50 protein-coding genes and 1 other RNA gene (1 of these 51 only partly in view) are annotated in these 56,682 nt (G+C 63.0%); 23 read left to right on the top strand and 28 right to left on the bottom strand.

Annotated elements, in window-relative coordinates; translation table 11 throughout:
- Nucleotides 1-123: 123 nt before the first annotated feature.
- The 4 genes from HX866_RS32005 to HX866_RS31990 are packed head-to-tail and all read right to left on the bottom strand — an operon-like array spanning nucleotide 124 to nucleotide 2,970.
- Nucleotides 124-861: an amino acid ABC transporter ATP-binding protein gene (locus tag HX866_RS32005; protein WP_177098160.1), complete on the bottom strand. Its 738-nt coding sequence runs from the start codon at nucleotides 859-861 to the stop codon at nucleotides 124-126.
- Entirely contained in the window at nucleotides 848-1,498 is a 651-nt protein-coding gene (locus HX866_RS32000; protein ID WP_177098342.1) for an amino acid ABC transporter permease, read from the bottom strand. The genes HX866_RS32005 and HX866_RS32000 overlap by 14 nt, the downstream gene beginning before the upstream one ends.
- Nucleotides 1,495-2,160: an amino acid ABC transporter permease gene (locus tag HX866_RS31995; protein WP_177098161.1), complete on the bottom strand. Its 666-nt coding sequence runs from the start codon at nucleotides 2,158-2,160 to the stop codon at nucleotides 1,495-1,497. Before HX866_RS31995 ends, HX866_RS32000 begins: the two co-directional genes overlap by 4 nt.
- Before the next feature lie 24 nt (nucleotides 2,161-2,184).
- Nucleotides 2,185-2,970, bottom strand: coding sequence for a transporter substrate-binding domain-containing protein (locus HX866_RS31990; RefSeq protein WP_177098162.1), 786 nt, complete (start codon nucleotides 2,968-2,970; stop codon nucleotides 2,185-2,187).
- A 254-nt stretch (nucleotides 2,971-3,224) separates the two neighbouring features.
- On the opposite strand from HX866_RS31990, the gene HX866_RS31985 reads away from it, so the two are divergent.
- From HX866_RS31985 to HX866_RS31965, 5 genes are all read left to right on the top strand, one after another.
- Complete coding sequence (locus HX866_RS31985; RefSeq protein ID WP_177098163.1) at nucleotides 3,225-3,926, top strand: FadR/GntR family transcriptional regulator; 702 nt, start codon at nucleotides 3,225-3,227, stop codon at nucleotides 3,924-3,926.
- A gap of 149 nt (nucleotides 3,927-4,075) precedes the next feature.
- A complete protein-coding gene (trxA, locus tag HX866_RS31980) occupies nucleotides 4,076-4,402 on the top strand; it encodes a thioredoxin TrxA (RefSeq protein WP_177098164.1) in 327 nt (108 codons plus the stop codon).
- A gap of 243 nt (nucleotides 4,403-4,645) precedes the next feature.
- Nucleotides 4,646-5,905: a transcription termination factor Rho gene (gene rho, locus HX866_RS31975; RefSeq protein WP_177098165.1), complete on the top strand. Its 1,260-nt coding sequence runs from the start codon at nucleotides 4,646-4,648 to the stop codon at nucleotides 5,903-5,905.
- Nucleotides 5,906-6,034: 129 nt separating this feature from the next.
- Nucleotides 6,035-7,501, top strand: coding sequence for a 4-hydroxy-3-polyprenylbenzoate decarboxylase (gene ubiD / locus HX866_RS31970; protein ID WP_177098166.1), 1,467 nt, complete (start codon nucleotides 6,035-6,037; stop codon nucleotides 7,499-7,501).
- The gene (locus HX866_RS31965) at nucleotides 7,501-8,469 is read left to right on the top strand and encodes a CDP-6-deoxy-delta-3,4-glucoseen reductase (RefSeq protein WP_177098167.1); all 969 of its coding nucleotides are present in this window, start codon (nucleotides 7,501-7,503) and stop codon (nucleotides 8,467-8,469) included. The genes ubiD and HX866_RS31965 overlap by 1 nt, the downstream gene beginning before the upstream one ends.
- Before the next feature lie 198 nt (nucleotides 8,470-8,667).
- On the opposite strand, the gene HX866_RS31960 is transcribed toward HX866_RS31965, so the two are convergent.
- Entirely contained in the window at nucleotides 8,668-9,150 is a 483-nt protein-coding gene (locus tag HX866_RS31960) for a sn-glycerol-3-phosphate transporter (RefSeq protein WP_218179102.1), read from the bottom strand.
- A 307-nt stretch (nucleotides 9,151-9,457) separates the two neighbouring features.
- Here HX866_RS31960 and HX866_RS31955 point away from each other — a divergent pair, with 307 nt between their 5' ends.
- The 3 genes from HX866_RS31955 to HX866_RS31945 all read left to right on the top strand — a co-directional run bounded on the left by HX866_RS31955 (nucleotide 9,458) and on the right by HX866_RS31945 (nucleotide 13,832).
- Complete coding sequence (locus tag HX866_RS31955) at nucleotides 9,458-11,854, top strand: TonB-dependent receptor plug domain-containing protein (RefSeq protein ID WP_177098168.1); 2,397 nt, start codon at nucleotides 9,458-9,460, stop codon at nucleotides 11,852-11,854.
- Nucleotides 11,855-11,880: 26 nt separating this feature from the next.
- On the top strand, nucleotides 11,881-12,528 hold the full coding sequence (locus HX866_RS31950) for a gamma-glutamylcyclotransferase (RefSeq protein ID WP_177098169.1): 648 nt from the start codon (nucleotides 11,881-11,883) through the stop codon (nucleotides 12,526-12,528).
- A gap of 188 nt (nucleotides 12,529-12,716) precedes the next feature.
- Complete coding sequence (locus HX866_RS31945; RefSeq protein WP_177141111.1) at nucleotides 12,717-13,832, top strand: anthrax toxin-like adenylyl cyclase domain-containing protein; 1,116 nt, start codon at nucleotides 12,717-12,719, stop codon at nucleotides 13,830-13,832.
- 18 nt (nucleotides 13,833-13,850) lie between these two features.
- On the opposite strand, the gene HX866_RS31940 is transcribed toward HX866_RS31945, so the two are convergent.
- A complete protein-coding gene (locus tag HX866_RS31940) occupies nucleotides 13,851-14,444 on the bottom strand; it encodes a flagellar basal body-associated protein FliL (protein ID WP_177105066.1) in 594 nt (197 codons plus the stop codon).
- Nucleotides 14,445-14,554: 110 nt separating this feature from the next.
- The gene (locus HX866_RS31935) at nucleotides 14,555-15,532 is read right to left on the bottom strand and encodes an NADPH:quinone oxidoreductase family protein (protein ID WP_177098172.1); all 978 of its coding nucleotides are present in this window, start codon (nucleotides 15,530-15,532) and stop codon (nucleotides 14,555-14,557) included.
- 156 nt (nucleotides 15,533-15,688) lie between these two features.
- Here HX866_RS31935 and HX866_RS31930 point away from each other — a divergent pair, with 156 nt between their 5' ends.
- Entirely contained in the window at nucleotides 15,689-16,105 is a 417-nt protein-coding gene (locus HX866_RS31930) for a flagellar basal body-associated protein FliL (protein WP_177098173.1), read from the top strand.
- A 265-nt stretch (nucleotides 16,106-16,370) separates the two neighbouring features.
- On the opposite strand, the gene HX866_RS31925 is transcribed toward HX866_RS31930, so the two are convergent.
- Nucleotides 16,371-16,820 carry an EVE domain-containing protein gene (locus HX866_RS31925; RefSeq protein WP_177098174.1) on the bottom strand — a complete coding sequence of 150 codons (450 nt, stop codon included), beginning with the start codon at nucleotides 16,818-16,820 and terminating at the stop codon, nucleotides 16,371-16,373.
- A 184-nt stretch (nucleotides 16,821-17,004) separates the two neighbouring features.
- On the opposite strand from HX866_RS31925, the gene HX866_RS31920 reads away from it, so the two are divergent.
- Entirely contained in the window at nucleotides 17,005-17,163 is a 159-nt protein-coding gene (locus HX866_RS31920) for a hypothetical protein (protein WP_177098175.1), read from the top strand.
- Nucleotides 17,164-17,195: 32 nt separating this feature from the next.
- On the opposite strand, the gene HX866_RS31915 is transcribed toward HX866_RS31920, so the two are convergent.
- From HX866_RS31915 to HX866_RS31900, 4 genes are all read right to left on the bottom strand, one after another.
- Nucleotides 17,196-17,804, bottom strand: a complete 609-nt coding sequence (locus HX866_RS31915; protein WP_177124310.1) for a 5-formyltetrahydrofolate cyclo-ligase — start codon at nucleotides 17,802-17,804, stop codon at nucleotides 17,196-17,198.
- Between the two features lie 86 nt (nucleotides 17,805-17,890).
- A non-coding RNA gene (gene ssrS, locus HX866_RS31910) (6S RNA) lies at nucleotides 17,891-18,069 on the bottom strand.
- A 31-nt stretch (nucleotides 18,070-18,100) separates the two neighbouring features.
- Entirely contained in the window at nucleotides 18,101-18,418 is a 318-nt protein-coding gene (locus tag HX866_RS31905) for a cell division protein ZapA (protein ID WP_100942080.1), read from the bottom strand.
- Nucleotides 18,415-18,624 (bottom strand): TIGR02449 family protein, encoded by a 210-nt coding sequence (locus HX866_RS31900; RefSeq protein WP_121135421.1) that lies wholly within the window; start codon nucleotides 18,622-18,624, stop codon nucleotides 18,415-18,417. The genes HX866_RS31905 and HX866_RS31900 overlap by 4 nt, the downstream gene beginning before the upstream one ends.
- Before the next feature lie 146 nt (nucleotides 18,625-18,770).
- Between HX866_RS31900 and HX866_RS31895 the strand changes: the two genes are divergently transcribed.
- The 8 genes from HX866_RS31895 (at nucleotide 18,771) to gcvH (ending at nucleotide 27,957) form a co-directional block, all read left to right on the top strand.
- Nucleotides 18,771-19,325: a YecA/YgfB family protein gene (locus HX866_RS31895; RefSeq protein WP_177098177.1), complete on the top strand. Its 555-nt coding sequence runs from the start codon at nucleotides 18,771-18,773 to the stop codon at nucleotides 19,323-19,325.
- 31 nt (nucleotides 19,326-19,356) lie between these two features.
- The gene (pepP, locus tag HX866_RS31890; protein WP_177105064.1) at nucleotides 19,357-20,691 is read left to right on the top strand and encodes a Xaa-Pro aminopeptidase; all 1,335 of its coding nucleotides are present in this window, start codon (nucleotides 19,357-19,359) and stop codon (nucleotides 20,689-20,691) included.
- A complete protein-coding gene (gene ubiH, locus HX866_RS31885; protein ID WP_177098179.1) occupies nucleotides 20,688-21,875 on the top strand; it encodes a 2-octaprenyl-6-methoxyphenyl hydroxylase in 1,188 nt (395 codons plus the stop codon). The genes pepP and ubiH overlap by 4 nt, the downstream gene beginning before the upstream one ends.
- A 154-nt stretch (nucleotides 21,876-22,029) precedes the next feature.
- Complete coding sequence (locus tag HX866_RS31880; protein WP_177141112.1) at nucleotides 22,030-23,247, top strand: 2-octaprenyl-3-methyl-6-methoxy-1,4-benzoquinol hydroxylase; 1,218 nt, start codon at nucleotides 22,030-22,032, stop codon at nucleotides 23,245-23,247.
- A gap of 267 nt (nucleotides 23,248-23,514) precedes the next feature.
- On the top strand, nucleotides 23,515-24,516 hold the full coding sequence (locus tag HX866_RS31875; RefSeq protein WP_177098180.1) for an extracellular solute-binding protein: 1,002 nt from the start codon (nucleotides 23,515-23,517) through the stop codon (nucleotides 24,514-24,516).
- A 145-nt stretch (nucleotides 24,517-24,661) separates the two neighbouring features.
- Nucleotides 24,662-26,278, top strand: a complete 1,617-nt coding sequence (locus HX866_RS31870; RefSeq protein WP_177141110.1) for an ABC transporter permease — start codon at nucleotides 24,662-24,664, stop codon at nucleotides 26,276-26,278.
- Between the two features lie 154 nt (nucleotides 26,279-26,432).
- Complete coding sequence (gene gcvT, locus HX866_RS31865; RefSeq protein WP_177141109.1) at nucleotides 26,433-27,515, top strand: glycine cleavage system aminomethyltransferase GcvT; 1,083 nt, start codon at nucleotides 26,433-26,435, stop codon at nucleotides 27,513-27,515.
- A 58-nt stretch (nucleotides 27,516-27,573) separates the two neighbouring features.
- Nucleotides 27,574-27,957 carry a glycine cleavage system protein GcvH gene (gene gcvH / locus HX866_RS31860; protein WP_177098183.1) on the top strand — a complete coding sequence of 128 codons (384 nt, stop codon included), beginning with the start codon at nucleotides 27,574-27,576 and terminating at the stop codon, nucleotides 27,955-27,957.
- A 78-nt stretch (nucleotides 27,958-28,035) separates the two neighbouring features.
- On the opposite strand, the gene HX866_RS31855 is transcribed toward gcvH, so the two are convergent.
- The 6 genes from HX866_RS31855 to HX866_RS31830 all read right to left on the bottom strand — a co-directional run bounded on the left by HX866_RS31855 (nucleotide 28,036) and on the right by HX866_RS31830 (nucleotide 33,556).
- Entirely contained in the window at nucleotides 28,036-29,175 is a 1,140-nt protein-coding gene (locus tag HX866_RS31855; protein ID WP_177098184.1) for a DegT/DnrJ/EryC1/StrS family aminotransferase, read from the bottom strand.
- A 238-nt stretch (nucleotides 29,176-29,413) separates the two neighbouring features.
- The gene (locus HX866_RS31850) at nucleotides 29,414-29,731 is read right to left on the bottom strand and encodes a DUF2388 domain-containing protein (protein ID WP_177098185.1); all 318 of its coding nucleotides are present in this window, start codon (nucleotides 29,729-29,731) and stop codon (nucleotides 29,414-29,416) included.
- A 67-nt stretch (nucleotides 29,732-29,798) separates the two neighbouring features.
- A complete protein-coding gene (locus HX866_RS31845; protein ID WP_177098186.1) occupies nucleotides 29,799-30,251 on the bottom strand; it encodes an NfeD family protein in 453 nt (150 codons plus the stop codon).
- 10 nt (nucleotides 30,252-30,261) lie between these two features.
- Nucleotides 30,262-31,182, bottom strand: a complete 921-nt coding sequence (locus HX866_RS31840) for an SPFH domain-containing protein (protein ID WP_177098187.1) — start codon at nucleotides 31,180-31,182, stop codon at nucleotides 30,262-30,264.
- 111 nt (nucleotides 31,183-31,293) lie between these two features.
- Nucleotides 31,294-33,075 carry a GspE/PulE family protein gene (locus HX866_RS31835; RefSeq protein ID WP_177098188.1) on the bottom strand — a complete coding sequence of 594 codons (1,782 nt, stop codon included), beginning with the start codon at nucleotides 33,073-33,075 and terminating at the stop codon, nucleotides 31,294-31,296.
- Between the two features lie 142 nt (nucleotides 33,076-33,217).
- Nucleotides 33,218-33,556, bottom strand: coding sequence for a hypothetical protein (locus HX866_RS31830; RefSeq protein WP_177141108.1), 339 nt, complete (start codon nucleotides 33,554-33,556; stop codon nucleotides 33,218-33,220).
- 141 nt (nucleotides 33,557-33,697) lie between these two features.
- On the opposite strand from HX866_RS31830, the gene HX866_RS31825 reads away from it, so the two are divergent.
- On the top strand, nucleotides 33,698-34,174 hold the full coding sequence (locus tag HX866_RS31825) for an Lrp/AsnC family transcriptional regulator (RefSeq protein WP_103495529.1): 477 nt from the start codon (nucleotides 33,698-33,700) through the stop codon (nucleotides 34,172-34,174).
- 4 nt (nucleotides 34,175-34,178) lie between these two features.
- Here the strand turns inward: HX866_RS31825 and HX866_RS31820 are convergent, their stop codons facing one another.
- From HX866_RS31820 to HX866_RS31790, 7 genes are all read right to left on the bottom strand, one after another.
- Nucleotides 34,179-34,847: an alginate O-acetyltransferase AlgF gene (locus tag HX866_RS31820; RefSeq protein ID WP_177141107.1), complete on the bottom strand. Its 669-nt coding sequence runs from the start codon at nucleotides 34,845-34,847 to the stop codon at nucleotides 34,179-34,181.
- Nucleotides 34,844-35,503, bottom strand: coding sequence for an SGNH/GDSL hydrolase family protein (locus HX866_RS31815; RefSeq protein ID WP_177124317.1), 660 nt, complete (start codon nucleotides 35,501-35,503; stop codon nucleotides 34,844-34,846). Before HX866_RS31815 ends, HX866_RS31820 begins: the two co-directional genes overlap by 4 nt.
- A gap of 18 nt (nucleotides 35,504-35,521) precedes the next feature.
- The gene (locus HX866_RS31810; protein WP_177141106.1) at nucleotides 35,522-39,418 is read right to left on the bottom strand and encodes a cellulose synthase subunit BcsC-related outer membrane protein; all 3,897 of its coding nucleotides are present in this window, start codon (nucleotides 39,416-39,418) and stop codon (nucleotides 35,522-35,524) included.
- 23 nt (nucleotides 39,419-39,441) lie between these two features.
- The gene (gene bcsB, locus HX866_RS31805) at nucleotides 39,442-41,739 is read right to left on the bottom strand and encodes a cellulose biosynthesis cyclic di-GMP-binding regulatory protein BcsB (protein ID WP_177141105.1); all 2,298 of its coding nucleotides are present in this window, start codon (nucleotides 41,737-41,739) and stop codon (nucleotides 39,442-39,444) included.
- Entirely contained in the window at nucleotides 41,736-43,937 is a 2,202-nt protein-coding gene (gene bcsA / locus HX866_RS31800; RefSeq protein WP_177098194.1) for a UDP-forming cellulose synthase catalytic subunit, read from the bottom strand. Before bcsA ends, bcsB begins: the two co-directional genes overlap by 4 nt.
- Nucleotides 43,934-45,004, bottom strand: coding sequence for a cellulose biosynthesis protein BcsQ (gene bcsQ, locus HX866_RS31795; RefSeq protein ID WP_177098195.1), 1,071 nt, complete (start codon nucleotides 45,002-45,004; stop codon nucleotides 43,934-43,936). Before bcsQ ends, bcsA begins: the two co-directional genes overlap by 4 nt.
- 398 nt (nucleotides 45,005-45,402) lie before the next feature.
- On the bottom strand, nucleotides 45,403-46,770 hold the full coding sequence (locus HX866_RS31790) for a CYTH domain-containing protein (RefSeq protein WP_177105053.1): 1,368 nt from the start codon (nucleotides 46,768-46,770) through the stop codon (nucleotides 45,403-45,405).
- Between the two features lie 269 nt (nucleotides 46,771-47,039).
- On the opposite strand from HX866_RS31790, the gene argE reads away from it, so the two are divergent.
- Both argE and argA read left to right on the top strand, forming a co-directional pair.
- Complete coding sequence (gene argE / locus HX866_RS31785; RefSeq protein WP_177098197.1) at nucleotides 47,040-48,200, top strand: acetylornithine deacetylase; 1,161 nt, start codon at nucleotides 47,040-47,042, stop codon at nucleotides 48,198-48,200.
- 158 nt (nucleotides 48,201-48,358) lie between these two features.
- Nucleotides 48,359-49,657, top strand: coding sequence for an amino-acid N-acetyltransferase (gene argA / locus HX866_RS31780; RefSeq protein WP_177098198.1), 1,299 nt, complete (start codon nucleotides 48,359-48,361; stop codon nucleotides 49,655-49,657).
- A gap of 168 nt (nucleotides 49,658-49,825) precedes the next feature.
- Here the strand turns inward: argA and gshA are convergent, their stop codons facing one another.
- From gshA to HX866_RS31765, 3 genes are all read right to left on the bottom strand, one after another.
- On the bottom strand, nucleotides 49,826-51,409 hold the full coding sequence (gshA, locus tag HX866_RS31775) for a glutamate--cysteine ligase (protein WP_177105052.1): 1,584 nt from the start codon (nucleotides 51,407-51,409) through the stop codon (nucleotides 49,826-49,828).
- Between the two features lie 199 nt (nucleotides 51,410-51,608).
- Complete coding sequence (locus tag HX866_RS31770) at nucleotides 51,609-51,992, bottom strand: PaaI family thioesterase (protein ID WP_177098200.1); 384 nt, start codon at nucleotides 51,990-51,992, stop codon at nucleotides 51,609-51,611.
- Nucleotides 51,992-54,316, bottom strand: a complete 2,325-nt coding sequence (locus tag HX866_RS31765) for a Tex family protein (protein WP_177098201.1) — start codon at nucleotides 54,314-54,316, stop codon at nucleotides 51,992-51,994. The genes HX866_RS31770 and HX866_RS31765 overlap by 1 nt, the downstream gene beginning before the upstream one ends.
- Before the next feature lie 339 nt (nucleotides 54,317-54,655).
- Here HX866_RS31765 and ompR point away from each other — a divergent pair, with 339 nt between their 5' ends.
- Nucleotides 54,656-55,396, top strand: a complete 741-nt coding sequence (gene ompR, locus HX866_RS31760; RefSeq protein ID WP_177098202.1) for an osmolarity response regulator transcription factor OmpR — start codon at nucleotides 54,656-54,658, stop codon at nucleotides 55,394-55,396.
- Nucleotides 55,397-55,538: 142 nt separating this feature from the next.
- A protein-coding gene (locus tag HX866_RS31755; protein ID WP_177098203.1) for an ATP-binding protein crosses the window boundary here: on the top strand, nucleotides 55,539-56,682 show its 5' portion. It continues 170 nt past the right edge of the window; 1,144 of the gene's 1,314 nt are visible here — the first part of the coding sequence; its start codon is at nucleotides 55,539-55,541; its stop codon lies off the right edge, out of view.

Genomic DNA, 56,682 nt, shown 5'->3' with positions numbered 1-56,682 from the left:
GAGACGCGGTCCTGTAGGAGCTCGGCTTGCCGGCGATGGCGGCCGCAAGAGCATCGCAGGATTCAGGGCCTTATCGCGAGCAATCGAGCGTCGACCAGCTGCTCCTACAGAGGGATCGCGTGCTCAGGCCGGCGGTTCGACGCTGCCGATAAAGTTCGCCAGTTCCGGGGTTTGCGGGTTGGCAAAGAGGACCTTGGGGTCGCCCACTTCATGCACCTTGCCCTGGTGCATGAACACCAGCTTGTCGCCGACTTCCCGGGCGAAGCGCATTTCGTGGGTGACCATGATCAGGGTCATGCCTTCCTTCGCCAATTGGCGGACCACGCTGAGCACTTCATTGACCAGCTCCGGGTCCAGGGCCGAGGTGATCTCGTCGCACAGCAGCACCTTGGGCGACATCGCCAGGGCCCGGGCAATCGCCACGCGCTGTTGCTGGCCGCCGGAGAGGCGTTCCGGGAACGCGTCGAATTTCTCCCCCAGGCCGACCCGTTCGAGCATCTGCCGCGCCAGCTCGGCGGCCTTGGCCTTGGGCACTTTCTGCACCACCTGGGGCGCCAGCATGACGTTTTCGCCGACGCTCAGGTGTGGGAACAGGTTGAACTGCTGGAACACCATGCCGACCGTCTGGCGCAGGGTGCGCAAATCGGCGCGGGCGGCGTCCAGGTAGTGGCCGTCGACCTCGATCACCCCGTCGTTGATCGACTCCAGGCCATTGAGGGTGCGCAGCAGGGTGCTTTTGCCCGAGCCGCTGCGGCCGATGATCGCCACCACCTGGCCTTCCTCGACACTGAGGTCGATGCCTTTGAGCACATGGTGGTCGCCGTAATACTTATGCAGGGCTGAAACTCTAAGAAGCGGCATGCAGTCTCCTTTCCAGGTAACGGGCACTGAGGGACAGCGGGTAGCACAGCAGGAAATAACCGAGGGCTACCAGGCCGTAGATCATGAAGGGTTCGTAGGTGGCGTTGGCGAGCATGCCGCCGGTCTTGGTCAGCTCGGTGAAGCCGATGATCGAGGTCACGGCGGTGCCCTTGATCACCTGCACCGAAAAGCCCACGGTCGGCGCCACGCCAATGCGCAGGGCCTGCGGCAGGATCACATGACGTAGTTGTTCGTAAGGGCTCAGGGCCAGGCTCGCCGAGGCTTCCCACTGGCCGCCCGGAATCGACTCGACGCAACCGCGCCAGATCTCCGCCAGATAGGCGCTGGTGAACAGCGTCAGGGCAAGGGCCGCCGCCAGCCAGGGCGAGATATCCACCCCGAGCAAGGCCACGCCGAAAAACACCATGAACAGTTGCATCAGCAGCGGCGTGCCCTGGAACAGCTCGATGTAGGCCCGGGCGCAACCCCGGGCAAAGCCGTTGTCACTGATGCGCAGCACCATCACCAGCAGGCCGATCAGGCCGCCACCGACAAACGCCGTCAGCGACAGGGCGACGGTCCATTGCAGGCCCACCAGCAGGTTGTTGAGGATGTCCCAGAAGGTGAAATCCATCAGCGGTTCCTCGTGATGTAGCGGCGGCCCAGCCAGTTCAGCAACTGGCGGATCAGCAGCGCCATGACCAGGTAGATCAAGGTGGTCAGGGTGTAGGTTTCGAAGGCGCGGAAGTTGCGCGACTGAATGAAGTTGGCGGCAAAACTCAACTCCTCAGTGGCGATTTGCGAGCACACCGCCGAGCCGAGCATGACGATGATGATCTGGCTGCTCAGGGCCGGCCAGACCTTGCCCAGCGCCGGCAGCAGGACCACATGGCGAAAGGCTTCGAAGCGGCTCATGGCCAGCGCCGCCGCCGCTTCCAGTTGCCCGCGCGGGATCGCCTGGATGCCGGCACGGATGATCTCCGTGGAATAGGCGCCGAGGTTGATCACCATCGCCAGTACCGCGGCCTGCCATTCGGAAATCTGCAGGCCGAGGGACGGCAGGCCGAAGAAAATGAAAAACAGCTGCACCAGGAATGGCGTGTTGCGGATCAATTCGACGTAGACGCCGAAAATCGCCGCGAAGGGCCGGATCTGCCAGGCCCTGACCACCGCCCCGACAATGCCCAGGCTGACCCCGAGCAAGGTGCCGATGGCGGTCAGTTCCAGGGTGAACAGGGCGCCGCGCAAGAGCAGGTCGGCGTTGTGCAGCACCGGCATGAAGTCGAACTGATAAGCCATGGAGCGGACCTCAGGCGAACGCGGTCAGAGATCGGCCGGAAGCGGTTGCTTGAGCCACAGTTGGGCATTCTTCTCCAGGCTGCCGTCGGCCTTGGCCGTGGCGAGGATCTGGTTCACTTTTTCCAGCAGGGCCGGTTCGTTCTTGTTCACGCCGACATAGACCGGAGAGTCCTTGAGCTTGACCTTCAGCGCGGGGATGCGTTTCGGGTTGCGCTCGGCGATGGCGACCATCACCACGTTGCCGCTGGCAATCAGGTCGACCTGCTTGGCCAGGTAAGCCGCGATAGTGGTGTTGTTGTCCTCGAAGCGCTTGATGGTCACGCCTTCGGGCGCCACGGCGGTCAGCTCGATGTCTTCGATGGCGCCACGGGTGACGCTGATGGTCTTGCCCTTGAGGTCAGCCAGGCCTTCGATCTTGGCGTCCGGCGGGCCGAAGACCGCGAGGTAGAAGGGCGCATAGGCCCGGGAAAAGTCGATGACCTTCTCCCGCTCGGCATTTTTGCCGAGGCTGGAAATCACCAGGTCGACCTTGCCGGTGGTGAGGAACGGAATGCGGTTGGTGCTGTTGACCGGGGTCAGTTCCAGCTTGACCTTGAGTTGCTCGGCCAGCAGTTTTGCGGTGTCGATGTCCAGGCCGCGGGGTTTCATGTCCGGGCCGACCGAACCGAACGGCGGGAAGTCCTGGGGCACGGCGACCTTGAGGGTGCCCCGGGCGATGATGTCGTCCAGGCCATTGGCGTGGGCGGGAGCCTGACTCAGCATCAGGCTGGCCAACAGGGCAGTGAGCAGGGCGCTGCGGCGTTTGGTCATGGCAACTCTCCGAATCCAGAAGGGTGATCTCTGTCCTGGGGCAGTGCACAGCCCATGCCACACTTGCCCCAAGCCAGGCTCCTGCTGGTATGGCGGGGCTTTTCATGGTCTTACTGGTCTGAACAGTTGGAGGGCTTTTCGCCCTCTTATCGAGCATTCATTCGTGACGCTGACCCAGTGCTGGGCGTGACTTGCCGTAGCTCGCCAATAGCTTTACAACTAGCGCTTTCCCGGACCGACAGCTGAAAAAAACAATGAATTCGATCTCCCGTGCCGTCCCGGAAGTGGCGCTGCAAGCCATCCGCAAACTGATCGCCGACGAAGGCTTCGGCCCCGGCGACGTGCTGCCTTCGCAGCGCGACCTGGCACTCCGGTTGGGGGTGAGCCGGGCGTCGCTGCGCGAGGCCTTGTCGTCCCTCAGTGCCCTGGGGGTGATCAGCGTGCAGCCGGGCAAGGGCGTATTTGTGCAGGCTCCGGTGGAGCTGGTGCCGATGGCCGGCGGCCTGGCCTGGCCGTTCGCCGCCCAGGCCTCGGCGGAGGATATCTTCCAGTTGCGCTATGCCCTGGAGGGCTTTGCCGCCGGCTTGGCTGCGGTGACCCTGACCGCCGATGAGCTGGATGCCTTGCAGGACAACGTCGAGGCCCTGCGCCTGGAACTCAAGGCCGGGGATTTCGAGGCGGCCGCGCGGCTGGATTTCGACTTTCACCGACGCATCCTGCTGGCCAGCGGTAACCAGGCGATGGCCGGCATCCTCAGTGCCAGTGCCGAGCTGTTCCTGGAAAGCCAGAAGTTGCCGTTCATCCGGGCGGAGCGGGCCATGGAAACCTGGCAGGAACACCGCAAGATCCTCCGCGCCCTGGCGCGCCGGGCCTCGGGGCCGGCCCAGAAGGCGATGCAGGAGCATGTGCGCAATGCGGCCCTGCGCACCGGCATTGCCTTCGTCACGCCCAGCTGACTATTGGCATTTGTACCCGGGGGCCGTATTGGCTATACCCAAACTAATGATTTGTCATAGTTAGACTCAATCAACTGTAGCTTCCTGTACGTAGGAAGGCCGGCTATGATGGGCCACGTTTTTTTCTGCTTATAATCACGGAGACTTCCATGAGCGAACACATCAAGCACGTCACCGATGCTTCCTTCGAGGCGGAAGTTCTCAAGGCCCAGCACCCTGTACTGGTCGACTACTGGGCTGAATGGTGCGGTCCTTGCAAGATGATCGCCCCGGTTCTGGACGAGATCGCCACCACCTACCACGGTAAACTGGTCGTCGCCAAGCTGAACATCGACGAGAACCAGGAAACCCCGGCCAAGCACGGCGTGCGTGGTATCCCGACCCTGATGCTGTTCAAGAACGGCAACGTTGAAGCGACCAAGGTCGGCGCACTGTCCAAGTCGCAATTGACCGCTTTCCTCGACGCCCACCTGTAACTCGGCGTCGTCAAAAAAGGCCCCGCAAATAGCGGGGCTTTTTTCGTTCCAAGGGGCTAGACGTCCAGAATTTCAGGTGTTACATTCGGCCCCGCACTGGTTTCTCCACTGCCCCCTGCAAGCCGTCGCCGACGCACTCCATTTCGAATAAGTACGCGATCCTGTCGCCTTCTCTGCGGCGCGGCCTCATTAAGCCAAAAGCTTAATTTCTCCCCCCTCCATAAATGATTACGTCATTCCTATATGAATCTGACTGAACTCAAGCAAAAGCCGATTACCGAACTGCTCGAATTGGCCGAACAGATGGGCATAGAAAATATGGCCCGTTCGCGCAAGCAGGATGTGATTTTCTCCCTGCTGAAAAAGCACGCGAAAAGCGGCGAGGAAATCTCCGGTGATGGCGTGCTGGAGATCCTCCAGGACGGCTTCGGCTTTCTCCGCTCTGCGGACGCCTCCTACCTGGCCGGCCCGGACGACATCTACGTCTCGCCAAGCCAGATCCGCCGCTTCAACTTGCGTACCGGTGACACCATCGTCGGCAAGATCCGTCCGCCGAAGGAAGGTGAGCGTTATTTCGCTCTGCTCAAGGTCGACACGATCAACTTCGATCGTCCGGAAAACGCGAAGAACAAGATTCTCTTCGAGAACCTGACCCCGCTGTTCCCGACCGTGCGCATGAAGATGGAAGCCGGTAACGGTTCCACCGAAGACCTGACCGGTCGCGTGATCGACCTCTGTGCTCCGATCGGTAAAGGCCAGCGCGGCCTGATCGTGGCGCCGCCGAAAGCCGGCAAGACGATCATGCTGCAGAACATTGCGGCGAACATCACCCGCAACAACCCGGAAGTGCACTTGATCGTTCTGCTGATCGACGAGCGCCCGGAAGAAGTGACCGAAATGCAGCGCACCGTGCGCGGCGAAGTGGTTGCCTCGACGTTCGACGAGCCACCGACCCGTCACGTGCAAGTGGCCGAGATGGTCATCGAGAAGGCCAAGCGCCTGGTCGAGCACAAGAAAGACGTGGTCATCCTGCTCGACTCGATCACCCGTCTGGCCCGTGCCTACAACACCGTGATCCCGAGCTCCGGCAAGGTCCTGACCGGTGGTGTCGACGCCCACGCCCTGGAGAAACCGAAGCGTTTCTTCGGTGCCGCGCGCAACATCGAGGAAGGCGGTTCGCTGACCATTATCGCCACCGCGCTGGTTGAAACCGGCTCGAAGATGGACGAAGTGATCTACGAAGAGTTCAAGGGTACCGGCAACATGGAACTGCCCCTGGACCGCAAGATCGCTGAAAAGCGCGTCTTCCCGGCCATCAACATCAACCGTTCCGGCACCCGCCGCGAAGAGTTGCTGACGGCCGACGACGAGCTGCAGCGCATGTGGATCCTGCGCAAGCTGCTGCATCCCATGGATGAAGTCGCTGCCATCGAGTTCTTGATCGACAAGCTGAAACAGACCAAGACCAACGATGAGTTCTTCCTGTCGATGAAACGCAAGTAAGTCGAGCAGGACCGCAGAAAGCCGGGGAAACCCGGCTTTTTGCTGTCCGGGTGTTGTTCGATTGCGCGGTATCAGGACGAACCGGGTAAACTGCCCACCCCGAACGCCACGGATCTACGAGGCTCACGCATGCAGTATCGCGACTTGCGCGACTTTATCAGCGGCCTGGAACAGCGCGGCGAACTCAAGCGCATCCAGGTTCCGGTATCCCCCATCCTGGAAATGACCGAGGTCTGCGACCGCACCCTGCGGGCCAAGGGGCCGGCGCTGCTATTCGAAAAGCCCACCGGGTTTGATATCCCGGTGCTCGGCAACCTGTTCGGCACGCCTGAGCGCGTGGCCCTGGGCATGGGCGCCGAGGCGGTCAGCGAGCTGCGGGAAATCGGCAAGCTGCTGGCGTTCCTCAAGGAACCGGAGCCGCCCAAGGGGCTCAAGGACGCCTGGTCCAAGCTGCCGATCTTCCGCAAGATCATTGCCATGGCCCCCAAGGTGGTCAAGGACGCGCCTTGCCAGGAAATCATCATCGAAGGCGATGACGTCGACCTCGGCAAGTTGCCGGTGCAGCATTGCTGGCCGGGCGACGTCGCGCCGCTGATCACCTGGGGCCTGACGGTCACCAAGGGACCGAACAAGGACCGCCAGAACCTCGGCATCTATCGCCAGCAGGTGATCGCCCGCAACAAGGTGATCATGCGCTGGCTCAGCCACCGTGGCGGTGCGCTGGATTACCGCGAGTGGTGCGAGAAGCATCCGGGTCAGCCGTTCCCGGTGTCCGTGGCCCTGGGCGCGGACCCGGCGACCATTCTCGGCGCCGTCACCCCGGTGCCGGACAGCCTCTCCGAATACGCCTTTGCCGGCCTGCTGCGGGGCAACCGCACCGAGCTGATCAAGTGCCGTGGCAATGACCTGCAAGTGCCGGCGTCGGCGGAAATCGTCCTGGAAGGCGTGATCCATCCGGGCGAGATGGCCCCGGAAGGCCCATACGGCGACCACACCGGCTATTACAACGAAGTCGACAGCTTCCCGGTGTTTACCGTGGAGCGCATCACCCACCGGATCAAGCCGATCTACCACAGCACCTACACCGGTCGGCCACCCGATGAGCCGGCAATTCTCGGTGTGGCGCTGAACGAAGTGTTCGTACCGATCCTGCAGAAGCAGTTCCCGGAAATCACCGACTTCTACCTGCCGCCGGAAGGTTGCTCGTACCGCATGGCCATCGTGACCATGAAGAAGTCGTATCCGGGCCACGCCAAGCGCGTCATGTTGGGTGTCTGGTCGTTTTTGCGACAGTTCATGTATACCAAGTTCGTTATCGTCACCGACGACGATATCAACGCCCGCGACTGGAACGACGTGATCTGGGCCATCACCACGCGCATGGACCCCAAGCGCGACACGGTGATGATCGATAACACGCCGATCGACTACCTCGACTTCGCCTCGCCGGTGTCCGGCCTGGGTTCGAAGATGGGGCTCGATGCCACGCACAAATGGCCCGGCGAGACCACACGTGAGTGGGGCCGGGTGATCGTCAAGGATGAGGCCGTGACCCGCCGGGTCGACGCCATTTGGAATCAGTTAGGAATAGATTGATGCGTGTGACCTTGCAGCCGTCCGGTGCCGTGCTTGAAATACGGCCCGGCGAGCGGATTCTCGACGGTGCCCGGCGCCTGGGTTATGACTGCCCGCAAAGCTGTCGCAATGGCAACTGCCATGTGTGCGCGGCGTTGTTGGTGGAAGGGCGGGTCGCGCAGGCCGGTGACGTGCGTGATCATGGCGAGTTCTACACTTGTATTGCCGAACCCCTGGAAGACTGTGTGGTCCTGTGGGATGGCGTGCTTGCGCAAGGAGAACTGCCGGTGCGAAAGCTGGCCTGCCAGTTGATCGAATGTGCCGAGATCGGTGGCGATGTCTGGCGTGTGCGCCTGCGGGCGCCGGCGGGCAAGCCGCCGCGTTACCACGCCGGGCAGTACCTGATGATCGAGCGCGACAGCGGCGAGAAGTCGGCGTTTTCCCTGGCCTCGGCACCCCACGCCGGGCGTGATCTTGAGCTGCATGTGCTGGTCCGTGAAGCCAGTGCCCAGAGCTTGATCGAGCAGTTGCAGCGCAACGGCATGGCGCGGGTCGAACTGCCGTTTGGCGATACTCACCTGGCCCAGTTGCCCGATGGACCGCTGGTGTTGATCGCGGCGGGAACCGGCATGGCGCAGATGAACAGCCTGATCGAGCATTGCCGCTCCAATGGCTTCCAGCACCCGGTGCACTTGTACTGGGGTGTGCGTCGGCCCGAGGATTTCTACACGCTGGAGCACTGGGAAGAGTGGAAGCAGTTGCCGAACCTGTTCCTGCACAAGGTGGTCAGCGATTTGTGTGGCTGGGAAGGGCGTTGCGGCATGCTGCATGAAGCGGTTCGCGAAGACATTGCCGACCTGTCAGGGGTGAGTGTCTATGCCAGCGGTTCGCCGGCCATGATCTACGCGACCCTGGACGCGCTGGTGAATGCCGGGATGGATGCGCACCAGATGCGTGCCGATGTGTTTGCCTACGCACCAAGGCCTTAATGCCGGTCAGTCAAGGCCGTTTAAAACCGAGCACAGTCTTGTGGCGAGCGGGCTTGCCCGCGCTCGGCTGCGAAGCAGTCGCAAAACCGACCATCTCGGTCTATCTGATAGGACGCGGTTGCCGATTTTAGGGCCGCTCGCGCCCCAGCGCGGGCAAGCCCGCTCGCCACAGGAGGGCTCAAGGGCACTGCAACTCTCTCAGAAACGCACCCCCGTGGTGATCATCGCCGCATTGAACCCCAGCAGCACCAACTCCGCCGCCACCGGTCCGTAATGCGCGCCGACGGAAGGAATGATCACGGGCGCAACGCCCAGCTGGTTCAGCGGAATCTTGTCGCGATATTCACCTTTGTAGCCTTGCAGTAAGCCGCCTGTGACCTTCAGGTACACCGGATAGCTGGCACTGTCGAAACGCTTGCCGGCATAGGCGTAGTACGAGCGCTGGCTGAACGAGTTGCGAAACGTCGCCGCCCCGTAAAGAAACCCCGAGGCCTCATTGCGCTCCAGGCCGATCAGGTCCTGGTGGTTGTTGTGCTCCGGATCCGGCGAAAAATGGCGGGTAACGACGCTCGTCTGCAGGTACCAGAAGCCCTTGTCAGTCGTGTCCGAAGTGTTCGACGCCCAGGCGGCGGGCGCCAGCAGGAACAGGCACAAGGCCCGGGTCAGGAAGGATGGGTTCATGCTCATTGGCCCCTGGTGAAAACGTAGCGGTTGAAGTAGGCGGCCGTTATACGTAAGTCGAAATCGGATTATCAGACCGTGGCCTCTGAAGTCTCTGTAGGGGTTTTCCCGTACGCAGTGTTTAGCTTATCGTTATACGATTTTGATATTTAATTTATTTGTTACAGAACATTAGGATATATACCTATCGGGCCACCGGCTTTGTATCTGCCAATCAACAACACAATGACCGACACCGTTCGCCACACGGACCGATTGTGCGAACTCGGGGCATGACGCCTCGACCTTGGATTCAAAGGGGAGCGGTATGGGGAGCAACACGCAACAACGGTTGTACACGGCGATTTTGTCGGCACATTTGCTGACCGCCGCCAGCGCCTTTACTTTCAGTACTACAGCCGCCGCCGAGACGGAAACGGCCGAAACACCCAAGCTCGACACGGTCATCGTCACCGGCACCCGTTCCCAGGAGCGCACGGCCAGCCAGTCGCTCTCGCCCATCGATGTGATCAGCGGCGACAGCCTGCGCAGCAGCGGCTCGGATGAACTGGGCACGGTACTGGCGCGACTGATTCCATCGATCAACTTCCCCCGCCCAAGCCTGGTGGACGGCGCCGAGCTGGTGCGCCCGGCGCAATTGCGCGGGCTGTCACCGGATCAGGTGCTGGTGCTGGTCAACGGCAAGCGTCGCCACACCAGCGCCTTCGTCAACCTGGGTGGGGCCGTCGGCCGAGGCTCGGCACCGGCAGACCTGAATGCAATCCCGCTGTCGGCCATCGATCACATCGAGGTGCTGCGTGACGGCGCGTCCGCGCGTTATGGCTCCGATGCCATCGCCGGGGTGATCAATATCATCCTCAAGAAAGACGATCACGGCGGCTCGATTACCAGCAAGTTCGGCGAGTACAAGAAAGGTGACGGTATCCAGCGTCAGCTCTCGGGCAACACCGGCTTTGCGTTGGGCGACAATGGCTTCTTCAATGTTTCCGGCGAAGGCGCCGACAACGATTACACCAACCGTGCCGGCACCGACCTGCGGCCCGCGAGCGTCGGCTCGACGACCTACGGCCAACAGGTATTCCGCCAGGGCGAGCCGGCCACCGACGAAGGCAAGTTCCAGTTCAACTCCGCCTACAGCTTCAACGATGCCGTCGAGCTCTACGGCTTCGGTGGTTACAGCAAGCGCCGGGGTGAGACCGCCGGGTTCTATCGCGCCAGCAATGCCTCGAACAACATTCCGGCGATCTTCCCCAATGGCTACCTGCCGTTGATTCGCGGCGACCTTCAGGACACCTCCCTGGTGGTCGGCCTGCGTGGCCTGCTGGCGGATGACTGGCACTACGACCTGTCGGCCAACTACGGTCAGAACCAGTACCAGTTGAACACCGAGACCATCAACACCTCGCTGGGCCTGAACAGTCCGCGCAAGTTCGACAACGGCGCCCTGAGCAACGATCAGCGCCAACTGAGCCTGGACCTGTCACGGGAATTCAGCCTCGGCTGGCTGCCGTATCCGGTGTCCGTGGCCTTTGGTGGCGAATACCTGCGCCAGGGTTATCAGGTCAGTGCCGGTCAGCCGGAATCCTATTACCAGACCGGCAGCTCGGGCCTGGGCGGCTTCCGTGAGACAGACGCCGGCAGCTACTCGCGGCACAACTTCGCCGAGTATCTGGATCTGGAGACCAACTTCACCGAGAAACTCAGCGCTTCGGCGGCGGTGCGGCACGAGGACTACAGCGACTTCGGCTCCAACGTCAGTGGCTCCTTGTCGGCGCGTTATGACTTCACCCCACAGGTGGCGTTGCGCGGCAGTATTTCCAACGGTTTCCGTGCGCCGTCCCTGGCCCAGCAGAACTTTGCCTTCACCTCGTCGCAGCTGGTCGGCTCGACCATCCAGGACACCGGGGTCTTCAAAGCCGACAGCCAAGTGGCGCGCCTGCTGGGTGCCGAGCCGCTGAAGGCGGAGAAATCCCACAACTACAGCCTTGGCCTGGTGCTGGAGCCGACGGATAACCTGACGATTACCGCCGATGTCTACCGCATCGATATCAGCAACCGTATCAGTCTGTCGTCCAACCTGACCTTGAACGCCGCGGCGCTCAACTACCTGCAGGCCAATGGTGTCAGCAACATCTCCTCCAACAGCGTGCGTTACTTCACCAACGCCACCAGCACCAGCACTGACGGCATCGACCTGGTGGCCAACTATCGCTACCAACTGGATAACGGCGTGCGCTGGAACAGCACCGTGGGCTACAACTACAACCGTACCCAGGTCACCGACGTCAAAGACAACCCGGCGATCCTCAACCAACTGGGCGCCAACCTGGTACGGGTGGATCGTCGTGAACGACTCGGCCTGCTGGGTGACAGCACGCCGCGCCAAAAGCTGGCCCTGGGCAACGACCTGAGCTACGGCAACTGGGTGTTGCACAGCAACCTGACGCGTTACGGCTCGTTCACCAGCTATCAGGCGGATCCGGCCAATGACCAGACCTTCAAGGCGGCCTGGCTGCTGGACCTGGCGGCGGACTACAAGCTCAAGCAGTGGGTCTTCACCCTGGGCGGCGACAACGTCACCGACAAATACCCGGAGAAGATCAACGCCTTTGGCAACGTCGGTGGCAACCTGGCCTACAGCACTTTTTCGCCGTACGGTTACAGCGGCGCGTTTTATTACGGTAAAGTGACTTACAACTGGTAATGATCAGGAACCCCGCGCAACCCGCCATGACCGCCATCGATCCTGCATTGTCGAGTTTGGCCTATCCGCCGCGCCTGGACCTGGGGGCGCAACTGACCCACGAGCAACTGCTCTGCTCCATGCAGGCCACCATGGCCCTGCACAAGGGCGGACCGGTCTGGCTGTTCGCCTATGGCTCGTTGATCTGGCGTCCCGAGTGCTCCGCCGTAGAGCGGGTACGTGGGCGGGTGCACGGTTACCACCGGGGCCTGTACCTGTGGTCCCATGAACACCGGGGCACGCCGGAGTTTCCGGGGTTGGTGTTCGGCCTGGATCGCGGCGGCTCCTGTAGCGGTTTCGCCTATCGGCTGCCGGATGATCAACTGGAGGCGTCGCTCTATGCCTTGTGGCAGCGGGAGATGCCGGTGCCGTCCTATCGGCCGCACTGGCTCAATTGCCGCTTGGCCACGGGGCAGACGGTGCAGGCGCTGGGTTTTGTGCTTGAGCGACACCTGCCCAGCTATGCCGGTAACCTGCCGGACCATGTGCTGAACCAGGTCCTCGAAAGTGCCTGCGGGCGTTATGGCACCACCCGCGACTATGTCGAGCAGACCGCCAGCGCCTTGCGCAGCCATGCCATGCCGGATCGCAATCTGGAAGCGCGCCTCAAACGCTGCCGCTCGGCCTCGCATTAATAGCGCGCCCTTATTCAAAGAAGCATAGGGAAATATAACACTCCATTTGTACCGTCTTCGAAAGCGCTATTTGATATCGGCGCAACAGTTGAATGTTAATGGGGTGATTATATTGGTTGACTGTTTGTGGGCTCAAGAATTGTTTCATTATTCACGTTCATTGCTGAGAGTGCTCGGTGCTATAACGGGTGACCTTTTGCCGTCGAGTGAAGTTTCATATGAAACTGAATATAGTGCGTGGGTTATCAGCCATCATGAGCACTGGCATGCCAATCCAGCATGGCCGGGCCTTTCAACGAGTGGCCGATGCTCAAGAAAGTGTCATCGCCGTGCGCGCCGTGGGGCCTTGTGCCACAGGCCTGTTGCTGGAAAGTTATGCCACCAAAGGCTTTCACAATAAGGCCAAAAGTTGCACTTGGGGGCCGATGGCGGGTTTTGTTCTGGCGGACCCCAGGTTTACCAAGAACCCTGACCTGGCGAGTCAGCGAAGCGCATTGCAAGGGGCGGTGAATTCAGGGGGCGGTGAAACACCGTTATATATTACTGAACATCGGCGTCATGCCCTGGTAGATAAACTCAAGTGCATGACCCTGGTCGGCAGCAATGGTCATGAAATGCGTTATACAGCACTCGGCCCGTCGGGGGTCGCCATGAATTTTATTTTGAAACATACAACTTCCGTTGCGGGCGCCAAGGGCGAGGGGTTGTGGGGGGTGTTTTATGGGCCGGGCGAGAGCCGCCTGTCCAACAGCTTGACGGGATTGAATCAGGCGCCCGACCGGGCGAGCCTGCTTCCGGTCATGGCCATCGTCGACCCCTACTGTCCGGCTGAGGTGCGCAATACCTATCGGGCCGCGACAACCTGTGATTATGACCTGTGGGCGGTTTTCCCCCGACGCAGCCGTTATTCCCGCTCCGGGGCGGACCATCGCCGGGTGCCGGGCAGTGATCGCTTGCGCCAGGGGCTGAGGTCTTTTATCCAGCATGAGGACCCGCACCTGGGCAACATCACGCCGCGTATCAACGGGCTCAGGACGGCCTTGAACAGCGCGGTTCGCGCAGAAGGTTATCAGGGCGGAGATGTGGTGCATCACAGCGATGAGGCGGGGCGTCCGCTGGTCTCGGATATTGATTTTCCCTGCCTGTTCTTTACTCCCCATGCCCAGGCCTATTGCGCCCGTAATGTGCACGACCTGAAGCAGTTGCTCAGTTTGTTGAGTTTCGAATACGTGCTGGGATTGAACCCGGGTTGGCACCGTCAGTTGGGGCTCAGTGTGAGCCGGGAAGGGCACTACGAGGTTTAGCGCAGTGCCTCGGCCGGGTCATCCGGGAAACGGCGGTTCCTGGACTTTCTCGCTGCGGGACTCGATCAACTGACCCTTGTGATCAAAGCGCAGCACGATCAACCAGTCATACACGTCCTCCGGCCAGTGCTTGTGCCCGGTGAGTTTTTTCGCATCGCCGCCGAAGGCCTCGATCAGGTTGTCGATATGCCCGTGGTGCCAGGCGATCAGCACCACCGGCGCGCTGTTGTCCTTGCCCAGGGATTTGACCAGCTTGTCGACCTCTTCGTCGGCGTAGGGTTGTTCTATGGGCAGGTTCAGGCGTTGCGACAACGGGGTAAGGGTCAGGCGTGGCCGGTCGCTTTCCTTGCTGTCACTGGTGGCGATCAGGCGTTGCGGGGTCAGTTTCTCGCCGTCCAGCGCCAAGGGGTCGAAGTAGCTGGCGTAGGCCTGGGCCCGGTGTTCTCCCGCAGGGCTGAGGCCGCGGCCCTGGTCGGGTTTTTCCGCATGGCGGACGATCAGTACCGTGACATCGCTCAAGCCGACTTCCTTATGGGCCATGGCCGGTGTGGCGAGGATCAGCGCGGAGAAAGCGAGCACGCCGGGGAGCAGGGTCTGTAGCAGTTTGATCATGGATTTGCCTCGCGGGGGTGCGGGGGCGCGCTCATCATGAGCGCGCCTCGACCATGGGCAAAATATAGCGGTATTCAGGCATCCCGCTGGGTGAAACTGTTATCGGCGTCTCAACGCACCTGCACCACCACTTTACCGACGGCCTTGCGCTGGGCCAGGTCGTTGATGGCTTGGGCGGCGTTCGCCAGGGGATAGGTCTGCGACACCAGCGGCTTCAATTTGCCCTCGGCGTACCAACTGAACAATTGCTGGAAGTTGGCGGCGTTGTCCTGGGGCTGGCGCTGGGCGAACGAGCCCCAGAACACGCCGACCACCGACGCGCCCTTGAGCAGCGCCAGGTTGACCGGCAGTTCCGGGATGCGGCCGCTGGCAAAACCCACCACCAGCAGGCGGCCGTTCCAGGCGATGGAACGGATGGCCTGGTCGAACAGGTCGCCGCCGACCGGGTCGTAGATCACGTCGACGCCATTGCCGTCGGTCAGGCGCTTGATTTCATCCTTGAGATTGTCCTGGCTGTAGTTGATCAGTTCGTCGGCGCCGAAGGCCTTGGCCACTTCGAGTTTCTCGGCGCTGCTGGCGGCGGCGATGACCCGGGCACCCATGGCCTTGCCGATTTCCACGGCGGCCAGGCCCACGCCCCCGGAAGCCCCGAGCACCAGCAGGGTTTCCCCTGGCTGCAACTGCGCACGTTGCTTGAGTGCGTGCATCGAGGTGCCGTAGGTCATGCTGAAGGCGGCGGCGGTGTTGAAGTCCATGGCGGCGGGGATCGGCAGTACGTTATAGCCGGGCACCTTCACTTCTTCGGCAAAACTGCCCCAGCCGGTCAGGGCCATCACCCGGTCGCCGACCTTGAGGTGGCTGACCTTTTCGCCCACGGCGGCGACCACGCCGGCCGCCTCGCCACCCGGGGAAAACGGGAAGGGCGGCTTGAACTGGTACTTGCCCTCGATGATCAGGGTGTCCGGGAAATTCACTCCGGCGGCGTGCACCTGCAGCAGGATCTCGTTCTTCGCGGGCACCGGGCTGGCGACCTCTTCCAGCACCAGCGTTTCGGCGGGGCCGAAGGCTTTGCAGAGCACGGCTTTCATCGGGCTATTCCTTTGGGAGTGATGGCCGATAAGTGTAGGTGTGTGAGTCGAAGGGTCAACGAGCATGCCCCACCCTGATAGTCCGCCATAAGCTTTTGCTTGGGCGCGGCGGTGTGGGTCGCTATGCTAGGCCGCAAACCGGATAAGGAGCGAATTGTGAAAGCGTTGATCATGTTGATGTTGGCCCTGTCCCTACCGCTGGCGGCAGTGGCTGCGGAAGAAGCCAAGGAAGGGGAAGCGGCGGGCCCGAAAGTCGCCTATATCAGCCTGACGCCGCCGTTCGTCGGTAACTATGGCCTCGATGGCAGCCCGAAACTCAAGGTCTACAAGGCCGATGTGGCCTTGCGCGTGACCGGCGAGGAAGCGGCCAAGGCGGTCAAGGCCAACGAGCCGTTGATCCGTAACCAGCTGGTGGCGCTGTTCGCCCAGCAGACCGTGGATTCGATGAGCAACGTCGACGCCAAGGAAAAGATGCGCCAGGAAGCACTGAAGCAGGTTCAGCAGGTGATGAACGACGAAACCGGCAAGCCGGTGGTCGAGGACCTGCTGTTCAATAACCTGATTGTTCAGTAAGGCCCTTGAGTCTTGCAGCGTGCTTGCTGACGCCATCGCCAGCAAGCCGGCTCCTACAGGGCTGAGTCTCACCACAAAAGTATCGTGCTGCCGAGGTCTCATGTAGGAGCTGGCTTGCCAGCGATGAGGCCCTTGAGTCTGGCGGTATTCTTACTGACGCCATCGCCAGCAAGCCGGCTCCCACAGGCCCGAGTCTCACCACAAAAGTATCGTGCTGCCGAAGCCCCCTGTAGGAGCGAGCTTGCTCGCGATGGCGTCAGCCGCCTCAACGCAACGCCAGCACTGCCGCCCACTGCTCCGGCGTCACCGGCATCACCGACAAGCGGCTGCCTTTCTGCACCAGCGGCATCTCCGCCAGCTCGGTCTGCTGCTTCAGGTAGCCCAGCCCAAGGACCTTGCCGAACGTCTGCACATGCCCGACCTGCAACGCGCTCCAGGGGTTCTTCTCGGCATTCGCCTTGGGGTCGTGATAATGGCTTTGAGGGTCCAGCGCGGTGGGGTCCGGATAGGCCGCCTCGACGATCTTGCCGATCCCGGCAATCCCCGGCTCCGGGCAACTGGAGTGATAAAAGAAAAACTCATCACCGACCGCCATCGCCCGCAGGAAATTGCGCGCCTGGTAATTGCGCACGCCATCCCAGCGCGTCTCGCCGAGCTTGGCCAGGCCTGCGATGGACAGTTCGTCGGGCTCGGATTTCATCAGCCAATAGGCCATGGTTTTGCTCCTTGGGCAATTTGTCGGGCAATTTGTCACATTAACCGACAGTCGGTTGACGCCAGCGTTTGCGTAGTGCTTCACGTTATCGCAAAATGCCGGGATTTTAAGCTTGACGCTGCTGCACGGCCTATAACGAAAACCGTTGCTGTCATCGTGGATCATTTGCCTAGGGGGGCAATCGATGAAACGCAAACCGGATTTACTATGGATTTTGGTGATTTTGTTCGGTTTAGGCGTGGTCACTACCGGCTATGCCCAGGGCCTGTGGTCCGGGAAAAAAGACGCGCCGGTGGAAATCGTCCAGCAGCAACCGCAACAGTCGACCCTGTTCAAGCGCTGAGCCCGGCGATTCCGGCTGCACAGCCGATTCGTTTATAGCGCGAAATACCAGGCACGGTCCGTGACCGTGCCCTGTAGTGGCACATCCCAGCTGGCCTGATTCAACTTCCCGACTTTCTGACATTCATGGGCCAGTCCCAGCAGCGTCGGCTTGCGCCAGCTTTGGCGTCGGGCCAGATACGCCAGGCTGCGGTCATAAAAACCGCCGCCCATCCCCAGTCGTCCACCTTCCACATCGAAACCCACCAATGGCAGCAACACCAGGTCCAGGGCCCAGACCTTGCGTTGCGCGGCGAGGTTGACCCGTGGCTCGAGGATACGAAACCGGTTGGGCTGCAGCTTCTCCCCCGGTCGGATGCGCTGGAACACCATCCGCGTGCGCGGCCAGGCGCTCAGCACCGGCAGGTAGGTGTGCTTGCCGCGCCGCTGGGCTTCACGCAGCAGCAGGCGCGGATCGATTTCACCGTCGGTGGGCAGGTACAGGGAGATGTGGCGGGCGCGGCGAAACAGTGGGTGTTGCGCCAATTGCCGGTACAGGCCGCGGGCAGCCTGGCGCTGTTCGCTGGCGCTGAGTGCGCGGCGGGCCTTGCGCAGCAGTCGTCGAAGTTGCGGGCGGGAGGGCGGCGCAGGTTCGGTCGTCATAGTGTCTGGCTTGGGCAAGCGAGCAGCCAGGACGGCAACTCGTTAACACCAACGCCGGCAGTCATAGCCGGCACTGGGTTGAAATCAGGCTCCCCGACGTACCGCTGTCGGCTTAGCCCTTGAACCCGAGAGTTCAAGGTGGAAGTTGCAGGGGGCCTTAAGGCTTTCCGTCTAGCGGACATGCGCACCGGCCCCAACGTGCAACTCCCGTGGTTTTGCGAATCGGCTCAGGGACATCACCAACTGGCAAGCACTCCAGGGAGTTGGGTCAGTATACCCGAAACTCGCTGTAGGAATCAGCCTTTGCTGTTGTCCGGATCAGCGGACAGCGCCAGATCGACACGATCGAGCAAATCACGCACCTGTTCGCGGGTCGAGCCGCTGGCCTGCACATCCGGGCGCTCCTGGCGGTGCAGCAGGTCGTGGGTGATGTTCAGCGCGGCCATGACGGCGATGCGGTCGGCCCCGACAACCTTGCCGCTGCTGCGGATCTCGCGCATCTTGCCGTCCAGGTAACGAGCGGCACTGACCAGGTTGCTGCGTTCTTCCTGCGGGCAGATGATCGAATATTCTTTATCGAGGATCTGCACGGTCACGTTATTGCTTGAACTCATGAGTCTTGCTCCAGGGCTTTGAGGCGCGAAATCATCGATTCGACCTTACGCCGGGCGATTTCGTTTTTTTCAATGAGGGTTGCGCGCTCCTCGCGCCAGGTCTTTTCCTGAGCTTGTAAGAGTCCATTTTGGCTTTTAAGTTGCTCGACCCGGGTAATCAGCAGTTCGAGTCTGGCCATCAGCGCGTGCAGGTCGGTGTCTTCCATCGGGTATCCACTGAAATATGACTGATGAGCGGTAGTAAGCAAAGCCCGGAGCAAACGTTTGGACGGCCGATGGTCTGGCTCGTGCGCGAATGCTAGGATACAAGGCCTTCATTCTAGACATTGCGCCGCTTGGCGCCTAGCCGCCCATGCCCATTCAGAATTCCCCGTATAACGCCTTTGCCACCCTGCTGAGCACCAGCGGTCACCCTGTCTCGCCCGCCGAGCTGCACGGCCTGCTGCTCGGCCGCAGTTGCGCCGGTGCCGGCTTTGAAGCCGACAGCTGGCTGGTGGACGCCGCCGAACTGCTCGAAGGCGAACCGCAGGACAACGTGCGCAACGCCCTGATCGGCCTGCAAGAGATGGTCAAGGGCGAGCTGACCAGCGACGACATGACCGTCGTCCTGCTGCTGCCTACCGACGATGCGCCCCTGACCGAGCGTGCGATTGCGCTGGGCCAGTGGTGCCAGGGCTTCCTCGCCGGTTTCGGCCTGACCTACCGCGCCAACGCCCTGAGCGTCGAGGCCACCGAGGTGCTCCAGGACCTGGCGGCCATCGCCCAGGTGCAGGACGCCCTGGAAGAGTCCGACGACGGTGAAAACGACTATATGGAAGTCATGGAATACCTGCGGGTCGCGCCGCTGCTGCTGTTCACCGAAGTCAACAAACCGGCTGAACCGGCTGCCAAGCCTTCTCTGCATTAAGACGCCTTCAGACAGGGAGCTCCATCTGCCCATGATTCATATCCCCAAAGCGGAATACGCCCGGCGCCGCAAGGCCCTGATGGCGCAGATGGAACCCAACAGCATCGCGATCCTGCCGGCCGCCGCCGTGGCGATCCGTAATCGCGATGTCGAGCACGTCTATCGTCAGGACAGCGATTTCCAGTACCTGAGTGGCTTTCCCGAGCCCCAGGCGGTGATCGTGCTGATGCCTGGCCGGCCCCACGGCGAGTACCTGCTGTTCTGCCGTGAGCGCAATGTCGAGCGGGAACTCTGGGACGGCCTGCGCGCTGGCCAGGAGGGCGCGATCCGCGACTTCGGCGCCGACGATGCGTTCCCGATCAACGATATCGACGACATTCTTCCGGGCCTGATCGAAGGGCGCGACCGGGTCTATTCGGCCATGGGCAGCAACCCGGAGTTCGACCGGCACCTGATGGAGTGGATCAACGTGATCCGTTCCAAGGCCCACCTCGGCGCGCAACCGCCGAACGAATTTGTTGCCCTGGATCATCTGCTGCACGACATGCGCCTGTATAAATCGGCGGCGGAAGTGAAGGTGATGCGTGAGGCCGCGGCGATTTCCTGCCGTGCCCATGTGCGGGCGATGCAGGCCAGCCGCGCCGGGTTGCATGAATTCAGCCTGGAAGCCGAGCTGGACTACGAGTTCCGCAAGGGCGGGGCGAAGATGCCGGCCTACGGTTCCATCGTCGCGGCCGGGCGCAACAGCTGCATCCTGCATTACCAGCAGAATGACGCGGTGCTCAAGGACGGCGACCTGGTGCTGATCGACGCCGGTTGCGAGATCGATTGCTACGCCAGCGATATCACTCGCACCTGGCCGGTCAGCGGGCGTTTTTCGCCGGAGCAGAAGGCGATCTACGAACTGGTGCTGGCTTCCCAGGAAGCCGCCTTTGCCGAGATCGCCCCGGACAAGCATTGGAACCAGGCCCATGAGGCGACGGTGCAAGTGATTACCGCCGGGCTGGTGGAACTGGGGCTGTTGCAGGGCAATGTCGACGAGCTGATCGCCGACGAGTCCTACAAGGCGTTCTACATGCACCGTGCCGGCCATTGGCTGGGAATGGATGTACATGATGTCGGCGACTACAAGGTCGGTGATCAATGGCGCGTGCTGGAGGTCGGCATGGCGCTGACCGTGGAGCCGGGGATCTATATTTCCCCGGACAACCAGAACGTGGCGAAGAAATGGCGAGGCATCGGTGTGCGGATCGAGGACGATGTGGTGGTGACCCGGCAAGGCTGTGAAATCCTCACCGGCGGCGTGCCCAAGACCGTGGCCGAGATCGAGGCGCTGATGGCCGCTGCCCGGACCGAAGCGGCATGAGCCGGGTCAATCTGGCGATCATTGGCGGTGGCCTGGTCGGCGCCAGCCTGGCGTTGGCCTTGCAGGCCGGGGCCAAGGCCCGGGGCTGGAAGATCACCCTGATCGAACCGTTCGCTCCCGGCGACAGTTATCAGCCCAGCTACGATGCGCGTTCTTCGGCACTGTCCTTCGGTGCCCGGCAGATCTATCAGCGCCTGGGTGTGTGGCAGTCGATCAGCCAGCGGGCCGAGCCGATCAAGCAGATTCATGTGTCCGACCGCGGGCGTTTCTCCACGGCGCGGTTGTCCGCCATGGAGGAGGGCGTGCCGGCCCTCGGCTACGTGGTGGAGAACGCCTGGCTGGGACAATGCCTGTGGCAGGCGCTGGACCAGGAAGTGATCAGTTGGCGTTGTCCGGCCGAGGTCACCCACCTGCAACCGCTGGAGGATGGCTATCGACTGACCCTGGGGGATGAAACCCAGCTGGACTGCGACCTGGCGATCCTGGCCGACGGCGGCCGTTCCGGGTTGCGCGAGCAGTTGGGCATCGGGGTGCGCAAGCGGCCTTATCACCAGAGTGCCTTGATCGCCAATATCACCACCAGCGAAGCCCACCACGGCATGGCCTTCGAACGCTTTACCGACGAAGGACCGATGGCCCTGCTGCCACTGCCTGAGAATCGCTGTGCGTTGGTCTGGACGCGCCTGGGGATGGACGCCCAGCGTCTGGCCGAGCTGGACGAGCGCAGTTTCCTCGCTGAATTGCAGGGGGTGTTCGGCTATCGCCTGGGCACCCTGCGCCAGGTCGGCGCGCGGCACCTGTACCCGTTGCATCTGGTGGAAGCCGAAGAGCAGGTGCGTGCCCATCTGGTGGTGCTCGGCAACGCGGCCCACAGCCTGCATCCGATTGCCGGGCAGGGCTTCAACCTGTCCCTGCGTGATGCCCAGGCCCTGGCCGAAGCGTTGCTGTCGAGTACGGCACCCTTGGGCGACCTGAGCACCTTGCAGGCTTATCAGGAGCGTCAACGCCTGGACCAGACACTCACCGTGGGTTTCTCCGACCAGGTGACCCGCCTGTTCGGCAACGCCCAGCCGCTGGTGGCCCTGGGGCGCAATATCGGCCTGCTGGGCCTCGACCTGCTGCCGCCGGCCAAACGCTGGTTCGCCCGCCAGGCGATGGGCCTGGGTACCCGTTCCGATGTCTAGGGCCTGTATCGACACCCCAAACCCTGTGGGAGCTGGCTTGCCGGCGATGAACGATAACGCGGTGCAACAGATGCTCCGCGCCGTCTGCCATCGCCGGCAAGCCGGCTCCCACAAGGGGCATGCTCACTCTTTACTACAGGCTTAAAGCATGGAAATGCGCGCAGATGTGCTGATTGTCGGGGCCGGAATGGTTGGCAGCGCCCTGGCCCTGGCGTTGAAAGACAGCGGGCTGGAAGTTCTCCTGCTCGACGGCAGCCCCCTGAGCGTCAAGCCGTTCGACCCGCAGTCCGCCTTCGAGCCACGGGTTAGCGCCTTGTCCGCCGCCAGCCAGCGAATCCTCGAACGTCTCGGCGTCTGGGACGGGATCAGCGCCCGGCGCACCAGTCCCTACCGCGACATGCAGGTCTGGGACGGCAGCGGCACCGGGCAGATTCATTTCTCGGCGGCCAGCGTGCATGCCGAGGTGCTGGGGCATATCGTCGAGAACCGGGTGGTCCAGGATGCCTTGCTCGACCGCCTGCACGACTGCGACATGGGCCTGCTGGCCAATGCCCGCCTGGAGCAGATGCGCCGCTCCGGCGACGACTGGCTGCTGACCCTGGCCGATGGCCGGCAACTGCGCTCGCCCCTGGTGATCGCGGCGGACGGCGCCAATTCGGCGGTGCGTCGCCTGGCCGGCTGCGCCACCCGCGAGTGGGACTACCTGCATCACGCCATCGTGACCAGCGTGCGCAGTTCGCGACCGCACCAGATGACCGCCTGGCAGCGCTTCACCGATGACGGCCCGCTGGCGTTCCTGCCACTGGAGCGCGACGGTCAGCAGGACTGGTGCTCAATCGTCTGGTCGACCACGCCGGAGCAGGCGCAGCGCCTGATGGGGCTGGAGGAAGAGGCGTTCTGTCGTGAGCTGGAGCGGGCCTTCGAAGGTCGTCTGGGGTCGGTGATTTCGGCTGACCCGCGGCTCTGTGTGCCGTTGCGCCAGCGCCATGCCAAGCGTTATGTGGCCGAAGGGCTGGCACTGATCGGCGATGCGGCGCACACCATTCACCCGTTGGCCGGCCAGGGCGTGAACCTGGGTTTCCTCGATGCCGCGGTGCTGGCTGAAGAGCTGCTGCACGCACGGGAACGTGGCGAGCGACTGGCGGATGTGCGGGTGTTGAGCCGTTTCGAGCGACGACGCATGCCCCACAACCTGGGCTTGATGGCAGCGATGGAAGGTTTCGAGCGGCTGTTCCAGGCCGATTCGCTGGCATTGCGCTGGTTGCGTAACACCGGGTTGAAGAGCGTCGAGCAGATGCCCGAGGCCAAGGCGTTATTCGTGCGCCAGGCGTTGGGGCTGACGGGCGATCTGCCGGAGTTGGCCAGGGCGTAGATACCGTCTTGCCCGACGCGGTCCCTGGTGTCGTTTGCCCGGACGCCATCGCCAGCAAGCCGGCTCCCACAGAACTGTGCATCACCCCAGAATATCCTGGTGCCACGGTCCTTGTAGGAGCCGGCTTGCCGGCGATGCAGGCGGCACGGTCTCGCTGGCTGGGGCCTGTGCAACATCTGGTAACTCCTCCGTCTCCGGTTAAGTTTGAGATGCTAAATGTGAGTCACTATCATTTCGCGCTCATTTCGAAATCGAGAGACCGCTCCCATGTTGGCACCGAAGCGTCTACTGACTGCCCTGGCCCTTTCCCTCATGGCCAGCACTGCCCACGCCGCCGACGAAGTGGTGGTCTACTCCTCGCGTATCGACGAATTGATCAAGCCGGTCTTCGACGCCTACACGGCCAAGACCGGGGTCAAGATCAAGTTCATCACCGACAAGGAAGCGCCGCTGATGCAGCGGATCAAGGCCGAAGGCGAAAACGCCAGCGCCGACCTGCTGCTCACCGTTGATGCCGGTAACCTCTGGCAGGCGGAAAAGATGGGCATCCTGCAGCCCTTCACGTCCAAGGTGATCGACGCCAATATTCCGCTGCAATACCGCTCGTCCGCCCATGCGTGGACCGGCCTGAGCCTGCGCGCGCGGACCCTGGCGTATTCCACCGAACGGGTGAAACCGTCCGAGCTGAGTACCTACGAAGCCCTGGCCGACAAGCAATGGGAAGGCCGCCTGTGCCTGCGCACGTCGAAGAAGGTCTACAACCAGTCGCTGACCGCGACCCTGATCGAAGTCCATGGCGCCGAGCAGACCGAGCAGATTCTCAAAGGCTGGGTCAACAACCTGTCCACCGATGTGTTCTCCGACGACCTCGCGGTGCTCGAGGCAATCAATGCCGGGCAGTGCGACGTCGGCATCGTCAACACCTACTACTACGGTCGCCTGCACAAGCAGAACCCGAACCTGGCGGTGAAACTGTTCTGGCCGAACCAGGGTGACCGTGGCGTGCATGTGAACCTCTCGGGTATCGGCCTGACCCAGCACGCGCCGCACCCGGAAGCGGCCAAGGCCCTGGTGGAGTGGATGACCACCCCCGAGGCGCAGCGCATCTTTGCCGACGTGAACCAGGAGTTCCCGGCCAACCCGGCGGTGCCGCCGTCGGCGGAAGTGGCGAGCTGGGGCAAGTTCGTACCCGACACCTTGCCGGTGGAGATCGCCGGCAAGCGCCAGGCTGAAGCGATCCGCCTGATGGACAGGGCCGGCTGGAACTGAGTCGGTTGCGACACAAAACCCTGTAGGAGCCGGCTTGCTGGCGATCGCATCGGCGCGGTCTTTCTGGTTGACCGTGTCGTCCGGATCGCCAGCAAGCCGGCGCCTACAGGGGGCCTCCGTGTAAACACCTTTTTCGAGCGCTTCCTTGGCCCACCTCGCCCAACGCCGCTGGTATCCCCCGGTCTTTACCGTCGCTGCCCTGGTGCTGCTACCGCTGAGCGTGCTGCTGCTGTCCTGGCAGGCCATCGACCTGCAAATCTGGCAGCACCTCTGGGACACCCAACTGCCGAGGTTGCTGGGTAACACCCTGACCCTGGTGCTGGGCGTCGGCATCGGCGTCACCCTGTTGGGGGTGAGCCTGGCCTGGCTCACCAGCCTTTGCGAATTCCCCGGCCGGCGCTGGCTGGACTGGGCATTGATGTTGCCGTTCGCCATCCCTGCCTATGTGCTGGCGTTCGTCTTTGTCGGCCTGCTGGATTTCTCCGGCCCGGTGCAAAGCCTCTTGCGCGAGTGGTTCGGCAGCGGCCTGCGGTTCCCCCGCGTGCGCTCCACCGGCGGGGTGATCCTGGTCCTGGTGCTGGTTTTCTACCCCTACGTCTATCTGCTCGCCCGCACCGCCTTCATGGCCCAGGGCAAGGGCCTGATGGAAGCTGCCCGGGTGCTTGGGCAATCGCCCTGGCAGGCGTTCTGGCGGGTGGCGCTGCCCATGGCGCGCCCAGCCATCGGCGCCGGCGTGGCCCTGGCGCTGATGGAAACCCTGGCGGATTTCGGCGCCGTGGCGGTGTTCAACTTCGACACCTTCACCACCGCCATCTACAAGACCTGGTACGGCTTCTTCAGCCTCTCCAGCGCAGCGCAACTGGCCAGCCTGCTGCTCCTGGCGGTGATGCTGGTGCTCTACGGCGAACGTCGTGCCCGTGGCGCCGTGCGTGCCGGCAACGAACGCCCACGGGTTCAGGCGCTCTATCACCTGCGCGGCATCAAGGCCCTGGCGGCCAGCGCCTGGTGCCTGCTGGTATTCGCCTGCGCCTTTGTCATCCCGCTGCTGCAACTGCTGGCGTGGTTCTGGAAGCGTGGCCGCTTCGATCTCGACGAGCGTTACGCCGGCCTGATCCTGCACACCCTGTACCTGGGCGTCATGGCGGCGCTGATCACCATCAGCGTGGCCCTGCTGCTGGCCTTTGCCCGACGCCTGGCGCCGACCCGGGCCATCCGCTCCGGTGTCAGCCTGGCCAATCTCGGCTACGCGCTGCCGGGCTCGGTGCTGGCAGTGTCGATCATGCTCGCGTTCAGTTACCTGGATCGGGTGCTGGTGATCCCGCTGTCGGGTTGGTTGGGTGGGGCCGGCAAGCCGTTGTTGCTGGGCAGCCTGTCGGCCCTGCTGCTGGCCTACCTGGTGCGCTTTATCGCCGTGGCCTATGGCCCGTTGGAGAATAGCCTGGCACGTATCCGGCCTTCTTTGCCCGAAGCGGCTCGTAGCCTGGGAGTCAGTGGGCCACTACTGTTTTGCAAAGTGTATCTGCCGTTGCTGCTGCCCGGTGCCTTGAGTGCGGCGTTGCTGGTGTTCGTCGACGTGCTCAAGGAAATGCCCGCGACCTTGCTGATGCGCCCGTTTGGCTGGGACACGCTGGCGGTGCGCATCTTCGAAATGACCAGCGAAGGGGAGTGGGCACGGGCCTCGTTGCCGGCCCTGACCCTGGTGCTGGTCGGGCTGTTGCCGGTGATCGGCTTGATCCGTCGCTCGGCGCATCGAATCGGCTAGGTGTCATGGCTCCGCCTTGCGGCTACAATGCGCGGCATTCGGTGCGGTCCGTCTGACAGACCGGGTGCGAAACAGACTCAAGGCCCCCTCCATAAAGGGCTCAAGCCGGTTTCCTGCCTGTCCGCGCCTTCGCCACGCCCGGAAGGAGAAACCCATGGGACAGCGTACGCCTCTCTATGACCTGCACCTCGCCCTTGGCGCGAAGATGGTCGATTTTGGCGGTTGGGATATGCCACTGCATTACGGCTCGCAGGTCGAGGAGCACCATCAGGTGCGACGTGACTGCGGTGTGTTCGATGTCTCGCACATGACCGTGATCGATATCACCGGCGGCCAGGACAAGGCGTGGTTGCGCCACCTGCTGGCCAATGATGTCGAGCGCCTCGACGGCCCCGGTCGCGCCTTGTACAGCGCGATGCTCAACGAGCGCGGTGGGGTGGTCGACGACATGATCGTCTATCGCACCGAAGCCGGTTACCGCCTGGTGGTCAATGCCGCCACCCGCGACCAGGACATGGCCTGGATGCAGGCCCGACTCCCCGGCTACGACGTGCAACTGCACGAGCGCCCGGAGCTGGCGATGCTGGCGATCCAGGGTCCCCACGCCCGGCACAAGATCGCCGAGCTGGTCAGCCAGTCTCGTGGCCAGCTGATCCAGCAACTCAAACCGTTCGAAGGCCGCAGTGACGGCGACTGGTTTATCGCCCGCACCGGCTATACCGGCGAAGACGGTCTGGAGATCATCCTGCCGGCCGATCAGGCCCCGGGCTTCTTCAACGACCTGGTGGGCGCGGGCATTTCGCCCATCGGTCTTGGCGCCCGGGATACCTTGCGCCTGGAAGCCGGCATGAACCTTTACGGTCAGGATATCCACCAGGACGTTTCGCCGCTGGCGGCCAACATGGCCTGGACCATTGCCTGGGAGCCGGCCGATCGCGACTTTATCGGGCGCAGTGCCCTGGAGGCGGAAAAAACCGCCGGCGCCAAGCTCAAACTGGTCGGGCTGGTACTGGAGGAGCGCGGTGTTTTGCGGGCTCATCAGGTGGTTCGGATCGCCGAGGTTGGCGAAGGAGAGATCACCAGTGGTAGTTTCTCTCCTACGCTAAGCAAGTCGATTGCGCTGGCGCGTGTTCCCTCGGCCACGGCCGATCGCGCCGAAGTTGAAATTCGTGGCAAATGGTACCCGGTTCGCGTGGTAAAGCCGACGTTCGTGCGTCATGGCAAAACCTTGATCTGATTCTTCCGGCGAGCCCTCGGTCGTCTCGCCTTTGATACTTAATTTGAGGACACTGAATATGAGCGATATCCCTGCTGATCTGCGTTTCGCCGAAAGCCACGAGTGGGCCCGCCTGGAAGCTGACGGTACAGTCACTGTCGGCATCAGCGACCATGCTCAGGAAGCTTTGGGGGATGTGGTGTTTGTCGAACTGACTGAAGTCGGCACGCTGTTCGCCGCTGGCGAGGCTGCCGGGGTGGTCGAGTCGGTGAAAGCGGCGTCGGATATCTATTCGCCAGTGTCGGGCGAAGTGATCGCGGTCAACGAGGCGTTGTCCGCCGAGCCTGAGCTGCTGAACTCCGAGCCCTACGGCGCGTGGATCTTCAAGCTCAAGCCGAGCAATGCGGCGGAGCTGGAGAGTCTGCTGAATGCGGCGGATTACCAGGCTGCTATCGGCGAGTAATTCACCAGGGTTACCGCGTTATCGTTCATCGCGAGCAGGCTTGCCCCTACAGGAGCGAGCCTGCTCGCGATCACGGTGTTACGGCTGCAAGACCGCTTTGACCGCCGCCACCGAACGCTCGACATCGGCCTTGGTCATGGCGTTGAACATCGGCAACGACACGATCAGGCGTCCGACGCGCTCGGCGATCGGGAACATGCCTTCCTTGAAACCGCGCTCGCGGTACAGGCTCAGCAGGTGGATCGCCGGGTAGTGATAACCGATGCCGATGCCGCGCTGCTTCATCTCTTCCATAAAGGTCGCCCGAGCCGGCTGGCCGTCCTGACGCTCCGGCAGTACCAGCTGGAACATGTGCCAGTTGCTGTTGGTGAAGTCCTTCACCGGTAGCTGCGCACCGTATTTCTCTTCGAAATCACTGCCCAGGCACTCGAAATAGTACTCGGCCAGCCCGCGGCGGTGCGGGGTGATGGCATCGATATGGGCAAACTGGCCCAGGCCGATGGCCGCGGCGACGTCGGTCATGTTGAACTTGCCGCCCAGCACGTCCACGTCCAGGCCGTCATGACCGGTACGGGTCACGCCCTGCAGGCGATATTTCTCGGCCAGACGGGCTTCTTCGGCGTTGTTCAACACCAGGCAGCCGCCTTCGGACGACGTGATGTTCTTGTTCGCCTGGAAGCTGAACGACACCAGGTCACCCAGGGCACCGATCTTCTGGCCGTTCCATTCCGAACCCAGGGCCTGGGCCGCGTCTTCGACGATGCGCAGGTTGTGTTTCTTGGCGATGGCGTACAGGCGGTCCATGTCCACCGGCAGGCCGGACAGGTAAACCGGGATGATCGCCTTGGTGCGCGGGGTGATCGCGGCCTCGACCTTGTCCAGGTCGATATTGCGGGTCACCGGGTCGATATCGGCGAACACCGGGGTCGCGCCGACTTCGATGATCACGTTGGCGGTGGCCACCCAGGAGATGGGCGTGGTGATCACTTCGTCGCCTGGGCCGATACCGGCGATGCGCAGGGCGATTTCCATGGTGCAGGTGCCGGAGTTGAAAGTGCGCACCGGACGCCCGCCGAAGTACTCCGACAGTTGAGCTTCAAAGGCCGCGACCTTCGGACCGCTGGTGATCCAGCCGGAACGCAGGACATCGCCCACGGCGGCAATGGTCGCTTCGTCGATGGTCGGTTTGGAAAAAGGCAGGAAAGGAAGTTCGCTCATGGGGTCGTGACGTCCGATGTGAAGGCCGGGAGTGCTCTACCGGCGGTGAAGAGTAGACAGCAAGGCTGCAATGTTGCCGATGATACTGTTTTAAGGTGAAAAATCGGTGCTTTTTTTACTGTCCGGACGCTGAACGAGCACGCCGGGCCGGTGCCTGTACGTCAATCGACGGTTTTTGCCGGGCAACGCAAAACGCCGCGGTTAAGCGGCGTTTTGACGTGCAGGTGAAACGCTTGAATCAGTTTTCGGCGACGGCGTTCTTCGCCAGGATGGCGTTGGCCAGTTCCATGTCGGTGGCCTTCAGGTCCGGGTTTTCGGCCCGCAGTTTCTGCATCGCGGCTTCCAGGTAAGGGCCACGGATGCTGCCATTGCTGGCAACGAAGCTGCCGGCGTCATCCTGGGCCGCGACCACCAGCTTGTGGTCCTTGAAGGTCAGGTAGGTCGAGCCGGTGGTAGCGCCAGAGGAAATGACGTCACGCCAGAAGCCGTCGGCCATCGCTGCGCCAACGGGGAGGGAAAACAAGGCAAAGGCGACAACTGCTGTTTTGAGACGCATGAGAGTAACTCCGGTGGGGGTATCTGCAAGGTTTGATTGTTGTTGTCACGCCGGAGTTCCATCGACCTCATGACTCAATTTTTTCCACCTTCAGTGTACTGCCGTCCTGGCCGATCACCCGAACCTGGGTGCCCACCTCGCTGTCCGGCCCGGTGGCCATCCAGACGCTGTCGCCGACCTTGATCTTGCCGCGTCCGGCGACAATCGCAACATGCACCACAAAAATCCTGCCGAGCAGATCATGCCCGCGCTCATTGAGCCCCGGCTGGTCGCTGGGCCGGGCGTTGCTGCGCTGGCGCTTCCACCAAAGCCAGGCGGTCAGCAGCGACAGCACGCCGAACAGCACGAGCTGCAAGGTCCAGTGCAGGTCGGGGATCAGGAAGGTCAGGACGCCCACGGCCGCGGCGGCAATCCCGACCCACAGCAGGTAACCGCCGGCACCGAATATTTCGAAAATCAACAGCAGCGTGCCGAGGGCCAGCCAGTCCCAGAACGACAGGTGTTGCAGGAATTCCCACATGGGCGTTGCCTCAGGGTTTCTTGCTGTCGAACGTGGCCTTGACGATCTCGCCGATGCCACCCACCGCACCGATCACCTGGCTGGCTTCCAGCGGCATCAGGATCACCTTGCTGTTGTTGGCCGAGGCCAGTTTGCCCAGGGCATCGATGTATTTCTGCGCGACGAAGTAGTTCACGGCTTGCACGTTACCTTTGGCGATGGCCTCGGAGACCACCTGGGTCGCCCGGGCTTCGGCTTCGGCCTGACGCTCACGGGCCTCGGATTGCAGGAAGGCCGACTGTCGGGCGCCTTCGGCTTCGAGGATCTGCGCCTGCTTCTTGCCTTCGGCGGTGAGAATCGCCGAGGCACGCAGGCCTTCGGCTTCGAGGATTTGTGCGCGCTTGACCCGCTCGGCTTTCATCTGCCCGGACATGGCCGCCATCAGGTCGGCGGGCGGGCTGATGTCCTTGATCTCGATGCGGGTCACCTTGATGCCCCACGGCGCGGTGGCTTCGTCGACGGTGCGCAGCAGGCGCTCGTTGATGGCGTCGCGCTGGCCGAGCATGGCGTCCAGTTCCATGGAGCCGAGCACGGTGCGGATATTGGTCTGCAACAGGTTGCGGATGGCGTGTTCGAGGTTATTCACCTCGTAGGCGGCCTGGGCGGCGTTGACCACCTGGAAGAAGCACACGGCGTCGATCTGCACCGTGGCGTTATCGGAGGTGATGACTTCCTGGGGCGGAATGTCGAGCACGCTTTCCATGACGTTGATCTTGCGCCCGATGCGGTCCATGACCGGGATGATGATGTTCAGGCCCGGCTTGAGGGTGTTGGTGTAGCGCCCGAAGCGCTCCACCGTCCATTGATAACCCTGGGGCACGACCTTGAAGCCCATGAATACCAGGGCAATGGCCAGGCCGACGAAAAGCAGGAGTACGCTACCGATTTGCATGACAATTCCCTGTTGCAGTGTTTATCGAGACGGCGGTTACCTTGAGTGTAACGGGGCTGGCGCGGATAAAAAGTGTTTACTCGGCGCCGGACGCATGGCGTGACACTTTCATCAGCGTTGCTCGCTCTGCGGCGTGACCCGCAACACTTCCTCGACGGTGGTCAGCCCCGCCGCGACCTTCTGTGCACCGGACAGGCGCAGGCTGCGCATGCCGTCCTTGAAGGCCTGGCGACGCAGGGCCAGGAGGTCGGTGTCGGCATGGATATGCGCCTTGAGGCCGTCGTTCAACACCAGGATCTCGTAGACCCCGGCGCGCCCGCGATAGCCGGTGTCGCGGCATTCCAGGCAGCCGACGGCACGCTGGGCGCCACCCGGCATCGGCGCCTGCCAGGGCCGCGTCAGGCTTTGCCAGTCCTCTTCTTCCAGCTGGGTCGGCGCCTTGCAGTGCGGGCACAAGGTACGGACCAGGCGCTGGGCCATGACCCCGAGCACCGTGGCCTTGATCAGGTAATGCGGCACGCCCAGTTCCAGCAGGCGGCTGATGGCGCTCGGCGCGTCGTTGGTGTGCAGGGTCGAGAGCACCAGGTGCCCGGTGAGTGCGGCCTGGATCGCCATTTCGGCGGTTTCCAGGTCGCGGATCTCGCCGATCATGATGATGTCCGGGTCCTGGCGCATCAGGGCGCGCACGCCGCTGGCGAAGGTCAGGTCGATATTGTGCTGGACCTGCATCTGGTTGAAAGCCGGCTCGATCATCTCGATCGGGTCTTCGATGGTGCAGAGGTTGACCTCCGAGGTCGCCAGCTTTTTCAAGGTGGTGTACAGCGTGGTGGTCTTGCCCGAGCCGGTGGGGCCGGTGACCAGGATGATGCCGTTGGGCTGGCGGGTCATTTCCTGCCAGCGGCGCAGGTCGTCGGCGCCGAAACCCAGTTGGTCGAAATCCTTGAGCAGCACTTCCGGGTCGAAGATGCGCATCACCATTTTCTCGCCGAAGGCGGTGGGCAGGGTCGACAGGCGCAATTCGACTTCGCCGCCGTCCGGGGTCTTGGTCTTGACCCGGCCGTCCTGGGGTTTGCGTTTTTCCGCGACGTTCATCCGGCCCAGGCTTTTCAGGCGGCTGACAATCGCCATGGTCACCTGGGGCGGGAATTGATAGACGTTGTGCAGCACGCCGTCGATGCGAAAACGCACCGTGCCCTGCTCGCGGCGCGGCTCGATATGGATATCGCTGGCCCGTTGCTGGAAGGCGTACTGGAACAGCCAGTCAACGATATTGACGATATGGGCATCGTTGGCGTCCGGCTCCTGGTCGCTGGCGCCGAGGTTGAGCAGTTGCTCGAAGTTGCCCGGGTTGTGGCTTTTCTGGTCGACCAGGCTGGCGCCGCTGACTGATTTGGCCAGGCGGAAAAACTCCACGGTGAAGCGCTGGATATCCACCGGATTGGCCACCACCCGGCGAATCGGCAGCTTCAGCACATGGCTGAGATCGGCCTCCCAGGCCCGCATATGGGGCTGGGCGCTGGCGATGGTCACGCCTTCGCGGTCGACCGCCACCGCGAGAATCTTGTGGCGCTGGGCGAAGGCGTAGGACATCAGTCCGGTGACCGCGGCCACGTTGATCTTCAGCGGGTCGATGCGCAGGTACGGCTGGCCAGCGTGACGGGCCAACCAGAGGGTCAGGTTTTCCAGGTCCAGGGGTTTGCCGGGACGGCTCAGGTCGGCCAGTTGCTGGCTGGCGATGAACTCCAGCGGATGCTGCTGGGTATCACGGGAGGTGCGCCGAGTGGCCAGGGTCTGCTCGGCCGCTTCCTGGCTGATGAAACCCTGGGTCACCAGTTCGCGCAGCAGATCGTTGAGATCCAGCCAGCGATCCTGGGAAAGTGAGGCGACGGACATGCGGGCTCCTATGCGGTCGGTCCTGCAATCAGCGATCCAGACGTAGTCCCTGTCTGATCGTCAATTGCCAAGAATAGACGCGAGGCTGCCTGACGTTGGCGTCGATACCAAGACAAAGATTGCGATTCTTTTCAAAAAACCTTCAGCCCGCCGCCTGTGCGCTGTGCAACTGTGCACCCTGGGCCGGTTGCAGGGCCACGGAGCAGACGCAAATCAGGTTGCGCATTTTCTCGGCAATCACCTGGGCGCGGTGCCAGCTCAGGCCGTCCAGCACGATATCGATCGCCAGCAGCCCGTCGTCCTGTTGCGCCTGCACCTGTTGCGGGGTCAGGCATTGCAGGGCAAACAGGTTCAGCAGGCGACAGAGCAGGTCCGGCTCGGCTTCGGCGAGCACCTGGTAACGGACCTGGCAGTGGGGGTTGCCGGCCGCCCAGACATCGGCACGGGTGGGAGCGTCATGGAGGGCTTCGGGAGAGGGCATGGTGGATTTTCCTGGGGCAGCGTGCGGGATAGGCTGGAGAAATTTTTACACGCCGAGCCGGGTATTTCTTATCTATGATGGGCAAATATCGTCTGATCAAGACATGATCTATTCGCCAATATCCGATTAGAGGGGTTTTTTATGCAAGGCGAGCTGGACACCTACGACCGCCGCATTCTGGCCTTGCTGCAGGAGGACGCTTCGCTTTCCAGCGCGCAGATTGCCGAGCAGGTGGGACTCTCCCAGTCGCCCTGCTGGCGGCGGATTCAGCGGCTCAAGGAAGAAGGGGTGATCCGTGCCCAGGTGACCTTGCTCGACCGCAAGAAAATCGGCCTCAACACGCAGATCTTCGCCGAGGTCAAACTCAACGCCCATGGCCGCTCCAACTTCACCGAGTTCACCGAGGCGATTCGCGGTTTTCCGGAAGTGCTGGAGTGTTATGTGCTGATGGGCGCAGTGGATTTCCTGCTACGGATCGTCACGGCGGACATCGAGGCCTATGAGCGATTTTTCTTCGAGAAGCTGTCGATGGTGCCGGGGATCCAGGAGGTCAACTCCATTGTTGCCCTGTCCGAGATCAAGTCCACTACGAGCTTGCCAGTGTTGCGCCCGGCCTGAGGGCTTATTGGGCGAAGGCGTCCTTGACGAACACCAGGACCGGTTTTTCGTCCTGGGACAGGAGCAGCACCGTGTAGCGCTCTCCCGACTCCAGCTGGCCCAGGTTCAGGGGCGCGGTAGCCAGGGTGCCGTCGCAGAAGCCCTGCACCGACAGTTGCACCGGGTTGACGTCGCGTCGCTCGAGCAGGCCGGGGTTCACGTCATTGAAAATCGCCTGACCCTGCCGGCCTTCGCGCTGCAAACCGCCACGGGTACAGTCGGGATCGGCGTTGATCAGCGCCAGCGACGCCTGGAGACGATTGAAGTCCTTCGGTTGCTCGCGCACGGTCAGCAGCTCGAAGCCCTTGTCGCCGGGCACCACGACGAAAGTGACGAACTCGCCGGGGGCCAGGTTCAAACTGACGGGCACGCTGACGCCGGCGCTGCTCAGGGCGCCCGTGACCGGTTTGTCGGTGGGCACCGCGGAGAACTGCGAAACGATTGTGGGAGCCAGCGTCGAAGGTGTCTGTTGGCCCTCCGGGAGCACGTCGAGAGGCGCGCCCAGAGCATTGACGAAGCGAATGAAGCCCGAGTCCTGGTTCGGCCCGGTGGGGTAGAGTGCGGTATCGGCGTGGGCGGCAGCGAAGCTCATCAGCGTCGTCAGAGCCAAGAGCAGTTTGCCGGACCTGTTCATTTTTCGACCGCCTTGAGCGCCGGTGCCTGCAACAGCGCCTTGACGATGTCATCGCTCCAGGTCCGATAGCCGGTGCGGGTCAGGTGTTGGCCGTCAATGGTCGCCCACTGGCCTTTGGTGGAGAACTGCAACGAGTCGATGTAGCTGCACGGCGCGACGTTTTTTGCCAGGAAGTCCGACATCGTCTTGACCCGTTCGTAGGTCTTGCCGTACATGCCGCCTTCGCTGCCCCAGTTCGGCCCGACCCAGACGCAGGGCGTGTGGTGGGCGGCGATGGCCTTGACCAGGCTGTCGGTCTGTTTCCAGATCCAGGCCTTGGGGAAACTCGGTTTGTCGTAGCTGGCCATGGTATCGCCCATGACAATCAGGGTGAGATTGGGTTTGTCGCTGTCGAGCAAGTCGCCGATCGGCCGGGTCGACGCGCCGCTCAGCACCGTGGCCTCGGCCGTGCCGCGGCGCTCGGAACCGCCGCAGGGGCTCGGCGTGGCCTTGAGCCAATCACCGGCATTGGCCCCGCAGATCCCCAGGGAATGGACCTGGGCGCCCTGTCGGCTGAGGGCGTCATGCAACGGGTTGAGCAGAAAGTCCGGGGTGGCCAGATGGCTGTCGCCGATGATCAGGATCGTCAGGCCCGCGAGGACGGATGAGGTGGCCACGGTGCACGCTCCCTGGAGTCAGTTGGAGTAAGGCGAACGATAGGGGCTGACCGGCAACGCCATGGGCCCGGTCATCTTCTCGAACAGGTAACGCAGGTACAGCTCGGCGTTCACCTGACGGTAATCCTGGGCGTTATCCACACCCAGCGAACCGCCAAGCAGCACGTTTGAACCGAGCCGGTATTCGCCCGCCACATTCAGGTTGTAGCCGATGCCGGTGCTGCTCTGGCCCGGATACGAGAGGTTGTTGGCGGCCTGCTCGGCGGGGTGGCCGGGAAAGTAGTCGGCGCCTTTCTGGTCGATATGCTGGACCCCCACCGCGCCGCTGAGCTTGTAGGTGAAACGATCGGAGCGTTGCGACCAGGTGATCGGTACCGCCATGGAAAAGAACGTCTGCGGGCTGAAGTAGCCGCCGTGGCCGTAGGTGAAGAAGCCCTGGTTGTTTTCGTAGGACAGGGCCGTGGTACTCAGGCCTACGGTCAGCTTGTCGTCGGGTTGGTTGTCCAGGTACCAGTAGATCCCGCCGCCCAGTTCGGCGCGGGTGTTGGACTCGACGTTGTTGCCGACCAGCTTGTGCAGGGCGCCGTAGCCGTATACCCCGACTGCCTGGTCGTCGTAGCCGAGCTGGGCACGTCCGCCGTTGGCGGTCACGCCACCCCAGGTCACACCGGTGCGGCGGTCCTCGGTCCCGGCGAAGGAAGTCACGCTGTCGGTGACCGGGCGCCGCGAGAGGGCGATGCTGTAGTGCATGTTCGGGCTGGACACCAGCGGCTGGTCCAGGCTCACGCCGCCGATCACGGTGTTGTAGGTGAAGCCCACGGGGCTGACGCCGATATCGGCCTTGATGCCGTGCTCCGGGTTTTCCACTGCCACCGCCAGGCCCACGCCGTTGGCCTGCTGCGAGCCGGGAGAACCGCTGGCCAGGCCGCTGCCGAAGCGCGTGAGGCTGTCACTCTGGACACTGCCTGCGTGCAGCGAGACCGGCGTCACCCGCAGCGCCACGCGATTGTCACCGGCGGGCAGATTGGCCTCGAAGGGCGTTTCGACATCGGTCAGTTTGCTCAGGCCCGATTCATTGTTGTTGCTGCGCACGCTCAGGCCCTGGGCGATATAACCGCTGCGCTCCTGGAGAATGTCATTCAGGGCCAACTGCGCGGGGCTCAGGTCCGCACGAGAGGGCTCTGTTGAGCTGCGCCCGGGGGCAAAGGGATTGGCGCTCGACGCCGGGTCGCTGTCCAGGCCGCTGTCGGGCACGGCGTCCGAGGAACTGTAGAGCTGCGGGCTCATGGCCGGGTCGGGTGGCATCGTATCGGCGGCCTCGCTGCCCGGTCTCAGCGGGTCTTCGCTACGGGCCGCGGCGCGGCGCGAGGGTCCGGTCTGATTGCGGAAGGGGTTATCGCTGTCGTCGTCGAGGTTGTCGAGGGGCTGGCCGTCGCGACGTTGGCCGCCTTCGATGGCCACGGCCTGGCGCAGCAGCTCGGCGGCTTCGGCACTTTTGCCCATGGCACGGTAGGTCCCGGCAGCGCTGATCAGCACTTTCGGCACCCCCGGCTTGAGCGCCAGGGCGGTCTTCAGGGACTTGTCGGCCTGGGCATAATCGTGGTCCTGGGCGGCCAGGCTGGCCACGCTCAGTTGCAGGTCGGCATTGCGCGGGTCGTTCTGCAACAGGGGCTTGTACAGGGCCATGGCCTTGGCGTTATTACCGTTGGCGGCATACATCCGCGCCAGCGCCGAGATCGCCTGGGTGTCGTGGGGGTATTGCTTCAACGTCGGCTTGAGCAGGTCGTAGGCCCCGGCCAGATTGCCTTTCTCGCGCAGTTGGTCGGCCTGTTTGATGCGATAGAGTTTCACCAGCTCGGCATAGTGTCGGCGGTCGCTGTCGTTGAACCGCGCCCCTTGCAGGGAGCGCAGGATGTCCGCGGCATCGTTGTCCTGGTCGGCCTTGAACAGGATGTCGGCGTAGAGCAGTTGCAGCCTGGCGTCGGGCGTGGGGGAGCGCTCCACCAGGTCGCGCATCAGCGCCACGCCTTGCTGCGGCTGTCCGGCGTCGATATAGGCCGAGGCCAGGATCGCCACCCGATCAGGCTTGCCGGCGGTCAGGACCTGGCTGCGGGCCAGCAGCGCCTGGGCTTCCTGGCGCTGACCGCGCCTGAGGTTGTCGACGGCGGCTTCGGTCTGGACATGCAGGGCGATCTCCTTGCCCAGTTCGTCCATTTCGCGGCTGCGCCTGGCTGGCGGGATACGCGCCAGGCTGGCCTGGGCGTCCTGCCACTCGCCCAACTGCACCGCGAGCAAGGTCCGGGTATACAAGGCGTCGGGCTGATCGGGGTGGCGTTTGAGCAGGTCGTTGACCTGGTCCTTGGCTGCCTGGGTGCGGCCTTGTCTCAGATAGATGCGCGCCAGGGAAAAGCGCGTCCAGGTATTGCCCGGATCGTCCACCAGCGCCTGGCGGTAGGCTTGCTCGGCGGCGGGCAGGTCGCCGCGTTGTTCGGCGAGCCGCGCGACCTGGGTGGCGCGCAACGAGCGGATGGAGACGGCGGCGCCCAGGCGGGCCTGGTCCGCCGGCGGGATCGAGTCGATCAGCTTGAGCGCTTCTTCGGCTTTGCCCTGCTGCGAGAGCACCGCGATCAGCCCGCTCAGGGCCTGGGGGTCGTCGCGATGACTGGCGAGGATGCGCCGGTAGCTGGCCTCGGCCTGGGCCAATTGGCCTTGCTCGGCCTGCAAGTTGGCGAGCGCCACCTGGCTGGCCGGCTGGCCGGGGTTCTGGCTGGCAGCCTGTTCGATCATCTTTCGCGCCTGGTCCTGGCGCCCGGCTTTTTGCGCCGCGCTCGCGCCGGCCATCAGCCGCCAGTAGCGGACGTTGTCCAGCGCCTGTTTCCAGGGGCGCCCGCCGGGCTGTTGGGTGGCCCGCAGGAGCAAGTCCTCGGCCTCGTTCAGCCGGTCCTGCTTTTGTCGCAGGATGCCCAGGCCGCCGAGGGCGTCGGGGTCGTTGGGTTTTTCCTTGAGGCGTGTCTGGAACGCCTGCTCGGCGGCGGCCAGGTCGCCGCCTTCGAGTGCCTGCAGGCCTTGGGCGTCTTGCGGGTCGCGTTGCCAGGCGGGCGCTTTGCGCACCGGCGTCGCGGTGCTGCGGGCGAGGGTCTTGCCCTTGTTCATCAGGTCGCGGATTTCCTTGTCGTCCGGGTGTGCGGCGAGGAACTGCTCGAACAGCGGGACTTGCGCCGGCGACGGCGGGCCGATCCAGGTCAGGGCGAAGCGCCAGGTCTCGTTGGCGTCACCGCCGACCTCCTTGTCCTTGGCCAGGACCGCCAGGCGGCGGATGCCTTCGGCCCGGGTGTCGAGGTTGCGGACCATGTGCTTGGCCAGGAACAGCGCGACGGCGCGGTCATCCGGGCGTTCGCGCAGCAGGCGTTCGAGACCGGCGCGGGCCTCCTGCTCACCGCCCTTGGTGTAACCCAGCAGGTAGTAATACTCGCGGGCCAATGAGCCCTGGGGTTGGCGCCCGTTGAGCAACTGGCGGTAGATCTTCACCGCGTCGGCGTACTTGTCGGCGTCCACCAGTTGCCGGGCCTGGGCCAACAGCCGGGCCTGGTCATCGCTGCCCAGGGCAATGTCCTGTTCGAGTTGCTGGGCCTGGCGGGGCTGCGGCACCAGTGCCTGCAACCGTACGAGGTATTTTTTCGCTTCTTCCGGCCGCTTCAGCTGGACGTTGCTCAGCCCCAGGCCATAGAGCGCTTCCGGTTGATCGGGGGCGATCAGCAGCAACTTGTTCCAGGCGTCGATGGCCCGGTCGGGGTTGTTCTGCGACTGCCAGTAGCGCCCTTGCTCGATCAGTTGCGCCTGTGGATCCTCGGCCCTGGCCTGCAGGGCGGGGCTGGCCAGGGCAAACAGTAACGTCAGGGTGAGGGTATGGCGCATGCCTGTTCTCCCGCGCCGCCAATTCACGACAACCGCCGTTTGGCCTGGGCCCGCAGTCCCAGGAAGATCAAGGCGCAGAGCAGCACGAAGCCGATCAGGACGGCGAGCAGCATCCCGCTCAGGTGCCGCGACAGCAGCAACTGCAAGTGCCGGAACCAGCCCAGGTGGCCGACGTAGTACGGCTGGTCGGCGGTCAGGGTGGTGATCTGCTTGTCCTGGATCACGGCCAGGCGGCCCTGGATCAGATCCTTGTAGTCATCGCCACCGATCATCGCGGCGGTCACCTCGACCAGGCGCGCCGGGTCGCTACTGGCGACCACCACCACACTGCGACCACTTTTGAGCGGCGACTCGAAGCCCGCCAGGTAAGGCGTGCCTCTGCCCGACCAGGCCAGGGTGGTGCGGGTCTTGCGCAGCGCCGCTTGCGAGTCGGGGCTGAACCAGTCGTGAATGCGCAACGCCAGGTCGCTCAGGTCGAAGAAATGCCGGCTGCCTTCGCTACGGGCCGGCAACGCGTCGGCCCATTGCTTGAGCAGAGGCTGGTCGTTGCCGGTGGCGAACACCAGCAGGTCCTTGTCGCCGGCCGACTCGACGTCGCGGGCCTGGATCACCTGCAGGCCGGTGGCGGGATAACCGGTGGATTCGCCGAAACGCCCGAGCACGGTGAGGAAGGCGCTGAGGGCGGCGGGCTCCTGGTTGTCGGGCATCACCACGGCGGTCTCCGAGAGGTCGGCCAGCCGGGTAAAGGGGAAGCCGCTGTCGCGGAACTTGCCCAGGTCAGGCATCGCGGTGTAGTGGTCGAGGCCGCTCAGGTCGAGGGTCGAATCGCCTTCGATCTGGCCGCGCATGTCTTCGACGATGACGTCCCGGCATTCGCCTTGTTTGACATAGTCATACAGGTAGCGCATTTGCAGCTGCGACTCGAAGGTGGCGATGTCCAGGGGCAGGTACATGCTGGCTTCACGCGGCAGGCTGTCGTCTTTTTTCAGCCAGTCGAGCAGGTCCGGGCCGCCGTTGAGGTTGGGGATCGACGGCAATTGCATCGAGCGGACCAGGTGGTCGTTGAGGTGGACCAGCAGTGCCGAGTTGGTCGAGAACTGCTGCGGCGTGTAACGGTATTTGAGCAGCAGCGGAGCGCCGCGTCCGCGCCATTCGAACAGGTCCGGCGGCAGGCGCAGGGGAATGATGATGTCCTCGGGGCTGTAGCCGGAGACATGCAATTGCCGGGCGTCGACCAGTTCGCCGAGCTTCACCGGCCGGTCGGTCGGCAGCCAGTTGGGCGCGTCATAGGGCACGCGCACCGGCAGCGGGTCGAGGTGGTCGATCAGCGCGGTGGCGCCGGACATCGACTGGCTGCCCAGGGCGACGGCCATGGCGGCGGTTTTCAGCTCGGCGTCGTTGCGCCCGCTGATCACCAGCAACTTGCCATAGGGATCGTTGGGGTTGGTCATCATGGTCACGCTGGGGCCGCTGGGCGGATTGCTCGACAGCTCGCCCAGCGCCAGGGTTTCGCGGTGGGTGACGAAGACAATCGCATTGCCCTTGGCCGGCAGTTGCCCGACGCTGGCGGGGAAGGTCGCGGTGCGGTAGCTGGCCAGGGCGCCGAACTTGGAGGAGAGCGCCGCGGCGGCTTCCAGCTTGGCGGGGCTGGGGTTGCTGTCAAACACGAAGGGCAGGACCAGCGGGCGCGCATCGTGGCGGTCGAAAAACGGCACCGGCAGCAGGGCCAGGTCGTTTTTCAGGACGATGGGCGAATACTGGATATTCAACTGGCTGTCGTTGCTGACCCTGGCCCACAGGCTCGAGTGCAACGGGTCTTCGCATTGCATCGTGTAGTGCCCGATCAGTTGCAGGTCCAGCCGGTTGAAGTCGGTGATCAACCGCGCGGGGATTTCCACCACCCGCTCCAGGTCCTTGCCGGCCTGTTCCCGGGGCAGTGGCAGGCTGGCGGCGACCTTGTCGTTGACCAGCACGTTGATCTGCGACAGCTCGGGCAGCATCAGCGCCGAATAGCCGTAATGCAGGACCACCTGGACGCCGGTCACCACCTGGTCGGCGCGAATCCCGAAGTCGACGCTGTCGGTCGACTCGACGCCGCGCAGGTACAAGGGGTCGCGGCGTCCGAGTTGCTTGAAGGTCAGGCTGTAGCTGTTCTTGTCGCCGACGCTGACCTGGGGTTGGCTGGTGACGGCCGGGCCGGTGTGGTTATCGGTCTGTGTCACGGCGTTGCCAAGGCCCGGATAGACGCCGCAGCAGACCAGCAACAGGAGGGCGTAACGAATGCAGCGTCCATCGCTGCCAGCGGAGAATGTCGGGCTCATGGCGTGTCCAGGGCAGGTGCTGAGGAAGAGTGGCCGGAGCGCCGCCGTTCGAGCGCCTGGCCGGGTAATCTGAGGGTTGCCTTGAGCAACTCGGAGAGGCCATGGGCGGCGATGACGCTGATCGCGCGCAGGGCCATGAGCGGTGAGTCGGGGACGCTGGTGCCCCAGTTCCGCGCCCAGGTATCGGCGCGCGAAAAGGTCAGGTGGACCAGGTCGCTTTGCTGGCTCAAGGTCATCGGGTCGAAGCGGATGCCGACCGTATTGTCGCGGCTGAAGACCACGCTGGCGTCGAAGTGATAGTGCTGCTTCTGGCGAAACAGCGAGACCCGCAAGGGGGTGCCGAGGGGAATCGATTGACCTTCCTCCAGCTTCAGGCCCAGGCCGCGTTGCGAGAAATCCTGGGTGAGGCTGTGATACTCGGTGCCGTCGGCCAGCCGCAGGCCGACCGGTAACTTCGCCTCGACCCTGGGTTCGGCCCGCACCTGGCGGGTTTCGCTGGCGACCGCGATGGCCGCGGCGCACATGATGGCGTTGTACAGGGCCCAGACCTGGTTGAGCAGCACCGTTTCATCGGTGGTGACGTTGGCCCCGAGATAGTCGTAGACCCCGTACACCACGGCGGCGATGTTCAAGACCAGTAGCACGATGTAAGGACGGGCCATCTTCCAGTCGAAGAACCCATGGTGCAGGTCGCCGCCCTTGTCCGTGACGTTGAAGTGCCCGGATTTGGGCTTGAGCAGGCCCATCAGCACCGGGGTCAGGATGTACCAGGCCAGCACCGTTTCGTAGACCTCGTTCCAGTACGAATGGCGGAAGCGTCCCTGGATGCGCGAGTTGGTCAGGTTGGCCAGCAGCAGGTGCGGTGCGGCATAGGCCGCCACCATCAAGGGCGCCGCGTGGAAGATCTGCGCGCCGAACACCAGGTAGGCCAGGGGCGCGGTGAGAAACACCAGGCGCGGGAAACCGTAGAAGAAGTGCAGCATGGCGTTGCTGTAGCAGATGCGCTGGCCGAGGGTCAGGCCGCGTCCGAGCATGGGGTTGTCGGTGCGGAAGATCTGCGTCATGCCACGGGCCCAGCGCACGCGTTGATTGATATGCCGCGAGAGGTTTTCCGTGGCCATGCCGGCGGCTTGTGGCAGGGCCAGGTACGCGGTGTTGTAGCCGGCGCGGTTGAGTTTCAGCGAGGTATGGGCGTCCTCGGTGAGGGTGGTTTCGTCCATCCCGCCGATGGCTTCCAGCGCTGCCCGGCGCATCAAGGCGCAGGAACCGCAGAACATCGCGGCGTTCCACAGATCATTGCCGTCTTGCACCAGCCCGTAGAACAACTCGGCTTCGTTGGGGACCGCCTGGTGGGTCTTGAGGTTTTTCTCGAAGGGGTCCTGGGAAAAAAACACGTGGGGGGTTTGCAACATCGCCAGCTTGGGGTCCTTGAGAAACCAGCCCATGCTGATTTGCAGGAAGGAACGTGAGGGCACGTGGTCGGCGTCGAAGGCGGCAATGTATTCGCCGTCGGTGACCTTGAGCGCCGCGTTGAAATTGCCGGCCTTGGCATGCAGGTTGTTGTCGCGGGTCAGGTAGTGGGCGCCGACGCTCTCGCAGAACAGCCTGAACTCCTCGCGGTGGCCGTCATCCAGCACATGGACCTTGAGCTTGTTTTCCGGCCAGTTCATCCGCAGCGCGGCGAACACGGTGATCTTGACGATCTCCAGGGACTCGTTGACGGTGGTGATGAACACATCGACCGTGGGCCATTGGGTCGGTTCTTCACTGATCAGGATCGGCCGGCGCTTGAGCGGCCAGGCGGTTTGCACATAACCGAACACCAGCACCATCAGCGCATAAAGCTCGGCCAGCACCAGGGTGTAGCCGAACAGCATGTCGTGGAAGTTCTCCAGCTCCAGGGTCTCGGTCAGGCGCCAATACATGTAGCGCAACGAGGCGATCAACGACAGGCTGATCATCGCGATGATCGGCAGGTGACCTTCGAAGCGCCGCAAGACCAGCACCGCGAGCACGCAGGCAAGGCCGAACAGCGCTTGCTGGAGCAAGTCCGCGGGGGCACTGATCACCCCCGCCAGGACCACCGCGCAGAGTATCGCGGCACACAGGAGCACGCCCAGGCGCAGGGGTTGTGACCATTGGCGAGTGTGACGCAGGGAGCTGCCGAGCAGGCGTTGGACGCGGCGTTCGAAGGTCATGGGTGCTGTGACTCCAGCAGGTCGTGGAGTTTGTCGGCGATTGCCAGGATGTCCTGGCAGCCACGGGATTCGGCGGACTGCTCGAACGGATTGCATTCGTAGGCCAGCGCCTCGGCGATCGCGTCGTCCCAACTGACCGTGCCCAGCCATTGCGCCTTCAGTTGATTTTCGAGGATCTGCGCGATATCCACGGACAAGGCATGGGCGTTGTCCACGCCGTTGATCACGAACCAGCAACTCGCCGGTCTTTCACCACCCAGGTGGGGCTTGATCGTGGTGATCAAGCGCTCGAGCGCCGCGTGGGACGCCGCGTCGGGCCGCACGACGGCAACCACCAGGTCGGCCATGTGCAATGCCTGCTCCTGATAGAGCGTGCTGCCGGCGGGGGTGTCGATGATCAGTGTGTCGTGCTCGCCGAGGGCCAGTTCGTTGAGGTGGCGGGCCAGCCAGTGCGGGTCGTCTTCGAGCTGGCGTTCGAGGCTGTGCAACTGTTGCGGATCGTTCTCGCCGAAGGCCAGGAGCCGGGTGTTGGCGTAGCCGATTTGCACGAGATCGCGCCAGCTCTGCTGTTCCAGGCTGGCCTGGCAGATGCCTTGTGCCGGTGGGTGGGCGCCGAGGTGATGGTATTGCGCATTCTGCGGGTCGAGTTCAAGGACCATGGCCTGGCGTTCGGCGCTGTTGAGCAGGATCGCCAGCAAACTGGCCAGGGTGCTGCGGCCGACGCCGCCACGGGTCGAGACCACCGCGACGATCCTGCCGGGAACCTGGGTGGCGAGGTTGGGTTGAGCAGGTTGCGCGGTCTGCGCCTGGCGTTGGCGGGCGAGGTCGTGGAGCAAGGTGCGCAAGGACGGGCTTGCGGTTTTTTCAGGCGCGACGGCATCCGCCTGGACGGGTTGTGGCGAGGCCGGTTCGAGCGGTGTGGGCGCTGGCGGTTGGGGCGCCGCAGGGGGAGGCGCTGGCGTTTCGGTGAAGGCCCGGGCCACCTCGATTTCCCGATAGCGGTCGGCCTTGGCGCCGAACTTTCCCATCAGGTTCGCAACATCATCGTCGTCATCTGAAGGCTGCATGACAGCACCCATCCGTACCATTCTAAGAAAATCTTGAAAGGGGACAGATACGGCTAATCACACAATGCCGTCGTGCTACATGCCTACCGGGCGGTGAGGCAAACGATGGTGTTCTTAAAGGTGTCGCCTGAACGTCTTGCGATAGAACCTAAGGCACTTAGTGTTAATCCAGAGTGCTTTATTGATCTATCAGGTTCAAATGTAGACCAGATTTACCGATGCAAGAAATTTTCGGTGGGTCTGATGTCGAACAGCGGGCGGCGGTACGACAGGTGTGGCACGTTTACCTGTAGGAGCCGGCTTGCCGGCGATGGCAATTTTTCAGGCGACAACAATGTCGGCTAGCAGATCGCATCGCCGGCAAGCCGGCTCCTACAGGTGATCGCGTTGGCGAGGGGTTACAGACGCAACAAGGTCTTCCAGGCACGGCTCTGGAACACTGTCAGCGCTTGTTGCACACGAGCTTCCAGCACTTCATCGCTGATGTCGGTCTCGGCCAGTTGCGCCAGCTTGTTCATTTCACCGAACAGGCGATCCAGTTCCGGCAACTCCAGCACGCCACGGGCCAGATGCAGCCAGGCCTGGATGCGCTCGATACGCGGCAGTTGTTCGGCCAGATCTTCCGGTTGCTGCTGGTAGCGTCCCAGTTGCAACGCGGTCGCTTCCTCGGCCAACAGCCGTGGCAACCAGTTCTGCAACTGCGCCGCACCCTGGCGATCGCCACGGGTGGTGCGTTCGGCGGTCCAGCTACGGGCCAGCAACCAGCGCGAGGTGTTCAGGGAAAACAGGCCCCAACGCACATCTTCCAGTTCTTCAAGGAACTGTTCCGGCGCGGCCTTGCGCACGTCTTCGTCTTCCAGGCCGGCATTGATCAGCGGGCGCCAGTCTTCCAGCAGCGCATCCAGGGTGCTGCGCAGTGCGCTGGTGGATTGCCGTGGCGCGGCCTGGCCGAGGCTGCCGAGCAAGGCGCGCAACTCGATCAACTGCGCGACCCAGTCCTGCAGCAGGCGCCAGTGACCATTGAAGCGGTATTGCTCGGCCAACCGCTGGCTGCTGGCCAGCAAATGCCAGCCGAGTGCGGCGAATGCGTCGTCCAGGGGCATTTCGGCGGTCAGCTGCGGGGCCGGCAGGCTCAGCGAATAGCTGTTGGCATCGAACAGGCGATAACCACGTTCGGCCTTGCTGATATCGCAAGGCATCAGCGCCAGTTTCTCGGCCAGTTCGGCGGCCAGTTCCAGCAGCGCTGCTGGTTCGCCTTCGCGCAGTTCCAGTTCCAGCTCGCAGATTTCTTCCTTGTGCTTGCCGGCGATCACAAAACCCAGGTCCAGGGCGGCTTCGATCACCACCTTGGCCTTGCCGCGACCCCAGGCGATTTCGGCGCGTTCGCGGACGAAATCGGTGGTGAAGATCGGCTTCAGGGTTTTCTTGTCCAGCTCGGCCAATGTTTCGGGCCAGCATTCGCCGTCGAGTTTTTTCACATCGAGCTTGGCCTTGGCCAGGTGCCAGTCGTACTCGTTGCGTTCCGACAGACCGGCAACGCTCTGGCCGCGGGTCTTGAGGGTCTGGATCACTTCTTCGCCGTCACGGCGCAGGCGCAGGGCGACCTTGGCCTTGGCCAGGTCACGCTCGGGGGTGTCGAAATACTGATTGGTCAGCTCGCGACGTTCCCAGCCACTTTTGTTGCGTTTTTTCAGCAGCGGGTGCTCGCGCAGGGCGGCGAGGGTTTCGCGGCTGACGCGGAGTTTGATTTCGGTTTCTTTCTGCATGGCCGGAAAATCCAGGATCGGGAGCGCAGCCGGGGGAGAAGGGGGCTGCCTAGGCCGTGCAGTGTACAGGACTCGCGGGCGGCACGCGTCGCGACGGTTTATTCCAGGCGCCGGATGGCTCTATGATGAGCTTCGCGTGTAGGAGCGAGCTTGCTCGCGATGAGGCCGGCACGTCAGGCGCTGTCCTCAAAACCACCATCGCCGGCAAGCCGGCTCCTACACCGGCGATATGTGAGCCGCAGCCGTCCAGCGAATCAAGGAGCAAGCCCATGCCGTTGCCGTCGATGAAAGATCAATTCGCTGCGCTGATTGCCGCGCCGTCGGTTAGTTGCACCCAGCCCAGCCTGGATCAGTCCAACCGTCCGGTGATCGACCTGTTGGCCGGTTGGCTGGGCGACCTGGGGTTCAGTTGCGATATCCAGCAGGTCAGCCCCGGCAAGTTCAACCTGCTCGCCAGCTTCGGCAGTGGCCCTGGCGGCTTGGTGCTGGCCGGGCACAGCGATACCGTGCCGTTCGATGGTGCGCTGTGGCAGACCGACCCGCTGAAACTGACCGAAGTCGATGGCCGCTGGGTCGGCCTGGGCAGTTGCGACATGAAGGGCTTTTTCGCCCTGGCCATCGAGGCCGTGATTCCCTTGCTCGACCAACCGTTCAAGCAGCCGCTGCTGATCCTCGCCACCTGCGACGAAGAAAGCTCCATGTCCGGCGCCCGGGCCCTGGCCGAAGCCGGTAGGCCGCTGGGGCGTGCCGCAGTGATCGGCGAACCCACGGGCCTGAAGCCGATCCGCCTGCACAAGGGTGTGATGATGGAGCGCATCGAGATTCTCGGCCGCAGCGGCCACTCCTCCGACCCGAGCCTGGGCCATAGCGCCCTGGAGGCCATGCACGATGCCATCGGCGAGCTCAAGGGCCTGCGCTGGCAATGGCAGCGCGAATACAACAACCCGCAATTCAGCGTGCCCCAGCCGACCCTGAACTTCGGCTGCATCCATGGCGGCGACAACCCCAACCGCATTTGCGGCCAATGCTCCCTGGAATTCGACCTGCGGCCCCTGCCGGGCATGGACCCGAGCGTGCTGCGGGCGGCGATCCGCGCCAAGCTCGAACCCCTGGCGGAGCGGCACCAGGTCAAGATCGACTACGCGCCGTTGTTCCCCGAAGTGCCGCCGTTCGAACAGGCCGCTGACGCGGAGCTGGTAACCGTCGCGGAAAAACTGACCGGTCATCGCGCCGAGGCAGTGGCATTTGGCACTGAAGCGCCTTATCTTCAGCGCCTGGGTTGCGAAACCCTGGTCCTGGGGCCGGGTGACATCGCGTGTGCGCATCAGCCGGGGGAATACCTCGAAATGTCACGTTTGCAGCCTACCGTGCATCTACTACGTGAATTGATTCAACATTACTGCTTGAGCCCGGCCGCAACCTTGCGTTAAATGCGCGGCTCATTGATTTTTTCCAGATTCACTTTTTGAGAGACCAAGGAGAGCGCGCGTGTCGCCAAGCCTGTTCCGACGATAACCAACAGCCCGTTGTGCGTTTTTGACGTTGCACCTCTTTTCTATTGGCTGTTTTTTATACAGGTTCAGGTTTTATGCCCGATTACGTGAATTGGCTTCGCCATGCGTCTCCCTATATCAATGCCCACCGGGACTGCACCTTCGTGGTCATGCTGCCCGGCGACGGTGTCGATCACCCCAACTTCGGCAATATCGTCCACGACCTGGTGCTGCTCCACAGCCTGGGCGTGCGGCTGGTGCTGGTGCACGGCTCGCGTCCGCAGATCGAAAGCCGCCTGGCGGCGCGTGGCCTGACTCCGCATTACCACCACGGCATGCGGATTACCGATGCGGCGACCCTGGAATGCGTGATCGATGCCGTCGGCCAACTACGGATCGCCATCGAAGCGCGTTTGTCCATGGACCTGGCGGCTTCGCCGATGCAAGGTTCGCGGCTGCGGGTGGCCGGCGGCAACCTGGTGACGGCGCGGCCGATCGGCGTGCTCGAAGGGGTCGACTATCACCACACCGGTGAAGTGCGTCGGGTCGACCGTCGGGGTATCAATCGCCTGCTGGATGAGCGTTCCATCGTTTTACTGTCGCCGCTGGGGTATTCGCCCACGGGGGAAATCTTCAACCTGGCCTGTGAAGACGTGGCGACCCGTGCCGCGATCGACCTGGAAGCGGAGAAACTCCTGCTGTTTGGCGCTGATCACGGCCTGATCGATGAAAATGGCAAACTGGTCCGCGAGCTGCGTCCGCAGCAGGTCCCGGCGCATCTGCTGCGTCTGGGTAGCGATTACCAGGGCGAGTTGCTGGATGCGGCGGCCCAGGCCTGCCGTGGCGGCGTGGCCCGCAGTCATATCGTCAGTTATGCCGAGGATGGCGCCCTGTTGACCGAGCTGTTTACCCGTGACGGCGGCGGTACGCTGGTGGCCCAGGAGCAGTTCGAACTGGTACGCGAGGCGGCTATCGAGGATGTCGGCGGTTTGCTTGACCTGATCAGCCCGCTGGAAGAGCAGGGCATTCTGGTACGGCGTTCGCGGGAAGTGCTGGAGCGCGAGATCGAGCAGTTCAGCGTGGTGGAGCGCGAAGGCATGATCATCGCGTGTGCGGCGTTGTATCAGATTGCTGATTCAGAGGCGGGGGAGTTGGCGTGCCTGGCGGTGAACCCGGAGTATCGCCATGGCGGTCGCGGCGATGAATTGCTGGAACGGATCGAGACCCGGGCGCGGGCGCAGGGGTTGAAAACCTTGTTCGTGCTGACGACCCGTACGGCGCACTGGTTCCGTGAACGCGGTTTCGAGCCGAGCAGCGTGGAGCGGCTGCCGAGTGCGCGGGCTTCGCTGTACAACTATCAGCGTAATTCGAAGATCTTCGAAAAAGCCCTTTGACACCGCTGCATACCCTGTAGGAGCGAGCTTGCTCGCGATGGCGTCCGCAAGGACAGCGCAATGCTCAAGGGCCTCATCGCGAGCAAGCTCGCTCCTATATACAGGGATCGCGTCGAGCCCGGCGGTGCGTTGACGGGCAAGACGGTACCTACGGGTTGCGGAGTCTGATCAGTAACTCACAGCCAGAATGCTCGCCTGGTACGAGCCGACAAACACGTCGAAATCCCCCACCTCGTTCTGCTCCAACTCAAGCTGTTGCACCAGGGACTTGCGGGCTGCGGCTTCGAAGCCGGCCTGCTCTTCCTTGCTCAACGGTTGGCTACGGAAGAACTCGGCATGGGCCCGGCTCTGGCGCATCGAGAACTGGGCGAAGCTTTCCTTGTGCTGGGTCATGCTCGCCAGTACCTGGGCCGATGGTGTCAGGGACGAGTCCTTGACCTTGGCGAACTGCTCCTCCAGGGACTTGCCATGGCTGTCGCCACCGTGGCTGCGATCGAGCAACGCCGCCAGCGGCGCGATCTTCTCGAGCAACTCGGCTGCCCATTCCTTCAGGCCCACCGCCTCACCCTGACGCTGCAATTGCAGGCCCGGACGCCGACCTTCCTTCACCACGCTGAGGAAGTTCGAGGTGGCATTGCCGCACTCGTTGTTTTCGAACAGCGGGCTGTCGTTCAACGCGCAATACAACAGGAACGCATCGAGGAAACGCGCCTCGGTCAGATCGATACCGGTCGGCAGGAACGGGTTGATGTCCAGGCAACGCGCCTCGACATACTGCACGCCACGGGCCATCAGCGCCTGGATCGGCCGCTCGCCGGTGTAGGTCACGCGCTTGGGGCGAATGTTGGAGTAGTACTCGTTTTCGATCTGCAGGATGTTGGTGTTGAGCTGTACCCACTCACCATCCTTGTGCGTGCCGATCTCTACGTAAGGTGCGTAGGGAGTGGCCACCGCCTTGCGCAGGCTGTCGATGTAGCTGTCCAGATCGTTGTAGCACGGCGTCAGGCCGGCCTGGGCGTTGCTCTGGTAACCCAGGTCGCTCATGCGCAGGCTGGTGGCGTAGGGCAGGTACAGCGTATCGGCGTCGAATTGTTCCAGCGAATGGGCCCGGCCGCGCAGGAAGCCGGCGTCCAGGGCCGGCGAAGCACCGAACAGGTACATCAGCAGCCAGCTGTAGCGCCGGAAGTTGCGGATCATCGCGATGTAGGCCAGCGACTGGTAGTCGCGGTCCGTGCCGACGAACCCTTCGGCCTGCTTGAGCACAGGCCAGAGTTGCTCCGGCAGCGAGAAGTTGTAGTGGATCCCGGCAATGCACTGCATGGTCTTGCCGTAGCGCAGGGCCAGGCCCTGGCGGTAGACATACTTGAGCTTGCCGATATTCGAGGTGCCGTAATAGGCGATCGGAATATCTTCTTCCGCCGGCAGCGGGCAAGGCATCGACGGGCTCCACAGGTACTCGTTGCCGAGCTTGCTGTAGGCAAAGCGATGGATCTTGTCCAGGCTGGCCAGGGTGTCCGCCGGATCGGCCAATGCCGGAGTGATGAACTCCAGCAGCGACTCGGAATAGTCGGTGGTGATCTGTTCGTTGGTCAGGGCGGAGCCCAGCTCTTCAGGATGTGGCGTCTGCGCCAGACGAGCAACGTCGGTGACGCGCAGGCATTCACGCTCGATGCCGTGCAGGCACTGTTCGAGCAGAGAGAGGTGGTCGCGCTCGCCGAGCAGAGCCAGGCGGCGGTTGAGAAGTTCGCTCAAGTTGGATTCCTTCACGCGTCGGTCGCCCCAATATGGGGGTGGGCAAGACGGTCTACAAGGGTGAAGTTGAGAACTGGCGTGGTCGCCTGGTAAATATCAGAAAACGCCGACACTTCCTCCCTGGGTCGGAGGCGCTGGCAGGGAAAACCCCGACACCGCTTTCACAGTGTCGAAATTAACTCAAATCGAGCGGGAGCGGCTAGAGAACAGCGAACGTGCCTTGTGCTTTCGCGACAAGTTTGTCGCCTTGGCGCACTTCGGCCTCGACCACCAGGGTGCGGCGGCCGGGGTGGATGACCGTGGCGACGCACAGCACTTCGCCTTCGGACACCGCCCGCATGTAGTTGATCTTGCACTCGATGGTCACGCTGCGTTGGTCAAAACCATGGGAACTGGAGCAGGCCAGTCCCATGGTGATGTCCACCAGGCTGAAAATCGCCCCGCCGTGCATCACGTTGCCGCGATTGCGCAGGTGCGGCTCCAGCGCCAGGGCCACCTCGGCAACACCGGTTTCCAGGCGTTGCAGGCGGCAGCCGAGCATCTCGCTGAAAGCGCTCTGGGTGAGGCCCTCAGGAATTTCCATCAGCGTTTCTTCAACTGTTTGGCGTTGGCGAACAGCGAGGCCATGGCGTTGTTGCTTGGCGCGGCCGGGGTGCTTTCCTTGCGCGGCGCGGTGTTCTGCGACGGCCGTGGTGCCGAGCCCGGACGCGAACCACGGGCACCATCGACTTTCTCGCCCGGGGTGTCGCTCATGCGCATCGACAGGCCGACGCGTTTGCGCGGGATGTCGACTTCCATGACCTTGACCTTGACCACATCGCCGGCTTTCACCGCTTCACGGGGGTCCTTGATGAATTTCTCGGACAGCGCCGAGATATGCACCAGGCCGTCCTGATGCACGCCGATATCGACGAAGGCGCCGAAGTTGGTGACGTTGGTCACCACGCCTTCGAGGATCATCCCCGGCTCCAGGTCCTTGAGGTCTTCGACACCGTCCTGGAAGGCGGCGGTCTTGAACTCGGGACGTGGGTCGCGGCCGGGCTTCTCCAGTTCCTGGAGAATGTCGGTGACGGTGGGCAGGCCGAAGGTTTCATCGGTGAATTTCTTCGGATCGAGGCGCTTGAGGAAGCCGGCGTCGCCGATCAGCGAACGGATGTCACGGTCGGTTTCGGCGGCGATGCGCTGCACCAGCGGATAGGCTTCCGGGTGCACGGCGGACGAATCCAGCGGGTTGTCGCCATTCATCACCCGCAGGAAGCCGGCGGCTTGCTCGAAGGTTTTCTCACCCAGGCGGGCGACTTTCTTCAGCGCGGCGCGGGTCTTGAACGCACCGTTTTCATCGCGGTGGGTGACGATATTCTGCGCCAGGGTCGTGTTGAGGCCGGAAATCCGCGCCAGCAGCGCTACCGAAGCCGTATTCACGTCGACGCCGACGGCGTTCACGCAGTCTTCCACCACCGCATCCAGACCGCGAGCCAGCTTGAGCTGGGACACATCGTGCTGGTACTGGCCGACGCCGATGGATTTCGGATCGATCTTCACCAGTTCGGCCAGCGGGTCCTGCAGGCGGCGGGCAATGGACACGGCGCCACGGATCGACACGTCGAGGTCGGGGAATTCCTTGGAGGCCAGCTCCGAAGCGGAATACACCGATGCCCCGGCTTCGGAAACCATGACCTTGGTCATCTTCATGGCGGGGTATTTTTTGATCAGTTCGGCGGCCAGCTTATCGGTTTCACGGCTGGCGGTGCCGTTGCCGATGGCGATCAGGTCCACGGCATGCTTGGCGCACAGGGCGGCGAGCACGGCGAGGGTCTGGTCCCACTTGTTGTGTGGCACGTGGGGGTAGACGGTGGCGTGGTCGAGCAGCTTGCCAGTGGCGTCCACCACGGCGACCTTGCAACCGGTGCGCAGGCCCGGGTCGAGGCCCAGGGTGGCACGCGGGCCGGCCGGCGCGGCCAGCAGCAGGTCGTGCAGGTTGTGGGCGAATACATTGATCGCCTCGGTTTCCGCGCCGTCGCGCAGTTCGCCCAGCAGATCGGTTTCCAGGTGGGTGTAGAGCTTGACCTTCCAGGTCCAGCGCACCACCTCGCCCAGCCATTTATCGGCGGGACGGTTCTGGTTCTGGATGCCGAACTGCTGCCCGATCATGCCTTCGCACGGGTGCATGCTGCCCGGCTGCTCGTCGCCGACTTTCAGCGCGGAGCTCAGGATACCTTCGTTGCGGCCCCGGAAAATCGCCAGGGCGCGGTGCGACGGCATGCTTTTCAGCGGCTCGTCGTGTTCGAAGTAGTCGCGGAACTTGGCGCCTTCCTCTTCCTTGCCGGCGATGACCCGGGCACTCAGGGTGGCTTCCTGCTTGAGGTAGTTGCGCAGCTTGTCGAGCAGGCCGGCGTCCTCGGCGAAGCGCTCCATCAGGATGTACTTGGCGCCTTCCAGGGCCGCCTTCACGTCCGCCACGCCTTTTTCGCCGTCGACGAACCGCGCCGCTTCGCTTTCCGGGTTCAGTGCCGGGTCGTTGAACAGGCCGTCGGCCAACTCGCCGAGGCCGGCTTCCAGGGCGATCTGGCCCTTGGTGCGGCGCTTCTGCTTGTACGGCAGGTAAAGGTCTTCGAGACGGGTCTTGGTGTCGGCCAGCTTGATGTCGCGGGCCAATTCCGGGGTCAGCTTGCCTTGCTCCTCGATGCTGGCGAGGATGCTGATGCGCCGTTCGTCGAGTTCTCGCAGGTAGCGCAGACGCTCTTCCAGGTGACGCAGCTGGATATCATCCAGGCTGCCGGTGACTTCCTTGCGATAGCGCGCGATGAAGGGCACGGTGGAGCCTTCATCCAGTAGAGCGACGGCCGCTTCGACCTGTTGTGGGCGGACGCCGAGTTCTTCGGCGATGCGGCTGTTGATGCTGTCCATAAAACCACCTGACAAAGTGTGAAAGCAGACGCGTCGAGGCTCTCAAGCCATTCGGACGAATCTGGTTTGGGATCAAAAGGCAGCCTTGAGACCCATGAAATCAGCACATTGCTGAGGGCCGTTGAAAATAAAGAGTGGCACCGCACAGCAATGATCAGACGTTGCCTGAGACAAGAGGCGGCGCATTATAACCAGCGTTCCGGGCTTGCGGGGATTGTGCACCTGCACAGGGCTTTTAGAGCGTTTACTGGTAGTTGAGGAAAAATCTGCTAACAATGCACCGGATACGGATAAGGGCCGCTGGCCCCATAATGCGTGCCGAGATCAAAGGAGCATCCAATGAGCAGCACTGCAAACCCTGCTGAAGGCGAAAAAATTCTCATCGTTGATGACGATCCCGGGCTGAGCAGCCTGCTGGAACGTTTTTTCACCAGCAAGGGCTATCGCGCCCGCGCAGTGGCGAATACCGAACAGATGGACCGCCTGCTGTCGCGTGAAGTCTTCAACCTGGTGGTCCTGGACCTGATGCTGCCCGGCGAAGACGGCCTGACCGCCTGCCGTCGCCTGCGCGCGGCGAACAACCAGGTGCCGATCATCATGCTCACCGCCAAGGGCGACGAGCTGAGCCGGATCAAGGGCCTGGAACTGGGCGCCGACGACTACCTGGCCAAACCGTTCAACCCCGATGAGCTGATGGCCCGGGTCAAGGCCGTGTTGCGCCGCCAGTCGGTACCGGTGCCGGGCGCACCGGGCAGCGAAGACGAAGTCGTGACCTTCGGTGACTACGAACTGTCCCTCGCCACCCGCGAACTCCGGCGTGGCGAAGAAGTGCACATGCTCACCACCGGCGAGTTCGCCGTGCTCAAGGCGCTGGTCATGCATGCCCGTGAGCCGCTGACCCGCGACAAGCTGATGAACCTGGCCCGTGGTCGCGAGTGGGATGCCCTGGAGCGTTCCATCGACGTGCAGATCTCCCGTCTGCGCCGCATGATCGAACCGGACCCGTCCAAGCCGCGCTATATCCAGACCGTCTGGGGCGTGGGTTACGTGTTCGTGCCGGATGGCGCCGCGACCAAGTGACGATGCCCGGTGCCTGTTGACGGGCGCCTGTTGATTGGTAGTAGGAACGATTCGCCCGGGTGTGCGCAAGCCCCCGGGCGAGTCGCAATCCGCAATATGCGAGCCCGCCCGCTCGCCTCTGCAAAGTGTCCAGCGGCTGCCCATGAAAACCCCTCTCTGGTTCCCCCAAAGTTTCTTCGCCCGTACCCTCTGGCTGGTGCTGATTGTCGTGCTGTTCTCCAAGGCGCTGACCTTGGTGTACCTGCTGATGAACGAAGACGTGCTGGTGGACCGTCAGTACAGTCACGGCGTGGCCCTGACCTTGCGTGCCTATTGGGCGGCGGATGAGGACGATCGCGACAAGATCGCCGATGCCGCCGGGTTGATTCGCGTTGTCAGTGGTGGGGTGCCGGAAGGTGAGCAGCACTGGCCCTACAGTGAGATCTACCAGCGGCAGATGCAGGCGGAACTGGGGGCCGACACCGAAGTGCGGCTGCGCATGCATTCGCCGCCGGCCCTCTGGGTACGGGCGCCGAGCCTGGGCGCCGGCTGGCTGAAAGTGCCGTTGTACCCGCACCCGCTGCGTGGGCAGAAGATCTGGAGCGTGCTGGGCTGGTTCTTTGCCATTGGGTTGCTATCCACGGCATCGGCCTGGATCTTCGTCAGCCAGCTCAACCAGCCGTTGAAGCGCCTGGTGGATGCTGCGCGGCAACTGGGCCAGGGCCGCAGCGTACGGCTACCGATCAGTGATACCCCCAGCGAAATGACCGAGGTGTACCGGGCGTTCAACCAGATGGCCGAGGACGTCGAACAGGCGGGGCGAGAACGGGAGTTGATGTTGGCGGGGGTGTCCCATGACTTGCGCACGCCGTTGACGCGGCTGCGCCTGTCACTGGAGTTGATGGGCAGCCACGACGATCTCAGCGACGAAATGGTCCGGGATATCGAGGACATGGACGCCATTCTCGATCAGTTCCTCGCTTTTATCCGCGACGGGCGTGACGAGTCGGTGGAAGAGGTCGACCTGAGTGAGCTGGTGCGCGAAGTGGTGGCGCCCTACAACCAGAGCGAAGAGCGGGTGCGCACGCGGCTGCAACCGATCCAGCCCTTTCCGTTGCGTCGGGTGTCGATGAAGCGGTTGTTGAACAACCTGATCGGCAATGCCCTGCACCATGCCGGCGAAGGCGTGGAAGTGGCGGCCTACGTCTCGGGCGACAGTAGCGCGCCGTATGTGGTGCTGAGTGTCATGGACCGGGGCGCGGGGATCGATCCGGCGGAACTGGAAGGCATCTTCAACCCCTTCACCC

The sequence above is a fragment of the Pseudomonas gingeri genome, from assembly GCF_013386165.1.
In the GTDB taxonomy this organism is placed as follows: domain Bacteria; phylum Pseudomonadota; class Gammaproteobacteria; order Pseudomonadales; family Pseudomonadaceae; genus Aquipseudomonas; species Aquipseudomonas gingeri_C.
This window is presented reverse-complemented; position numbering and strand designations above follow the sequence as displayed.

Coding starts and splice junctions, on each gene's coding strand:
- HX866_RS31835 (WP_177098188.1), bottom strand. CDS start 33,075: ATGTCCGTCGCCTCACTTTCCCAGGATCGCTGGCTGGATCTCAACGAT.
- HX866_RS31960 (WP_218179102.1), bottom strand. CDS start 9,150: ATGAACCCATCCTTCCTGACCCGGGCCTTGTGCCTGTTCCTGCTGGCG.
- HX866_RS31935 (WP_177098172.1), bottom strand. CDS start 15,532: ATGAAAGCCGTGCTCTGCAAAGCCTTCGGCCCCGCCGAAACGCTGGTG.
- bcsQ (WP_177098195.1), bottom strand. CDS start 45,004: ATGCAGCCTTCAGATGACGACGATGATGTTGCGAACCTGATGGGAAAG.
- ubiH (WP_177098179.1), top strand. CDS start 20,688: ATGAGCCGGGTCAATCTGGCGATCATTGGCGGTGGCCTGGTCGGCGCC.
- HX866_RS31920 (WP_177098175.1), top strand. CDS start 17,005: ATGAAACGCAAACCGGATTTACTATGGATTTTGGTGATTTTGTTCGGT.
- HX866_RS31880 (WP_177141112.1), top strand. CDS start 22,030: ATGCGCGCAGATGTGCTGATTGTCGGGGCCGGAATGGTTGGCAGCGCC.
- pepP (WP_177105064.1), top strand. CDS start 19,357: ATGATTCATATCCCCAAAGCGGAATACGCCCGGCGCCGCAAGGCCCTG.
- ompR (WP_177098202.1), top strand. CDS start 54,656: ATGAGCAGCACTGCAAACCCTGCTGAAGGCGAAAAAATTCTCATCGTT.
- HX866_RS31995 (WP_177098161.1), bottom strand. CDS start 2,160: ATGGCTTATCAGTTCGACTTCATGCCGGTGCTGCACAACGCCGACCTG.
- HX866_RS31850 (WP_177098185.1), bottom strand. CDS start 29,731: ATGCGTCTCAAAACAGCAGTTGTCGCCTTTGCCTTGTTTTCCCTCCCC.
- rho (WP_177098165.1), top strand. CDS start 4,646: ATGAATCTGACTGAACTCAAGCAAAAGCCGATTACCGAACTGCTCGAA.
- HX866_RS32005 (WP_177098160.1), bottom strand. CDS start 861: ATGCCGCTTCTTAGAGTTTCAGCCCTGCATAAGTATTACGGCGACCAC.
- HX866_RS31765 (WP_177098201.1), bottom strand. CDS start 54,316: ATGGACAGCATCAACAGCCGCATCGCCGAAGAACTCGGCGTCCGCCCA.
- HX866_RS31895 (WP_177098177.1), top strand. CDS start 18,771: ATGCCCATTCAGAATTCCCCGTATAACGCCTTTGCCACCCTGCTGAGC.
- HX866_RS31925 (WP_177098174.1), bottom strand. CDS start 16,820: ATGGCCTATTGGCTGATGAAATCCGAGCCCGACGAACTGTCCATCGCA.
- argA (WP_177098198.1), top strand. CDS start 48,359: ATGCCCGATTACGTGAATTGGCTTCGCCATGCGTCTCCCTATATCAAT.
- HX866_RS31955 (WP_177098168.1), top strand. CDS start 9,458: ATGGGGAGCAACACGCAACAACGGTTGTACACGGCGATTTTGTCGGCA.
- ubiD (WP_177098166.1), top strand. CDS start 6,035: ATGCAGTATCGCGACTTGCGCGACTTTATCAGCGGCCTGGAACAGCGC.
- HX866_RS31830 (WP_177141108.1), bottom strand. CDS start 33,556: ATGCCCTCTCCCGAAGCCCTCCATGACGCTCCCACCCGTGCCGATGTC.
- gcvT (WP_177141109.1), top strand. CDS start 26,433: ATGGGACAGCGTACGCCTCTCTATGACCTGCACCTCGCCCTTGGCGCG.
- trxA (WP_177098164.1), top strand. CDS start 4,076: ATGAGCGAACACATCAAGCACGTCACCGATGCTTCCTTCGAGGCGGAA.
- HX866_RS31810 (WP_177141106.1), bottom strand. CDS start 39,418: ATGCGCCATACCCTCACCCTGACGTTACTGTTTGCCCTGGCCAGCCCC.
- HX866_RS31965 (WP_177098167.1), top strand. CDS start 7,501: ATGCGTGTGACCTTGCAGCCGTCCGGTGCCGTGCTTGAAATACGGCCC.
- HX866_RS31770 (WP_177098200.1), bottom strand. CDS start 51,992: ATGGAAATTCCTGAGGGCCTCACCCAGAGCGCTTTCAGCGAGATGCTC.
- HX866_RS31875 (WP_177098180.1), top strand. CDS start 23,515: ATGTTGGCACCGAAGCGTCTACTGACTGCCCTGGCCCTTTCCCTCATG.
- HX866_RS31990 (WP_177098162.1), bottom strand. CDS start 2,970: ATGACCAAACGCCGCAGCGCCCTGCTCACTGCCCTGTTGGCCAGCCTG.
- HX866_RS31985 (WP_177098163.1), top strand. CDS start 3,225: ATGAATTCGATCTCCCGTGCCGTCCCGGAAGTGGCGCTGCAAGCCATC.
- HX866_RS31820 (WP_177141107.1), bottom strand. CDS start 34,847: ATGAACAGGTCCGGCAAACTGCTCTTGGCTCTGACGACGCTGATGAGC.
- HX866_RS31855 (WP_177098184.1), bottom strand. CDS start 29,175: ATGAGCGAACTTCCTTTCCTGCCTTTTTCCAAACCGACCATCGACGAA.
- HX866_RS31825 (WP_103495529.1), top strand. CDS start 33,698: ATGCAAGGCGAGCTGGACACCTACGACCGCCGCATTCTGGCCTTGCTG.
- argE (WP_177098197.1), top strand. CDS start 47,040: ATGCCGTTGCCGTCGATGAAAGATCAATTCGCTGCGCTGATTGCCGCG.
- HX866_RS31840 (WP_177098187.1), bottom strand. CDS start 31,182: ATGCAAATCGGTAGCGTACTCCTGCTTTTCGTCGGCCTGGCCATTGCC.
- bcsB (WP_177141105.1), bottom strand. CDS start 41,739: ATGAGCCCGACATTCTCCGCTGGCAGCGATGGACGCTGCATTCGTTAC.
- HX866_RS31790 (WP_177105053.1), bottom strand. CDS start 46,770: ATGCAGAAAGAAACCGAAATCAAACTCCGCGTCAGCCGCGAAACCCTC.
- HX866_RS31905 (WP_100942080.1), bottom strand. CDS start 18,418: ATGAGTTCAAGCAATAACGTGACCGTGCAGATCCTCGATAAAGAATAT.
- HX866_RS31845 (WP_177098186.1), bottom strand. CDS start 30,251: ATGTGGGAATTCCTGCAACACCTGTCGTTCTGGGACTGGCTGGCCCTC.
- HX866_RS31950 (WP_177098169.1), top strand. CDS start 11,881: ATGACCGCCATCGATCCTGCATTGTCGAGTTTGGCCTATCCGCCGCGC.
- bcsA (WP_177098194.1), bottom strand. CDS start 43,937: ATGACCTTCGAACGCCGCGTCCAACGCCTGCTCGGCAGCTCCCTGCGT.
- HX866_RS31915 (WP_177124310.1), bottom strand. CDS start 17,804: ATGACGACCGAACCTGCGCCGCCCTCCCGCCCGCAACTTCGACGACTG.
- HX866_RS31900 (WP_121135421.1), bottom strand. CDS start 18,624: ATGGAAGACACCGACCTGCACGCGCTGATGGCCAGACTCGAACTGCTG.
- HX866_RS31940 (WP_177105066.1), bottom strand. CDS start 14,444: ATGATCAAACTGCTACAGACCCTGCTCCCCGGCGTGCTCGCTTTCTCC.
- gcvH (WP_177098183.1), top strand. CDS start 27,574: ATGAGCGATATCCCTGCTGATCTGCGTTTCGCCGAAAGCCACGAGTGG.